The sequence below is a fragment of the Methylobacter svalbardensis genome, from assembly GCF_037671525.1.
Classification (GTDB): Bacteria; Pseudomonadota; Gammaproteobacteria; order Methylococcales; family Methylomonadaceae; genus Methylobacter_A; species Methylobacter_A svalbardensis.
In genome coordinates, this window is record NZ_JAWPOH010000001.1 from 114,844 (window position 1) to 164,623 (window position 49,780).

A 49,780-nucleotide genomic window follows, 5' to 3' on the forward strand; every position below is an offset into this window, starting at 1 on the left:
ATAAAAGTACAGCCTGTACAGTTGCATACGCATCGATTTACTGCTATTACACTTGATGCCGTACTTATCCTTTAAAAGGCTTCAAGTGCTTTTTCGGTGTTCATGGTATTCATTTCACGTGGGCACGAAAAGCATGTGACCACCCTACCAGACTATTGTTTTAAATTTTTCAATAGTTCCAGTGGAAACACGATAGTGGAAGATTTGTCGCCGGCAATCTCGGTTAATGTCTGCATGTATCTCAACTGAATCGCTTCGGGTTGTCCTGACAGTATCTTTGCCGCCTGCAACAACTTCTCGGCAGCCTGCATTTCCCCTTCCGCATGAATGACTTTAGCGCGCCGGGTACGCTCGGCTTCCGCCTGTTTGGCAATGGCTCTGATCATGCTTTCATCCAGATCCACGTGTTTGATTTCGACATTCGACACTTTAATTCCCCAGGCATCGGTTTGCTGATCCAGGCTGGTTTGAATGTCGATATTCAGGCGATCACGTTCTGCCAGCATTTCATCCAGTTCATGCTGTCCCAGCACCGAACGTAAGGTCGTTTGCGCCAGCTGGCTGGTCGCCTCATAGAAGTTTTCCACTTGTATGATCGCCTTATCCGGTTCCATGACGCGAAAATAGACGACCGCATTGACTTTAACGGAAACGTTGTCGCGGGAAATCACATCCTGAGTCGGCACGTCCATCACGACGGTTCTTAAATCAACCCGTTCCATCTGTTGAATCAGAGGGATAACGATGATTAACCCCGGCCCTTTTACCTTGTAAAAACGGCCAAGCATAAAAATAACGCCGCGCTGATATTCCCTTAGGATTCTGAACGCGCTGATTAGCAGTAAGAGCAAAATACTGATGAAGATTAAACTGAAATTTGCAAACATCACTCGTTCTCCTGTGTATTAATAGGCATAACCTGTAAAAGCAGACCATCGATTGCAGTCACCCTCACTTTTTCATTTTTACGTAAGGGCTGGTCACATGATGCCCGCCAGTTTTCGCTATGAATATGAATCATCCCTGTTCCGGTAAAATCATCTATCACTTCGCCCACCAGGCCAATCATTTCCTCCTTACCGCTGACAATCGGTCTGTACCTTGATTTTAGAAGCAGGCCGATAACGATGATAAAGAAGACCGCGCTGCTCAAGGCGAAACCGGCGATCAGTCCCGGATCTATCCCGAATCCCGGCATATCGGTATCCATCAATATAACCGAGCCAATGACAAAAGCGACAATACCGCCCAGTCCGAGAATACCGAAACTGGTCACAAAGGCTTCAGCAATCATCAGGGCGATCCCCAACAGGATCAGGCCCATACCGGCGTAATTGACCGGCAATAGCTGAAATGCGTATAAAGCCAGCAACAAACAAATGCTCCCTATAGTGCCGGGAACAATGCTTCCCGGATTGGAGAATTCAAACACCAGCCCATAAATGCCGACCATCAACAAAATATAAGCAATACTGGGATTGGTAATCACTGCCAGAAACTCACTTCGCCAGTCCGGCAGGATGTTGTTGATTTCAACCTGCCCGGTATCAAATATGAATTCTTTACCGGAAACATTGACTTTCCGGCCATGCAACTGGCGAAGCAAATCCGTTACATCCACTGCCACAATATCAATTACGTTCAGTTTTAACGCTTCAGCCGCAGAAAGGCTGGCTGCTTCGCGTACCGCCTTTTCTGCCCATTCTTCGTTTCTGCCGTGCATTTTTGCCAAACCGCGAATATAAGCGGCCGCATCATTGACCATTTTCTGAGTCATTGAAGCAGGGAACGGTTCGGCTTTATCGCCATTCTTATCCGTCTTGTCTTTGTCGTCATCAAAATCGCCAAAACCGCCGAATTGCACCGGCGTTGCCGCCCCCAGATTGGTTGCCGGCGCCATTGCGGCTATATGACTGGCATAGAGGATATAAGTCCCGGCACTGGCGGCGCGCGCACCACTGGGAGCTACATAGCTGATCACCGGTATGGGAGAGGCAATGATTTGTTTGATTATCCGACGCATCGAAATATCCAGACCACCTGGCGTATCCATGCGAATCAGTACGGCCATGGCCCCACTGTCAACCGCTTTTTGCAGATTGCGTTCTATATAATCGGCTGTTGCCGGACCGATAACATCGTTAATTTCAAGTTGTATGATGACCGATGTTTTGAATGGTTGACTATCCTTTTCCCCGGCATAAGCAGTCGCTGCAACAGCCAGAAAAATCAGCAAAACAAATTGAATATTCCGTATAATCATAACCTTATCTACTCTTTTAATATGCAGATAATTTCAGTTTACTCCTAACCGATACATGCAGCAATGATTTAAAATCCGCTGCATTAGCAATATTTATGGTTTACTTTACAGCCATCGCAGAAGGTTGGTTAAAAACCCTGAGACTGCATATTAATTAAGCTTCTACGTTCCAAAATCACCTCTTGAACCGATAAAAAACGCCTTGTTTGTCGAAGAACGTCTTTCCGAAAGAACGGCCAAGGCGTTGTTGAAAGTTTAAGTCTATGTAGGTTGGCGGCGAGATACGAGCCCAACATTTGCTGCGCCGAATTGTTGGGCTTCCTTACGTCAGCACCAACCTGCAAAATACCCAACATACGGGATGAAGCATGGAACAATGTAATTTCATTAGCTTCAATTTTGGCGAATTGCCTCACGCAAACCAGCCTTTCGAGTTTACGTAGTGACCTACCCCAACCCACCATTCCCGCCATTTTGATAAATTTGCTCAACATCGACCAACTTTTGACCGAGATCGGGCGGCGCAACAAAAATGAACAGATTTCCGTATTTACGTTTGCTGAGAATTTTGAATTAATCGGCCAGCTTTAACAAATCCGTCCGGGCCGTTTGATAACTGATTTTATGCGCCGCCTGATGTTCTTGAATGCTGTAAATGGCATTAGGATGATCCAGCGCATGGAGCAGGATAGCCAACTGACGGTGATTTAATTGCCCTTGCAGAGCTGAGCCGTCCAGGCGTTTTTCGATGGTATGCAGTTCCGCCGCTTTTCTTTCAAGATGTTCGTGTAACCCATTGATCGCCTTCTTGATCACCTCTAATTGATGAATAATGAAATAGGTCAGGTCGTTATCATCTGTCTCTGTGTACAGATAGGCTTTTCCGTATTGTGCCGGGGCTTGTTTGATGATTCGGGAAATGGAAATAAACTCCATCAGCCAGTATTGCTGATTCGCCATCGACCAATAGATATAGTGCCCGCGCCGTCCGGCCGTTGCCGTCGACGAACGGATGATCGTAGCCGATCATAAAATGCAGAATAATCGCTCTGATCACCGGATGAATAAATTCCTTGCCGTCCAAGTCATTAGCAAATTGGCACAGACGTTCGATTCTGTCCGGCAATTCCGATGCTTCCGGCGGGATGTGCAGTAAAACCGATTCAGAGGCATCGACCAAATGAATATCGTCGCCCGCATCCCGGTATTGCCCTGCCTTGTTTGCATCGTCCAGCGTTGCCTCTGTCAGCAAACGATGCAGCTGTAAAATCATGGCAGGCGTCAGTTTTTCTTCTTTATAATCCCGAATGAGTTGCATTGCCTGATAGTTATTAAAGATCATCTGTTCGCTGTGATCTTTAGGCTTTCTGCCCTGCTGATATCTTGCCTATTGGCCTCTCTGTTCCGTCAATATTGCTCCAATGAGCCCGATTATCATATCCAGCCACCCGTTTTGTCAGCTTTACTACAAACCAAACTCCAACAAAACCCAATACTTTCAACGTCATACAAAATGGCACAATGGTTGCTTTAGCTAAGATAAACAAAGCTATTGGTTAAGCCGATGAAATCAACTAAAGACATTGCCGCACTGCTCGATGAACCGGCCTGTGAGCATAACAAGAAGGAAAAGTCCGGTTGCGCCAAACCCAAACCGGGCGCTTCGGCGGGCGGCTGCGCTTTTGACGGCGCGCAGATCGCCCTGCTGCCGATTGCCGATGTCGCGCACATCGTTCACGGGCCTATCGCCTGTGCGGGCAGTTCCTGGGATAACCGGGGCACACGCTCTTCCGGGGCGGATTTATACCGCATCGGCATGACCACCGATTTGACCGAGCAGGACATTGTGATGGGACGCTCTGAAAAGCGTTTGTTCCATGCGATCAAACAGGCGATTGATACCTATCATCCGCCCGCCGTGTTTATTTATAACACCTGCGTTCCGGCCTTGGTCGGCGATGACATCAATGCGGTTTGCAAGTCCGCCCAGGAACGCTGGGGCGTTCCGGTCGTGCCGATCGATAGCGCCGGATTTTACGGCACCAAAAATCTGGGCAATCGCATTGCCGGTGACGCGATGGTCAATCATGTGATCGGCACCCGCGATCCCGATCCCTTGCCGTTAACCGTTCAACGCGCGGAAATCAAGATCCATGACGTTAACCTGATCGGCGAATACAACATTGCCGGTGAATTCTGGCATGTGTTGCCGCTGTTCGATGAACTGGGTTTGCGCGTGTTATGCACCTTGTCCGGCGATGCGCGGTTCCGCGAAGTGCAAACCATGCACAAAGCCGAAGTCAATATGATGGTTTGCTCCAAAGCGATGGTCAATGTCGCCCGCAAGTTACAGCAACAATACGGTACGCCTTGGTTTGAAGGCAGTTATTACGGCATAACCGACACCAGCCAGGCGTTAAGGGATTTTGCCAGAGTGCTTAACGATCCGGACTTAACCGAACGCACCGAAGCACTGATATTGCGCGAAGAAACCCGGATTCAGAAAGCATTGGAACCGTGGAAAGTGCGCCTGAAAGGCAAGCGGGTATTGCTGTTTACCGGCGGCGTAAAAAGCTGGTCGGTGATTTCCGCGTTGCAGGATCTGGGCATGGTGGTCGTTGCGACCGGCACCAAAAAATCCACCGAAGAAGACAAGGCCAGGATCCGCGAGCTGATGGGCGAAGATACGGTGATGATCGACGACGGCAATCCCAAGGCGTTACTGAAAATCGTCCATGATTACAAGGCCGACATCCTGATCGCCGGCGGCCGCAACATGTACACGGCGTTAAAGGCCAAGGTGCCGTTTCTGGACATTAACCAGGAACGCGAATTCGGTTATGAAGGCTACCAAGGCATGCTGGAGCTGGTGCGCCAACTGGCATTAACGATTGAAAGCCCGGTATGGGAGGCGGTCAGAGCGCCCGCACCGTGGAAAATCAAATCCCCCCTCCCCCCCTTTGTTAAAGGGGGAAATACGATAGAAAAGGTGAGCCATGGCTGACATCCTGAAAAGAAACAAAGCGCTATCGGTCAATCCGCTGAAAGCCAGCCAGCCGATAGGCGGCTCGCTGGCGACATTGGGTTTTAACCGCGCGATGCCGATGCTGCACGGCTCGCAAGGCTGCACCGCATTCGCCAAGGTGTTTTTCGTGCGCCACTTCAGGGAACCCATTCCGTTGCAAAGTACGGCGATGGATCAAGGCAGTTCGGTGATGGGCGCGGACGAAAATGTGCGCGAAGGCATTCTTACCATTGCCGAAAAGTCCCGCCCTGCCCTGATTACGATATTGACGACCGGCCTTGCGGAGACGCAAGGCGCCGATGTGCATAGAAATGTCCGGGAATTCCGGGAAGCCAACCCTGAATTTGCCGATGTTGCGGTCGTCGCAGTCAATACCCCCGATTTTACCGGCAGTGTCGAAACGGGCTTTGCGCTGACTCTCACCGAAATTATTCGTGCGTTGGTGCCGGATGCTAAAGCGGCTGGAACTTATCCCGGCAAACGGAAACGCCAGGTTAATGTCCTGGTCAATTACATGCTGACTCCCGGCGACCTGGAAGCGCTACGGGATATTTTCGAGCAATTCCAGCTCAGACCGGTTTTCGTACCCGACATCTCCGATTCGCTGGACGGCTGTTTGACCGATGAAGATTTCAGTCCGGTAACAATCGGCGGCACGCTGATATCGGAAATGGCGACGCTCGGCGATGCGCTGGCGACGGTAGTTATCGGCCCGTCGCTGACCAAAGCGGCGGAATTGCTGAAACAAAAAACCGGCGTGCCGACCTATGCCCTCGATCATCTTTACGGCCTAAAAGCCAATGATGCGCTGATTTTCGCATTGGCTGAAATCAGCGGCCATGACGTACCTGAGCGCATTGAACGGCAGCGCGCACAGTTACAGGATGCGATGCTGGATACGCATTTCATGCTCGGCCAGTTGCGCATTGCGATTGCCGCCGATGCGGATTTACTGAATGCGTTTGTCGATCAAGTTCAGGAAATGGGCGCGGAAGTCGTTGCCGCGGTCACCTCCTGCAACGTGCCGTTGCTGGCACGAATCCCGGTCGCCAGCATCAAAATAGGCGACCTTGAAGACATGGAACTGATCGGCAAGGCCAACAAGGTGCAACTGGTTATCGGCAATTCCCATGCGGTCGATACCGCAGAACGGCTGGGTACGCCCATTTTGAGAGCCGGATTTCCGTTATACGACATTATCGGCGGCTACCAGAAAACCTGGATCGGCTATCGCGGCTCCCGGCAAACGCTGTTCGATCTGGCTAACCTGGTCATCAATTATTCGCATGAAGAAATCCCGGTCTACCGCTCGATATACGGCCAAAAACCCGCCGGCGAATTAACGGAAAATTATTCCAACAATGGGCTGTCATGTCATTAACAAGACGCATGCACATAGTGCAAGGCACTGATGAGGAAAAACTTATGGAAACCGCATTAAAGATAGCGTTTGCGACCACCGACATGGAGACGGTAAACCAGCATTTCGGCTCGGCCAAATCCTTCGCCGTTTATGCGGTGGATAGGGAAGACGCGCAATTGCTGGAAGCCGCCCAGTTTGGCGAACTCAGCCAGGACGGCAATGAAGACAAACTGTCGGTCAAGATCGAGTTGCTGGACGGCTGTGCGGCGGTGTATTGCCAGGCCATTGGCGGCTCGGCCATTAATCAGCTGATCGCCAAAAACATCCAGCCGGTCAAGGTGCATGAAGGCGGCAAGATTAAAGACCTGATCGTTGATCTGCAAAATGAGATGAAAGCCGGACCGTCCAGTTGGCTGGCGAAGGCGATTAATCAGCATAAGTCGCCTGACCCTCAGCGCTTTAATCAAATGGAAGATGAGGGTTGGGACGAATGACATTGCCTCTTGTTTGTAGGAGCGGGCCATGCCCGCGATATTAACTTAATAAATGTCGTCAGCATCTCGCGGGCATGGCCCGCTCCTACGACACCATAGCCACTTAGACTTCGCTCGTTCTCAAACGAGAGCTTCAAACCAGAACTAACAAATTACCACTTAACGGAGAAAACAACATGGCCATTGCTGCATTAGTCGTACAAGAAGACGATACCAATCTAGGTTCCGACATTGTCAAAGACATGATCAAACAATTACGCGCGATTGATACTTACGATACCTATGAAGGTTGGTCGGAAGCAAAAATCATCGACCCTATCGTGCTGACCAAAGAACGCAAAAAAAACATCCCGGTGATTGGCGATCCCGATGAAATCACCATTGCCCGCCTAAAAGCCTATTACAACTCACTGGCGACGCTGATTGAGAAAAAAACCGGCCTGATGGCGGCGCCCATGGTTCATATCAGCCACGAAGGCTTCGGCCGAGCGCTAATCATGGTCGGAAAACTGATTGTGGTCGATAAAATATTGCGCGATACCCATCGTTTCGGCTTCTCAAGCCTGGAAGACCTGCGCGAAAAAAGCGACAAAACCATCGAGAAAGCGCTGGGCTTAATCGAAAAATACAATGCGGCGGCAACTGACTGAGGAAGTGCAATCATGTCTGAAGAGTTAAAAAAACTGGAAAAAGAAGTCAAAAAAACCAAACGCTTGGCCAATGAGCAGGCGATGGTATTGCATGACCTGATTGAAGACAGCTTACCTGAAGGATACGGCGAACTCATGGGCATTGCTCAAGCGACTTACGATGCCTGTAAAGCCTGGGATGAGGCCAACCAAAAACTGATTGCCGCGCAAACTGAAGCGGCCTGAGCAGGAGAATAGCCATGTCTGAATTTGTAACCGGCGTTACCTTTGGCGGCGCGCAATGGACGCCTGCTTATGTCACCGACATCAATCAACAGACCTGCATAGGTTGCGGCCGATGCTTTAAAGTCTGCCCGCGCGATGTTTTCGATTTGGTGGAAAAATCCGAAGCGCTTGATCCGGATGACTTTGATGATGATTATGGCGATTTTGAAGACGAAGATGAAATCACCATGGTCATGAGTCTCAAAAACAGCCTCGACTGTATCGGCTGCGAGGCTTGCTCCAAAGTCTGCCCCAAAAGCTGCTTTACCCACGAACATAAACAAGCTGCTTAACCAGCGATTTGTCCACGAAAAGCACGAAAGACACGAAAAATATCTGATAATTCGGTATGTTGCATTGATTAACTCATTTATTCTTTGGGTAATATCTACAGTTTGATATCCCTTTAAATATTTTCGTGCTTTTTGTGTTTTTCGTGGATCAATTGATTTTTTCTAAGATTAAGGAATAAAATCATGCCCAGACCTGAAAAACACGTATTCGTATGCACTCAAAACCGTCCGCAGGGTCATCCTCGCGGCTCCTGCGCCAGTAGCGGTTGCGCCGAAATCATGAATGAATTCATGAATGAAATACAAGCCCGCAATCTGTTTGAAAAAATCGCGCTGACCAACACCGGCTGCATGGGGCCTTGCATGATGGGTCCCAGCGTACTGGTTTATCCTGAAGGGATTATGTACGGCAAGCTGAAAAAAGACGATGTCCTTACCATCATCGAGCAACATCTGCTCGGCGGTGAGCCGGTTGCCAGTTTGATGGTTCCTGCCGAGATCTGGTAATGAGTTCAGTTGCGTTTGTAGAGGAGCGGGTGATGTTCAGCCCGAATATATCCGCCGAAATCAACAATCTTTTGCAAGCGGCTGTGGCCGCAAGCTCGGTTGACCAAAGCCGCGCGGAAACGCTGTTTTTACAAGCGCAAGCGCTGGATAGCCGTTGTTTGCAAACCTATTTTGCGCTGTACAAGTTTTATTTCTTCCAAAAACGTCTCGCTGACGCGGAACGGATTGTTATAGCGGGCTTGAAAGAGTCGGCAAGACAAGGCGGCTTTCCCAGCGACTATCGCCAACTAGCTCAAAACCGGCAAAAATGGAACTTGTATGCCAATGACAGCACCTTGTTTTATTTGTATACACTAAAAGCCTTAGCGTTTATCAGGCTAAGGCAAGGTTTTACCACCGACGCGCAGCTTGTGTTGTCGCACCTGCAACAACTGGATCCCGAAGACCTTTCGGGCGCGTCGGTCATTATCGATTTAGCTGCGGGGATTACCGAATCATGAATTTATCCGAACACATCGCTATAAACCGTCAGCTGGCTGAATGCGTATGCCAGCGGCTGACTGAAGAAATCGACGAACTGGGTTTTACTGAAGCGGACATTGGACACTATCCGAATTACGATGATGCCGTTTTTGAACTGATCAAAGACCCTTATACCGGAGAACATAACTTAACCTGCCATTGGTACGACGAGCCTAAAAAACAGCGTATCGGCCAGCTCCAGTTCAATAGCGACGGCACCTTTTATGCCGAATACGATGTGGTCAAACCGCATCCGACCAAGACCCGGCGCTTTGTTGAAGGCGTCACGGCCTGGGGTAAAGCGGAACAGATTAAATCCGAACCCAAATTGCTGGCAATGCCCGAATAGCCGACATGGAAAATCCGGCGCGAATTTATCAGTTGCTGCTGGATTATGCCGGCAGCGATACGCAAGTCACCGAATTAAGTATCGGTCCGGTTTGGACGATTTGTAAGGCGCAGCACATGGGCCTGGCGATGAGCCCCGGCATTCCGACCCGCACCCTGTCGTGGCCGGGCACCTTAGCCGGTAAAACATTGGCCGAACTGGCGGGATGGATTACCGATTGGGAGCCTTACAAGGCGACGGTTGCGATGGCGGCGATTAATTGCAGCTTGAACCGCTATGAACTGCCGTCAGGAATAACCCTGCTGCCTGCGCCCGGCAGCGCCAATCTGGCGGTTTTCGATCATTTCCTGCCCCGGCTGCAAGGCAAAAAAGTCGTGGTTGTCGGCCGTTATCCGGGCATTGAACGCTATGCCGAGCAAATCAACCTCAGCATCATCGAGCGGCAGCCCATGCAGGGCGATTACCCCGATCCCGCCTGCGAATTTTTATTGCCCGATGCCGACTGGGTATTTTTAACGGCCAGTTCCATTACCAATAAAACCTTCCCGCGCCTGGCCGAGCTTGCTCAACACGCCACCACCGTATTGATGGGGCCGACCGTGCCGTGGCTGCCCGAACTGCACGAATTCGCTATCGATTATCTGGCAGGAATTGAAGTGATCGATCCGGTAAAACTGTATCGAACTGCGGCGGAAGGCGGCGGTGTGCGTATTTTTGACGACGCGGTGCGTTACCGGATTGTCGATCTAACGCCCGGTAACAGCATGATGTGGCTGAAGAGCCAGATAGCTCAGGACTATACCGACAGGCAGCGTCTAAACCTGGCGATGGAACAATGGTACAGCACCGGCAACAAAGGACGGTTTCCTGAATTTAACCGGCTCAATCAGATAACGACCAAGCTTTCGCGTATGGATAGCAGTTATAAGCGGCTGTGGGATGTCCATAGCAACACGACTCCAAATCAAATACCGACTTGATTGACCGGTTCCCATGCCCACGCAGACCGGAATACCGGTTGCCCGGACAACAGCCTTTCTGATTCGATGACCGTAAGCAATCGGGTCTCTATGACACACGCCGGTTAAATCCAGAAACGCCTCGTCGATAGAATACACTTCAAGACTTGGAGCGAACTCTTCCAGCGTAGACATGACGCGCGCCGACATATCGGCATAAAGCGAGTAATTCGATGAAAAAAGCTGTATCTGGTGTTGGTTAACCAGTTGCTGAATCTGGAAAAGAGGAACACCCATTTTGATGCCTAAATCTTTAACTTCACTGTTATGTGGAATTAATTCAGCTATAGATTTTCAGAAATTAAATTTCCAACGTTTCCCGTAAAAAAATTATTTAAACTATTGCTGTTTCCGTACAGTCTCTGGAAATTATTTATCTGAAAGTGTATATATTGCATTTTTGCCCTGTCAATGAGGGGAAAAATGCAAGTAAACTCCGAACATATAGACAAATGGCTTGCGTTACAGTCTGACTTGGGACGTGCTGCCAATACAGTTGCCGCCTATTCCTATGCACTTCGCGACTATCAGAAATTTTGCAGTGCCCTGAATACTTGCGTTAACACGGCTTCGCGAGAACACGTTGCCCAATACGTCCGCAATTTGCTGGATCGTTGTGTCGTAAAAATGGACAGTGATGGTTCACGTCAGGGGGTATTTGCAAACGCCACAGTCCGACAACGCATAACGGTCGTCCGTCTTTTCTACGATTACCTTGTTGAAGAAGGGCTGCGCACGACAAACCCTGTTGGACGAGGCAGTCGACTCGGTGGTCGTTACCGTCGCGATGTAAGGGCGGTTGTTCCCATCCAGCATAAAATGCCTTGGATTCCCAATGAAGAAGAATGGCAAAAGTTACTTAGCGAAGCTTGCGCAATGTCCTTGCGCAACCGGCTTATGCTCGCTCTTGCCTATGATGCCGGGCTCAGGCGGGAGGAATTATGCCTGTTGCATACTGAGGACATTGATCCTTCATTCCGTCTTTTGCATATCCGTGCAGAGACGACGAAAGGAAATCGTGATCGTATCGTCCCCTATTCGGCGTGTACGGGGCAGCTGCTTCGTGATTATCTGGTATTCAGGCGGCAATTAACCAACGCACGTGGTGCCTTGTTTATCTCCGAGTCATCACGTAATTTCGGCATTCCCATTACCATTTGGACATGGTCCAAGGTTATTAGGGCGCTTGGTAACGCTGCATGTCTGCCCAAATTTTCAACGCACACGTTACGCCATCTATGCCTCACCGACCTGGCTCGATCGGGTTGGGAATTGCACGAGATCGCCACATTTGCCGGACACCGTAATACGTCGACAACCTTAATTTACATTCATCTATCTGGGCGAGAATTGGCCGCTAAACTGGCATCTGCTTCATCAATTCATGGTTCACGGATGGAAGCTATAAAGGGGGCATTTCAATGAAGGCTAAGGCAAACGCTTCCCTTGCCAGAGTGGATTGGGCTTGGAAAGACGAAAGACCAGGCAATGATTGTACAGAATCACTGAGTGCTGACGAACGATTTCATCTGGCAGCGTTGGTCCTCCGTTTTCAATCAGGTCAAAAGGGATGGCATAGTGGAGCTGCATCCGCGCTCTCTCGTCTAACCCTTCCTTTATATAAAACTCTCGATTATCTTGGTGCAACAACGACAGAGAAACGAAATAGTACCGTGCGGAATACAGCAGTATGCCTGATTATTCGCGCTATGAACCATTGGCAAATTGCTTATTGGGGCTTTACTTCGCAACAGTGGCACGAACTGATTGGCAATGATTACTACGCCTATATTGCTCGACACGGATGCACTGCAAATGCTCGCCATCAAATTATCGCGTTGGCTTATTTGCTTTGTGATTTTGATGACCTTTGGTCTATCGGTCGCCTTTCATGGCATAGCATTGCAGCAAAGATTTTCGGACAGAATGCATTTCTGGCTAGCTATCAATCTATCATGGCAGAACTACTTGCTTGCGGCTATACGGAAACCGGAAACGCTGCTGCGGTCAGATGCGCCGTTGCAGGTGTATTTTTGAAGGAGCGCAGTTGCAATCTTTATCAGATTCGACGGGAAACCTTGTTAGCATTACACAAAAACGCAACTGCTAAAATTACACGAAAAGGTCTGGTTTTGTTGTCTGAGGTTCTTTGCAGAGCGGGCATTATATCTCGACCGATCAGCCGAGTTCACACTATAGCCACTCAGGAAATCAAATATAAGACCGTGATTGTAGGTGTGTCACCTGCTTGGGCAGAAATGGCGGAACGTTGGTTCAATACGTCACCGCTTCAGCGTACCACGAGAGTGGCTATTCTGTATGGCGTTCTGCGTGCGGGAAGATGGTTTGCCAGTATTAGCCCTGAAGCGGCACGCCCTGAAGACTGGAAGCGACAAACCTGCATTGATTATACAAGTCACATACTCCGCTGGTGTGTCGGAGATTATTCGACACCCCGTGCTTCTGTAGCATCGCTCATCGGGAAACCCCTGAGTGCCAAGACCCGCGAGGGACTGCTAAAAAGTCTAAGAACGTTTTTCAACGACGTACAAGAATGGGAATGGTTGCCACGTTGTTTTGATGCATCACGTGTTTTAGCCACCCCAATCTCGGTAAGGAAGTTGATTGGTCCTGACCCTCGAATTATAAGTGACGACATTTGGGCCAAGTTACTATGGGCAGGACTCAATATTAGCGAAGAGGATCTGCGGAAAAAAAATAAAATTGAAGCGCTCGCGAACGTTTCGGCCTACCCATTGGAGATGGTGAAAGCTCTGGCTGTGGTATGGCTGTTCAGCGGACTGCGTAATGACGAAATTCGGCGGTTGCGAATCGGCTGCATTCGTTGGGAAGCATCTATCCAGACAGCGCCTGAAAAGTCCAGCCAGAAAGTTTGTCTGCTGGATGTGCCTGTCAACAAGACCAATGTCGCATTCACTAAACCGGTAGATGCCGTTCTTGGGATGGCTGTGGAAGCATGGGAGCAAGTGCAGTCTCCCCAACCAAGTTTTGTCGATATGAAGACCGGCGAATTAGTACAACTGCTTTTTGCTTATCGAGGTCGGAGCCTCGGGATCAGTTTCATTAATGGCTCGCTGATCCCGATGCTGTGTGAAAAGGCAGGTATACCCCAGTCAGATGCTCGCGGAAAAATTACGAGTCACCGTGCACGAGCAACCATTGCTTCACAATTGTATAACGCGAAAGAGCCATTCACTTTATTTGAGCTACAGGAGTGGTTGGGGCATAGTTCGCCAGAATCAACCAGGCACTACGCCAAAATAACACCGACCCGGCTTGCAAAGTCATTCGCTGATGCTGGCTACTTTGTCCGCAATTTGCGGACAATAGAGGTGTTGATAGATCGCGATGTCATTCAGGGCAGCCTTGTCGGCTCTATACCGTGGAAATATTATGACTTAGGTCATGGCCTGTGTTCGTATGATTTTTTCGACCAGTGCCCACACCGGATGGCTTGTGCGCGTTGTGACTTCTACATTCCCAAAGCTTCGACAAAAGCCCAATTGGTCGAGGGCAAAAAACATCTTTTGCGGATGACGCAGACTATTGCCCTGACAGATGAAGAGCGTGCGGCTATTGATGGCGATATTGCATCGTATGACCTTTTGCTAAAGCAACTCGCACAAGTTCCCACGCCGGATTCTGGATGTGGCACCAAAGAAATCCCGAATAAAAAAGTCTGGCTTTAAGGCAAACCTGCATAAGACTACTTAAGCTCAACCACTACTTAGGTGATACATGGAGAATGAAACTGATGACAATTACACCTAATATATTTAGAGCCTATCTCAATTGTCCGATGAAATGCTGGCTCCTGGCTGCTGGTGAAAATCCCACCGGCAATATTTACGCAGAATGGATACAGGCCCAAACAAACTCCTATCGTGTGGCGGCAGCTAATCGACTACTCACTCAAATGCCTTCCAGCGAACGTATTCAGTCACCTTACAGCAGTCAAAGTAGTGAAAACCATCCTTCTACACAAGATCTGAAATCCGCAAATTGGCGATTAGCATTTGACCTTCTTTGTATAGCTGGTGAAAATCAGCTGGGTCATATTAGTCGCTACATAGCGACTTATCCTTCGTCTGAACCAACCAAACAAGAGGCGCGGGTAATCGAATCTCGTCTTGACGCGGTTGAGCACATTCCATCAGAAGGACGAGGCAGGCCATCGAAGTTCATCCCCATTCGATTTGTCTTCCAAAACAAGTTCGATAATGACGAACGGATGCTGCTAGCGTTTGATGCCCTAACGCTGTCTGGAGTGCTTGGTCGCCCCATTGGCTTCGGCAAAATAATTCACGGTGACAAACACGCCACGATAAAGGTGAAAACCTCAGGTATGGACAGCCAGCTTCGGAACCACATTATGAATCTCACAGCGTTGCTTTCCAGTCCTTCGCCACCAGATTTATCGCTAAACCGCCACTGTACAGAGTGTGAGTTCCAAACTTACTGTCGTAGAATAGCAACCGAAAAGGATGATCTCAGCCTGTTGTCGAATATGAGCGAGAAGGAACGCCAAAAGCACCGAGCCAAAGGCATCTTCACTGTTACTCAAATTTCATACACATTCAGACCTCGCCGCCGTGCCAGGAAAGAAAACGATAAGCGTGAAAAGTATCATTATTCCTTGAAAGCACTTGCGATTCGTCAAAACAAAATTCATATTACTGGCAACCCTGAATTGAAGATCGAAGGAATTCCAGTCTATTTGGATGTGGAGGGTCTGCCAGACAGTGATTTTTACTATCTCATTGGCATGCGTATTGGCTGCGGTCAATCAGCCATCCAGCACAGCTTATGGGCCAACGAAATTAATGACGAGCAACGGATTTGGAATGATTTTCTGGTTATCCTAGCGAGTGTCAAAAATCCAGTTCTCATTCATTACGGTAGCTATGAAACAACATTCATAACTCGGATGCATGCAAGATATAGTGGTTTTACAGAAAATTCTGTAATTGCATCGGTACTTCAGCAGGCAATAAATCTAGTCTCGATCATTTTTGCACAATTTTACTTCCCGTGCTATTCCAATGGTCTCAAGGATATTACGAGAAGCCTTGGTGGCACATGGTCAGAAAAGGCTGCGTCGGGTTTGGCTTCAATTGTTTGGCGACACCAATGGGAACGGGCTCGCTCAGGTAACATCATGCAGAAGCTGATTACCTACAATGCCGAGGACTGTGCAGCTTTAGAGCTGGTTACTGATACCATTCGTGTATTGTGTAGGATGAAGGCTAACCCATCGACGACAGGCGGACCTAATTTTGTTGATGTTGATTCTCTTAGGCGGGAAAAAATATATCCGTTGGGAAGGAATGAGTTCGTAAATCCTGCTCTTGAGCAGATAAATAAGGCCGCTTATTGGGATTATCAGCGCAACCGCATTTTTCTCAGAACAGACCAGCGAGTGAAAGCGGCAGTTCAGAAATTAACCAAAAAACAACGAAAATCTGTTGGAATTAATCAAACTATTGAATTAGTTGATCGTCCGTTATGCTGTCCTAAATGTGGAAACGAGAAATTTGAACGCCATCGATGGAGTACAAAGATCGTTGAAGACTTAAAGTTTAGCAAATCAGGTGTAAAAAGATGGATTATACAATATAGATTTCTAGGCTATATGTGCTGTTCTTGCCGCTCATCTCTTTCTGTGCCAGACAGGCCGTGGATGAAAAGTAAGTATGGCGAAAATCTGAGATCATATATCATTTTTCATCTAATCGAATTGAGAGTTTCACAAAGGGCAGTTAATCGTAGTTTAAATCAATTGTTCGGCATGGACCTACCGCATGGGGTTGTAGAGGGGCAAAAGTTACTTGCTAGTAAAGTTTATGTGGAAACTTATGAAAGAATCATAAGCCATATAGTCTCTGGAGAGTTGATACATGCAGATGAAACCAAGATCAGTATTGATCGATGCGATGCCTTTGTTTGGGTATTCGCAAACCACGATGCTGTTGCTTATGTATACACTGACTCACGCGATGGAGCGATGATCCAAGAGCTTCTGCGGGAATTTAAGGGCGTTCTGGTATCGGATTTCTACGCGGTGTATGACTCGATTGATTGTCCTCAGCAGAAATGTCTGATTCATCTCATTCGTGATATGAATGAAGATGCACTCAAACAACCATTTAATGACGAACTGATAAGTATAATTAGAGAATTCTCCGAGCTACTCAAGTTGATAGTAGAAACGATTGATCGCTTCGGACTAAAGAAGCGATTTCTCAGAAAACACAAAAAACATGTAGCCCGCTTTAAACGTTCGATCTCAGCACAAAGATACAAGACCGAAGTAGCAATAAAATATCAAAAGCGATTCGATAAAAATACCAATAAGTTATTTACATTTCTAGACTACGACAACGTGCCCTGGAATAATAACAATGCTGAGCATGCGATAAAGCCGTTTGCCATGCTCCGCAATGTTATCGGTGGTGCGAGTAGTCCAAAAGGAATTCGTGAGTATTTGGTTCTACTGAGCGTCGAAGAGACATGTAAATATAGAGGAATCGACTTTCTGGACTTCTTGCGATCTGGAGAGCTGGACATTGATCGATTTAAAGCGGGGGCATTCGTAACGCATTAAGGTAAGTTCCAGTCGTGGCCTACGCTAAGTATATGGATCAAGTCCCCATGTGTTATCGAATGCTGAAGCCGCTACTCACATTTGACGCTTGCCAATTCATTCCAATCTGTCGTGTAACGCTTGGATATTCGTTCTGGCTTAAACTGCCAGGTTTTTTTGTTAAGGCCTGTGGCAGCTAGGGATACGGCATTGGGAAACCGATGGTTGATCTTGTCCAGGGTTGCCATCAATTGCAGCTGGTCGATGCGCTGATTGTCAGCAAACAAGTCTGCCTGTACTTGCATGGATTGAGGCCGAATATCGCTTAATTGGATTCCGCACTTCTGGTAGCGGTAATTCGGTTTATAAATGCTTCGCACTACTTGTTTGGCAGCACTTATTAGTATGCGCGTGTCTTGGGTGCCTGTTGCCAGCTTCAATGTTGCTGAACGCTGGTATTGTGGTTCTTGTGGGTTAAACGGATTGGTTTGGATGAAAACAGTGATGCAGCTTGTCACCGACTTTTGCATTCTGAGCTTTTCGGCTGCTCGGCTGCAAAACCCGGCCAAAGCTTGAGATAATTCCTCAATGCTGGTTAATGGCCGCTTAAAACTGCTGGAACAGATAATCTGTTGTTTGTCAGGCGCTATTTCTTCCAGTTCTAAGCAAGGAATGCCGTTCAGCTCCATGATAGTTCTGGCCATGACGACACTGAATTTATCACGCATCTGCTGGACGGGTTGTTGCGCCAAATCCCAAGCGGTATGGATGCCCAGTTGTGCTAGTTGCTGGGACAGCCTGGAACCTATCCCCCAAACTTCACGCACAGAAACACTGCGCATTAACCGCTCTCGGCGTTGAGGACAGGATAAATCCAAGACGCCCCCGGTTTTGTCCCATTTTTTGGCAGCGTAGTTGGCCAGTTTCGCCAAAGTCTTGGTCGGTGCTATCCCTACGCAAACCGGAATGCCGGTGTCACGCAGAATAGTGTGTTTGATGCGGATGCCGTAGCTTAACGGGTCTTGTTGACAAATCCCGGTCAAATCCAAAAATGCCTCATCGATCGAGTAAATTTCGGTATGGGGTGAGAATGTTTCCAACAACGACATGATCCTGGATGATATATCGCCATATAACGGGAAATTTGCGGAAAACAAATGGATGCGGTGCTTTTTTACCAGGTGCGCCACTTTAAATACTGGGATTGCCATGGGTATCAGCAGGGATTTAACTTCTTTGCTCCGCGAAATCAAGCATCCATCCAGATTACTGAGTACAGCAACGGGTTTGTCCCATAAATCCGGGCGAAACAGGCGTTCACAGCTCACATAAAAGTTATTGCAGTCTACGAGGGCGATAAGGGGTTGTAGCGACATTGGATTAAAGTATGTGAATAACGTTCTTGACGATGCCCCAGGCCACCATCTCAAGGCCGCTCAAGAGAAACCGGACTAAAACCCCAAAAATGTCTTGGGGTTTAAAAATCATTTTGATAGTTTGTGTGCATTTGATAGGCAATTTAAATTCCACATAATCCTTGCTTCTGGCAACGACGCAACCGTCATTATTACTGAGCACCAGCACCGGTTTGCCAATCAGATCAGGCCGGAACACACGCTCACAGGACACGTAAAAATTGTTACAATCGACTAAGGCTAAAAGCGGTTGCATTACACGGAATGAATCACGTTGGTGACCACACCCCAGATCACCATCTCAAGCTCTTCGTGGATGACAATATCGGGATAGGCTGGATTCTCTGCCTTGAGTTGCCATTGTTCGTTATCGCGCTCCAGGCGCTTGACCGTCAGTTCACCATTTAATGCACAAATGACGATCTTTCCAGACACGGGTTCAATTGAACGATCCACGACCAGAATATCGTTGGGATGAATGCCAGCGCCGAGCATGGATTCACCTTGAGCACGAACAAAGAATGTAGCCGCAGGCTTTTGTACCAACAGCTCGTTCAAATCCAGATTCTTCTCGACATAATCATCGGCAGGCGATGGGAATCCGGCTGCAACTTTACCGTTGAATAAGGGCAAGGCAAGACTAGGCGGCATAAACGCAGGCAGTTGGTAATCAAAATTGGCCCGATTCAACGAGGCCACCTGTAACCAATGGTGAAAGGATTTATCAGATAACATGCGCGATGGTTTTGTAAGTCAAAGTTGAATGATGCAGAACAAATCTTAAACTGAATTGTTCTTTATTTGTTCTTATCATACTGCAAAGACATTGCTTGTCCCCCATGGTTTTTTGGGAAGCCCATCCTATGAACCGGCTTTTCTAAAGCGGCACAAGGCTATTCAATTCGTTCATTACGATAGCGCCTGCTCGACCATTACATCCGCCAGTTTTTGCTGTAACTGCTTGGCTTTAGTGATGCGGGCTTTCAGTTGGTCGCAGATCGCCATCAGTTCATCGATTTTGGCGACGATGCGATGTTGTTCGGCCTCTGGTGGACACTCCACTATAAACGTCCAAAGTTTTTTAGAAATAAGTTTACATGTTCCATGGCTTGACCTATCCACGAGAGCAACGAACGAGTTTTTCATCGCTCGCATATAAAGAAGCATGTATTCTTTAATTTCTCCTGGCACAACTAGCGCCTTCATATCTTGGTTTATTGTGACTTCGCTAGTCGTCAAGGCGACAGGAAATGAATGCGCGAGGATCATACCGCGAACAACCATAAGAAGACTTCCCGCCGGAATTAGTTTGAGGGTTGTTTCACATATTGCACCTTCACTAACATTGTCTTCAGCATCATTAATGTACAAACGTTTCATGTCTTTCGGTGAAATCCAAGGGATGTTTCCTACCCAATATTCGGGCTTAGCTTTGCTTGGAGTTGCGCCACCGTAAATATCACCTAATGCGCCAAGTGAAACCTTTGACCATCCAGCGACAAATGATGCTGTGCTAGAAATGTCGTAGCGCTTGAGCAATTCGCTGGCCGGTTCGTCGTTCGGGTCTTGCGGTACCAGCTTGCCCATCACCGCCAGTTGCAGCAGGGTTTGCTTGAGGGCGTCGATGCTGGCTTCGGTGGTGAACAGGATGTCGAAATGCGCGGCGATGCGCTGCCAATCTAAATCCCCCCCAGCCCCCCTTTTGCAAAGGGGGGAGACTGTATTTGGTGATTGCGTGAGTGTGCCGAGCAGGTGGCTCACGAGTTTTTCGTGGGCTTCGGCGGCGGCGTTGTGCTGGGTTTCCAGTTGGTCGCACAGCGCCATCAGCTCATCGACTTTGGCGACGATGCGGTGTTGTTCTTCTATGGGGGGAATAGGAATACATATTTCTTCCCAATTACCCTTATTCAAAATCGCAATGGTTGTGCTGGAAGATCTTGACCATGCTTCCGTATAAAAATAAACCGACCGGCAGATCGAAAGAAGATAGTGCGAATCAAATAGGTATGGGGTTACGGAATTTATTTGTTGATTAAACGAGCAATTCCTCTCAATCAGATTACATTTCCCAATTGTTCCTATACAAACCATCAATATAGAACCTGACGGTGCAATTCTTCCTGACTGCTTAGCACCGTAAAATGTGAGTCCCTCGTTGCTATACTCAACGTGATTAGGATAAATATCACCGGGCTTAACAAAAGGAATGTCGGAACCAAAACTCTCCGAACTGGACTTACTCGGTGTTGCGCCTGTCTGTGTATAGCCAATAAACCCAAGTCTTGCCCACTCTCAGCCTTGCGGCAATTCAAACGGTTGTTCTTCCTCAGTGATCGGTGACAGCGGCTTAGCTTTCTTGATCTTCCCCTCGGCAATCAGCTTGACTTTTTCAGCCTGTATGCGTTTTAGCAGTTCACCGGCCGGTTCGTCGTTAGCGTCTTGCGGCACCAGTTTTCCGCGCACAGCCAGTTCCAGAATCAGCTCGCGCAGTTTCTTGATGCCATAGACACTGGCGGCATTGCCAGAGCTACGCCCACGGCCTGATTTTTTTGCGGTATCGGCGGCTGTCCAGATGTCGAGGTGATCGGTGATCAAGGTTTGAATAGTATTCATACTGAATTTCCCTTTTTTGAAAATCCCCCCTGCCCCCCTTTTTCAAAGGGGGGGAGTTTATCTCTCCTGCTTTTTCAAAGGGGAGAGAGTTTATCTCTCCTGCTTTTCCAATGGCGGGTGAGTTTGTTTTCGCGGCTTTATCCAAGGGAGATGAGATTATCTCTTCTGCTTTTTCAATGGGGAGTAAGTTTATCTCCTTTCTTTCTTCGGAGTTTCTGATCTCTACTGCTTCAACGGGGGACGTGCAATTCTCAGCATCAGCTGCTGCCAATGATGATGTTGATGTTGATGTTGATGTTTTTATCCCCCCCTTTGTAAAAGGGGGGTTAGGGGGGATTTGCTTTTCAACTGTATTAAAAACAACACTCATCACTGCGTCCAATTCTGTCAATACCTGACGGTTATCAAACCGCAACACTTTTATACCCATAGACTCCAACTCTTGATCTCTTTTCACATCTCTAACCTGATGATCAGGCTCAAAATGCTGCGAACCATCAAGCTCAATAACGAGATTGGCGGCTGCGCAATAAAAATCAACGATGTAGTTAGCCAAGGGTTTTTGACGATAAAACTGCAAGCCCAATATTTGCTTGCGGCGCAATTTTGACCACAACAATTGTTCGGCGTCGGTCATATTGCTGCGCAGGTTGCGGGAAAATGGTTTTAAAATTGGATTGTAAGGTTTCATAAATTCCCCCTAGCCCCTTTTTTCAAAGAGGGGAATCTCACAAGTTGTAATGGTGAGCAGCGCAAATCTCTCCATGGCGTGGAGAGAATTAAATATTTGCTCATTGCCCCGCCTCCAGTGCCTCTGCCAATATGGTTTTAAGTTGGTTGCGTAAAGCAGCGATGTCATTTTGCATGGTGGCGTATTGGGCCAGCAGCACTTCAGGATCATGGATTTCCTGCTCGCCGACATGCGGATTTTTGCAATCGAGGTTGTAGTTGCGTGCCTTGATGTCTTCAATACTCATTTTCCAGGCGTATTGGTTTTCGACGCGCTGTTTGAAGCCGTCGGTTTCCTTACCCCACCAGGCCGCTTCGGCATCAAACTCTGCAATCTTCATCGGCTTGGTTTTGTTGTAGTTTTTTACGCCGGGCGGGTACGGGTGCTCGTAAAACCAGATGTTTTGGGTCGGCGTGCCTTTGCTGAAAAACAGCAGGTTGGTTTTGATGCCGGTGTAAGGAGCAAATACGCCATTGGGCAGGCGCACGATGGTGTGCAGGTTACAGTCTTCCAGCAGCTTTTCCTTGATGCGGGTTTTGATGCCTTCGCCGAACAGGAAACCGTCCGGCAAAACCAGTGCGCCGCGGCCTCCGGCTTTGAGCAGTTGCATGATCAGCACCAGAAACAGGTCGGCGGTTTCTCGGGTGCGGAAAGCAGCCGGAAAGTTGGTTTCTATGCCGTCTTCTTCCATGCCGCCGAACGGCGGGTTAGTGACGACCACATCGACGCGTTCTTTCGGCCCCCAGCTGATCAGCGGGCGCGCCAGCGTGTTGTCGTGGCGGATATTGCTGGGCACATCGATGCCGTGCAGGATCATGTTGGTGGTGCAGAGCAAATGCGGCATCGGCTTTTTCTCTATGCCGAAAATGCTCGCCTGCAACCGCGCTTCATCGTCTACGGTTTTTACATCCTGTTTGCGGATATGTTCTATCGAGCAGGACAGGAAGCCGCCGGTGCCGCAGGCCGGGTCCAGCACTTTTTCGGCGAGGCGCGGGTTGACCATGCGCACCATGAATTCGGTCACGGCCCGCGGCGTGTAAAATTCGCCCGCATTGCCTGCTGACTGCAAATCGCGCAGCAGTTGCTCGTACATATCGCCGAACAAATGACGCTCTTGCGCCTTGTTGAAATCGACGCCTTCCTGAATCTTGTTGATGACCTGTCTGATCAACTGGCCGGATTTCATGTAGTTGTAGGCATCCTCGAACACCGAGCGAATTACATAGGCGCGCTGGTCGCGGCCTTTGGCTTCCAGTTGCTGCAAAGCGGGGAACATATCGTTGTCGAGAAACTGTTTTAAAGCATCCCCGGTCATGCCTTCGGCATTGGCCGCCCAGTTGCGCCAGCGGTATTGCTCCGGCAACGGCGATTGGTAATTGTCCTGCAGGATCTCCCATTCGCTCTCGCGGTCATCAAAGATTTTTAAAAATAGCATCCAGACCAGCTGGCTCAAGCGTTGGGCGTCGCCATCGACACCCACGTCTTTGCGCATGATGTCCTGGATGGATTTGATCGTGGAGGAAATGCTCATTGGTTTGATTATATTGGTTTGATTATTTATCGGTAAGCGTTTATTCCCCCTTAGGAAAAGGGGGGCAGGGGGGATTTATGCGTAAAGGTTTTCTTCCAACTCATACAGCGCGGCCAGGTAGGCGGGTTTGCCGCCAAAGGCCGACACCAGTTCGCTGGCCGTGCCCATGTTTTTGAACGGGTCCAGCGTGAGGATTTTGATGTCTTCGATGTTTTCTATGCCGGTGTCGGCGTATTTTTCCAACAGGGTTTCCAGCACTTGGCGCGCCTGTTCGCCGTATTTGGCAAAGTAGTTGCGCTTTTTGACCTGGTCGGCACGCTCGCGGCGGGTTAGCGGCGGTTGGTCAAAGGCGACGTGGCAGATCAGATCAAACGCATCAAAATCTTTACCCACTTCGTCGGCCAGGGGCTCCAGTAACAAGCCATGCTCTTGTAATTCTTGCAGAATGGCGGCCTTGCGCTCGGCTTTGCTCCAACGGCGCAGGAAGTCATCCAGTGATGCATAATCCTTGCGCACCGTTTGACGGGTGTAATCCTTCAGTGATTCGGTAATCAGCTTGCCTTCCGGCCCGTAATACTGGACGCGCTCGGCAATGACATACACGGTCACATCGCCGAGTATGTATTTCATGCGTTTGGAAAATTCCCCCTCGATCCCCCCTTTTTCAAAGGGGGGAAGGTTCTCGCCGTTTTCATCATCTGGAATGATTCCGGACTCATTGTCGGGCGGCACGGGCGACTCTTCAGCTTCCGGCACATAAATCATCACGGGTTCGCCATCAAAGTCCTTATCGGCAAACAGCTCGGTTGCCTTCTTGAAATCCATGATGGTGAACCAGAATTTGTCGTAATCCTCGTTGATGCGCGTGCCGCGCCCGATGATTTGCTTAAATTCGGTCATCGACTTGATGTGCTGATCCAGGACCACCAGCTTGCAGGTTTGCGCATCGACACCGGTGGTCATCAGTTTGGAGGTGGTGGCGATGACCGGATAACGCTCTTCAGGGTTGATGAAGTTATCCAGCTCGGCTTTGCCTTCGAGTTCATCACCGGTAATGCGCATCACGTATTTACGGTTTTCCTTGACCCGCTCGGGGTTTAGGTTGACCAAGGATTGACGCATGCGCTCGGCATGATCGATGTCATCGCAGAATACGATGGTCTTGGCATAAGGATCTGTCGCTACCAGAAACTCGGTGATCTTTTTGGCAACCAGTTCGGTGCGTTTTTCCAGCGCCAGCGTGCGATCCATATCAATCTGGTTGTAAACACGGTCTTCAACCAACTGGCCTTTTTTGTCGGTCTGACCTTTACTGGGCCGCCAGCCTTGCACATCTCTGTCGATGTCGATGCGTACCACTTTATACGGTGCAAGAAAACCGTCCTCAATGCCTTGTTTAAGCGTGTAGGTATAGACCGGTCCGCCAAAGTAATAAATACTGGAAACGTCCTTGGTTTCCTTGGGCGTAGCAGTTAAGCCTACATGGGTTGCAGAAGAAAAATAGGCCAGAATCTCGCGCCATGCGGAATCTTCCGCTGCGCTGCCGCGATGGCATTCGTCGATCACAATCAGGTCGAAAAAATCCGGCGAGAACTGCTTGTAGACGTTTTGCTCTTCTTCGCTGCCGGTGACCGCCTGATACAAGGACAGGTATATTTCATAACTCTTGTCGATCTGACGCTTGCTGATCTTGGTCATCGCCGCGCCCAAGGGTTTAAAGTCGTTATTCTTGGTTTGATCGACCAGAATATTGCGATCAGCCAGAAACAGAATGCGTTTCTTGGTGCCTGATTTCCAAAGCCGCCAGATAATCTGGAATGCGGTGTAGGTTTTGCCGGTGCCGGTCGCCATAACCAGCAAGATGCGCTGCTGAGCTTTTGCGATGGCCTCCACCGTGTTGTTGATGGCAATGGCTTGGTAGTAACGCGGGGAACGGCCGGTGCCGTCATCGTAATACGGCATTTCTACCGCATGTCGAGCTTCTGGCGTTTCCAGTCTCTTCCACTGACAATATCGCTGCCAAAGTTCTGCGGGGGATGGAAAGGAGTCCAGAGACAGTTCCTGTTCAGTTTTGTCGGCCAAGCCGGTGCGATCATGCAGCAAAAAAGCATCACCATTGGAACTGAATACAAACGGCACACACAGGGTTTCGGCATAGTTTAGTGCTTGCTGCATACCTGAGCCAACGCTATGGCTGTTGGTCTTGGCCTCGATCACTGCCAGCGGGATATTGGATTTGTAATAAAGGATGTAGTCAGCGCGCTTTTGTTCACCACGGGTATGCAGCTTACCGCGCACGATGATTCGCCCTTTGGTGAAGCTCACTTCCTCACGAATCTGGATATGCAGATCCCACCCTGCGGCAGTGATGGCCGGAGTAATATACTTGGTGCAGATGTCGCGTTCGGAGAGACTTTTCTTGTCGACCATGGGCGGGAATATCCTTATTATTTTGGGAAATAGATGACGCTGATTAATAACCTAGTTTCAAGGGCTAGCATTTTAATCCCATCTTACTTTGAAATACGGGTAACTTTTGTTGTTCGAAAATGGATGGCAATTACCTCTTATGTGAGGGCTGGGGTGAGGGCGATCAAAAAGCGCAAGTCGTGGTTTCTCAAAGTTTAAATCTAGTCATGTTTCGCGTCGTATAAATGATAGCGGCTTTTCCCGGTCTGCTTGACGACATACATGGCCTGATCGGCTTGGCGCAATAGCGTATCGCCATCCTCGTTGGCAGAAGTATGAAAAGATACGCCAATGCTGGCCGACACCGCAACCTGATGACTGCCGATGACTATCGGCAGAGCGATAATTTCCAGAATGCGGTCGAGAATTTGCCGGCACTCCCGCTCACCGGCAAGATCATTAAACAATACAACGAATTCATCTCCGCCCAGACGTGCCACGGTGTCGCCCGCGCGCAACACTTCTTGCAGGCGGCGGGTGACTTCCACCAGCAGTTGGTCTCCGGCCTCGTGCCCATACCGGTCGTTGACCTGCTTGAAGCCGTCGAGGTCCAAGTAGCAGACGAACAACATCCTGCAGCTACGTTGCGCCCGCGCGATGGCCTGAACCATACAGTCGGCCAGCAAGCGCCGGTTAGGAATGCCGGTGAGCGCATCGTAATAGGCAACTTGGCTCAGCTCGGCCTCATGTGTTTTGAGGTAGCTGATGTCGGAAAACACCCCGACATAGCGTCGCACCCTACCCTCATCGTCGCAGATGGCTGCAATCGAGAGTAGCTCCGCAAAAATCTCGCCGGACTTTCGCCGGTTCCAAATCTCGCCGCGCCAAGCCCTTTTCTGCTTCAGCGTTTCCCACATCGCGGCATAAAACGTCTTGTCCTGTCGCCCCGAACTCAGCATCTTGGGATTTTTTCCGATCACCTCCTCGCGAGCGTAGCCTGTAATCTGGGTGAATGCAGGGTTAACATTCAAGAAAACATTGTTCGCATCGGTAATCACGATGCCTTCCTGGCTGTTGTCGAACACACCGGCAATGATGCGAAGGTCTTCCTCGGCGCGTTTGCGTTCGGTAATGTTGCGAAAATACCAGACACGTCCGTAGTACTGGCCGTCCGCTCCGGTGGCAGCAGCAGAATACCGATCGATTATTCTGCCATCTTTTAGCTGTATTTCTTCGCGGCTCTTGTCGTCCCGGTGCTCGTATAGATATTGGACGCGGGCGAGAAATACGTCCGGTTCGGCGACTTGATCAACCACTGTTTGAAGTACGGGGGCATCCAGCTGCTCGCTGACCAGCTGCGGGGAGAGCCGCCATAGGTCGATGAATTGTTGATTGTAGGAGACGATTTGCGCGTTTTCATCAACCACCAATATGGCATCGGGCGAAACCTCCTGCTGGGTCTGCAGGATCGTATTCTTGAGTTTTATTTCCTCCTGCGCCCGCTTATGCTCGGTGATGTCGCGCCAGAGGCCAACCAGCAGATGTTTGCCGGAGATATCCAGCATACGGGTGCTGATCTCGACATCCAGAATGTCGCCGTTCTTGCAACAGTGCCGGTTCTCAAAAGACATCCCGCCCGATTTCCCCACCTGCCGCACCGCTGCAACCAGCTCCTCTTCATTCAAGTCAGCCTGAGTGTCGACCAGCCGCAGCCGGAGATATTCTTCATGCGTATAACCCAAAGTGCGACATGCGGCAGGATTGACCTCAACAAAGCGCAATGTCTCCGGGTCTATCAATTCGATAGCGCTGGGCGCCTGTTCGAAAATGGCGCGGAACAACTCTTCGCGCTCCACCAGTTGTTGTTCCAGACGCTTGCGTTCGGTGATGTCCTCGGTAATGCCCATCAATTTTTCAACGCCGCCATTCTTGTTTTTGATCGGAACAAAACACGACTTATAAATCTGCCCGAGCGGACCGCTGGCCTTAAACTCGAAGTGACTGCTTTCCCCGGCATAAGCCTGGACAAGTAATGTATCTATGCGTTCCCGGTCGGCAGCGTTGACTGAATCCAGATATAAATAATCTTGCACCTCGCATTGTTCTTTTAGGCCCAACATGCTCAGCCCAGCTCTGTTCATGGAAACTATCCGGCCGCTTATGTCTATCTCGTGGATGCACATCGGAGAATTCTCGACCAGCAAGCGGTTGTGGTTTTCGCTTTCACTCAAGGCACGGGTAATTTTCTCGTTTTCCCGCAATGCCGCTTCCAGTTCATCGGTGCGGCGGCGTACCATATCTTCAAGCGTAATTGCTGACTGAAACAGATTGAAGTCAGACGTACCGATGTTCGCGCTGCTTTCGGCACGAACTATCAATGCCTGAACGACCTTGTTTAATCGCGCGATCTCGGCATGCAATTCCTGCTCGTTCATAGCCGCTTGATCAGCCATCGTGCGTCTCGGCCTCTATCCCGGAAGCGCTGCCAAAGGCACAGCCGGTGAAGGTCTGATTGTTGTGTATGCCGCGGAATTGTTCGCCGTAGCTGCTGAAACCGATGGTGTTGTTGCGCCGAAAAATCTCCATGACACGGTCTTTCAACCCGTTTTTGGAAACTTCCAGATTGCGTAAAATGCAGTCGCAACCCAAGACCAGTTGCGTTGGGCCGATTTTTGTCCGAATTGCATCGAAAGTCTGCTCCAAGTTATCCACTAAATTCACGCCATGCGCCACCCTGAGCACCAAGCCTGTTTCAATGGCGCAATAGAAACTCAGGCTGCCGTCTGTATTGGCTTTCTGGATAGAGCGCACATAATCGGTTCCGCCAATTTTTACTATGACGGAGGGAAAGGCAAAATCTTTTGCATTGAATTCGCCAATATCAACACCCACCAGTCGGGCGTACTCTGTGGCAGCGGGTAGTCCATTGATCTCCTTGACGATACGCTTGGCGGGATCGGCTTCCGCAACGACGAATCGTTCGTCAGTCGAAGCAAAATGATGGGTTTTGAACATTTTGAAGGGCAGGGAAGTGTTGACCAGAACCATTAGCGCGCTATCGGTATGGAAACAGCCATTGCTGTAAACATAAGTTTTGGCGAATTTTTGGTCGTCACCCGCCGATCCGCCGAACAGCGTGATCTTGCCCAATGCAGACTGCAACGCATGCGCCACGCGTTCTTCGCGCCCGGACATGCCGTCAATCAGCAGCAGTGCGAAGCTATGATCCGGGCTTGGGTTCGGGGCTTTACTCTCAAGCTGCTGTAACAGGTTTTGGGCAAAGTCATGGCCTCTGGTGATATCGAACTCGCTTAATTGATCCAGCAGTCCGCTGACAGCGACGCAACTTGCTTCAGAAAAACTAACGCCGGACAGGCTATGCTGGCAATAACCGGCCGGCCCGATTTCCCCTGCCGTGGTGCAGCCGACGACTTGAACCCCGGCAAATAAATGGCGCATTTCGGCAGCCAGCACGTCAAGGTCGTATTCGCTGGAGCAGAAGAAAATCACCAACGCCATGTCCTGCTGCGCCACCTCCGCATGAAACTCCTGTACCGCCAGTTTCGCATCGGTAGCGCTCGACTGAAACGTGCGTATTTTGTTGTGATTGCTCATATTTGCATCGCAAATTTCCAAATTGTTTGAACTGTAGTCGATTTACTACACGACACTGAGAGAATGATTACATTATAGGTGCTAACTACTCAGCCTAAAATAATAGTTTGCTGGTTTTGGAAGTAAATAAAGGAGCAAAGGGGCTTTGTGTGTGCGATCAAGTTTTTATTTTGGAGGAATACACAATCCAAGACCTGGCAGTTTTGTTTGGGGAGTTTATCTCGTTCCCACGCAGCGCGCTCATCGTTATACACAAGTCCCTACGAGACATCGTCATCCCGGCAAGGATTGCCGGGATCCAGACGCCATGGACGTCAATGCCAAAGCTGGCAACAAGCCTTATAACAAAGACTGCAACGTTCATCTACCTTAAACTGGTGGGATATAACCATTCAGCCTAAAGCGGTATGTTTATAATTACCGCTTCCCTTACTGAAATGTAAGGTTTGCGACAATTACCCACAAAATCACTAGCGTTGTTGAATTAAATATCAATAACCACCCCTATCAAACGGCTAAAACACGCCCATCCAACTGTTTTAAAAGAAAAACAAAGCAATATATCAACATGGCATAAACTCTGCTATATCTAAAATTATTACCCTAATAACCTGCACTCGCACTATTTATTTTATTATCCGGAGAAAAAACAATGCTAATAGAAACCTATCAAGATAAAGGCTTATTAACTGTCACTTTGGTCAACGGTCAAACCGGCACTGCGGGTGTTTACGCTTATCGCGGCGACCTGGTTTTAAAAGAGGGATCTCTGCGCGAAGGTTCAACAACCGACCGCAGACCGCCTGAAGCGCTGTTGATTCATTCCGCCTTGATCGTTGAAAACGACAAGATCAAATTCATCAACGGCCTGTTGCCTACGCTCGATTTGCTGCCCGTTCTTGTCGAAAAATATAAGGCCGATCTTGCCGAAGACTGCATCGCTTTAATCTATGTGGAAAATATCGGTAAAGGCTTGCAGGTTGAACTGGAAGGCGTTACCTATAAATTAATGCCTTTCAAGCAAGGCCTGGTATGGAATGAATTGCTCGAAGAATTGTATATTGAAAAAAGCGAGCTGAAAGGTCAATCCGCTGAAGATAAGGTCGCCATCGCTTATGCGGCAGCCAAATCGTATAACCCGAAAACGCCGCTCGTTTCATTTGCCGAAGCCGAAGACAACACTATCGAAGTGATTAAAGACGCGGCAGTAGGCGCAATTTAAGATTTCCTCTCCTGTTTATATCATTGTTGATTTTTTAAATCTCCTCTCCAACTAGATACCTACATGGATGTAGACAGTAGAGCAATGCAAGGGCTATTGCCGAGAGTGAATGGACGTATTCAAGCGTTGCTCAATATTCCGGGGCATGGATCTGGAAAAATCCGCAGAAAACGCCCTAAGTTAGGACATTCAAAACGCATCAATGCCTGTCTTTGGTGCAAATGTTGAACATCAAAACAATAAAAAAAATAAGTAATTGAATCATAAGATATTAATTGTTGGCATTATTAATGCTTAATATCTTATATACATACCTTTTTATAGTGCTCTCTCCTGGCCTTCGGCGTCCTATTTTCTCGACTAGGACGCTTTTTTTTGCCTGAAATATCTTGCCAACAACCTCAGAAAACACGCGCTATTCAAGATTATGGCAAATAATTTGCTAAGTAGTTTATATAGCATTTATATGGCATCCATATAGCCCTTAAAGCCAAGAAATAGAGCCGCTAACGACATTTAATAGCAACAAAATCTGTTTTATTGTTAGTTTTACTACAACCTTTGCATCCTCTGGAGGAATGACCTTCAAAGGTCATTAACACTGCCATGAAATATAAAACAATCTCCATTGCCGATTCCGCAAAATTTATTAAAGAGTCCAAACCTATGATCCTGGACTGTAGGGACATGAAAGATTACAGGGTCGGACATCTGGAAGACGCGCTGCACGTTCATGAAGGCTTAAAGGATTCATTGGTTAAGCGCGGCGATAAGCAGCGCAGCCTGTTGATTTATTGTTATTACGGTCATGCCAGCGAGCATTTGGCCGAATTTTTCAGCGATTTCGGCTTTAAGGATGTTTATAGCCTGGAAGGCGGTTATTCCTGCTGGAAAGATCAACATCAGGAAACCGTTAATGAAGCCTGAAATACGGGATTGGTTACAAAATAACTATTTCTCTGTCGCCCGACCGGTTTTAAAGAACAGTGCCGACATTGACCCTTTGATCTTGGCAAGTCAGCAAGGTCGTAGCGATGTAGTCCGCTTTTTGCTCGAACAGCATGCAGCGCCGGACGTTATCGATCAATACGGCAATAACGCCTTGTGGGCGGCTTGTTATGCCGACAGCGGAGACTGTATCGATGCATTGCTTCATGCTGGAGTCGATATTGATCATCAAAATTCCGCCTCCGGCGCCACTGCCTTGATTTTTGCGGCATCCAGCGGAAGGGAAAAGGTTACTGAACAGCTGTTGGCGGCCGGCGCCGATCCAGACCTTAAAACGCACGACGATTTCACTGCGCTGGATTTAGCCTCCACCCGAAAAACACTCAAATTATTATCCAAACTTGTTAAATCAGGAGATTAAAATGGAAGCATTGCCCCGTGAACTGGCCTTACGCATTGCCTTGGCATCGCGCATCCTGCCCGGTATAGACATATCCAGATTGCTGGAAATATTACATGAGCGAGTCGGCTCACCCCTGGATGATGAAAAATTAAAATCCGTCACCGTCACCAATCTTAAAACCGGCTTAGGCAGCCTGGACGGCGAAGAAGACGGCGAGGACATCGGCATCGGTCTTGCCAATATCAAACTGGCGGTGCGTTACCTGTGGGGAGACGAGGCGGAAGATGAGGACCTGCCGGAAATATTACCTTATAGAGACGACGATATGCCGGACTCTATCCGTGTCGCCATCGGTTCGAACAGCGGCGCGTTGATTAACGGGCATTTCGGTTCCTGCATTCGTTTTCTGGTTTATCAGCTGTCGCAGCACGATTACCGGCTGGTTGACATACGCTCAACCATTGAAGCCGACAGCAGCGATGACAGAAACCTGTTTCGCGCCAATTTGATTAAAGACTGTCATGTCATGTTCGTGCAATCCATCGGCGGCCCGGCGGCAGCCAAAGTGATACGCGCCGATATTTATCCGATCAAGATTCCGGATGTCACCGAAGCGCTAGACCAGTTAACCGAATTCCAGAAAGTGTTTGATGCGCCGCCGCCGTGGTTTGCTAAAGCCTTGGGGCGTTCAGCTGAAGAACGGGTCAGATTTACTCATGATGAGGTTTGTTAAGCCACACTGATACTGGAAAGCAGGTAGTAGGGAGGCAAAAAGCCTGCTCACCCGCTTTACTCCTTCCCTCCAATCCATCCGAGGGCCGATATGTAATTCGCTTAGGCCCTTAAAATGACCGATTGGACTGTAGACCGGAAGGCACAACTTGCCTATTCCTACGAACGTTTCGCACAAGCCAAGGTTTTTGTGTTTCGCAAATGGTGCGAACAGGCCGCCGAGCGGCATGCGCTCCCGCCAACCGATCTTTCCGGATCATGCAAGTATGGAAGCCTGTTCATGAATCAGGTCTTCGGCGGCTCGATCTGCGGCCACTATGAACATCAATACAATATCATCGGCGGGCGAATCGTCGATCTCAGCCATGATGCCGTCGATGTCGGCAGAATCACAAATCCCTACCTCCATGAACCCGACTTCTTCGCTATCCCGGAAAAGCAAATCTCGCTGAATAGCTGCCTACCGCGCGTCGAACGCTGGGTAGCCCAATTCCTGGAGGAGATCAAATGCTCCTCGTGACGGCTTGGTGTGGTTATGCGGTGCGACGTGGCAACAGGGAGAATCATCGATGCATTCTGATGGGTTTCCAGAGATCGGCCCGGGCAGTCTAGGGAATCCCGTCCGTACCTGGTGCTGAACGGATGATTTGATATTACAATTGACCAATTGCACACTAAGTTTAAGAGGACACAACATATGCATTGGTTAGCGGAATGTCATAATGCGATTCAATGGGGGAACGGTCTCAGGGGCGATCTGTTCAGATCCAAGCATCTGGAATATCTGGTATTGCTCGCGGTCATGGTGACCTTGGCTGTCGGACTGATACTTTTCCTGATCGATCCCAATATCAAATCGCCCTTCGACGGCATTTGGTCTGCCTGGGTGACGGTGACTCATGTGGGCTTTGACGACGTAGTCCCGATCTCCTTTTTTGGCCGTTTGCTGGCAGCGGGGCTGATTTTATTTGGACTGGTATTGTTTTCATTGTTCACCGCCGTGGTTTCGGTGGCTTTGATCGGCAGGAATATGCAGGCTTTGGGGATGGACGTGCGGCAAATCGAACAGGAGGCCGGTCGCATTCAAACCGGGGAAGACCGGATTCTCGCTGAGTTGGCCCGGTTGCACGAGCGCATGGCGGCGCTGGAGAAGCAGTTGTCATCAAGATCGAAGAGTTCGCCCCCAATGAAGGACAAGCATGAAAAACCCGGTTCAGGTCACTCTTAATGACTGTAAACAGTAGACTTTTCGGCACGTTCTCTTTAATGTTCAGATCGACTAACCCTTTAAATGTTATCCTTTTTTAAACAAATTTGACTGTTTATAATGAGTCGAATTCTGTCGGTCAGTGTCTGACATGGTAGTGACCACTTTTTCAATCTGTCGGAGTCGGTGGTTTGGAGCGATTGCATCGACTACCCAACGGTTGTATTTTTGAACCCGACGCTTATTATTGCGCGGCGAATTGGCGAGCCTTCGCCATCAACTGATCCGCCGTGACCGGGCGGAAAACGCCCATCGGATAGCCAGCCGCCTCCAGAGCGCGCGCCACCCAGCCATTGCAGGTGTTGTAAAGGTGAAATTTTCCTCGAGCGGGATAAAAACGGCTGCCCAGGCCGTACCCCGGTCCGATCGGCCTCGCTTTCGTCTCTCCGTTTCTGGCAAAGCTTTGGTGGATGTAATCCACAAGCTTGGCGAAGCCGCCTGGGGCGAGCTCAAGCCGGATGACTTCATAGCCGGCAAACCGGTCTGCGACGGAACCTTTGACGCCGACCACGTGAAGCACGCTGGCAGTAGACCAGAAGGCGGCTTTCAGAGTCAGCCAAAGACCGGGATCATCCGTCTGATAATAATCCCAGTCACCCCAGCCCAGTTCCAGGTAGTCGGCATCGGGGAAATCCCTGCTTTCCGGCCAGATTCCCGGGGGGATGTCCGCCCTCCTGACGACCAAGCCGGCGTGCTTGCCGTGGTTGATCAAATAGATCGAGGCAAGAGACTCATCCCCAGCGGAAAAAGAAAGAGCTTTCGATGGCCCCGTACAGGCGGAGCATAGCAACAAGCAAATCAGAAGCACCGCGAACGGGTTCATCGCGCCAGAAAATCCGCGACAGATTGTAAGCGCCGGCGGCGGATTGCCGGGTCGAGGTCCATCAACGGATGGGCGAACTCGGGAGATTTCAGCACCCGACCGCCCCGCTGTTCCAGGATCTGGGACAGCTCCTCGATGTCTCCCGGCGGCACTACCCGATCTTTCAAGCCGATGATGAGCATGAGCCTGGCGCCGTCTTGCGGCAGGTTGCGCACCGGGTCGTAGTCTTCGGGACAGCCCAGACCGGAAACCCGGCTAGGGGGCGAGTCTAATACCAGCGCATCATAGTCCTCGCTTGGGCCGATGGCATTGGCCAGGATAACGCCGCCCATGGACATGCCGTAGAGATAGCGTCGGCCATAGCCTTGGGCATTAAGGGCGGCGACGATCTCCCGATAATCGGACACGATGGCCTTGAGCCGGCTCTTGCCCCCGGAAAGTCCGTAGCCGCGGTAGTCGTACACGTAGACATCGAGCCCATAATCCCGGAAGAAAGTCAGCACACCCATGATCTGGTCGGCCAGCATGGCATTTCCCTGAGCCACCAGCAGATAACCTTGGGGATGGTCGGCGCGAAGCTTATAGCCGCCCAGTTCGCGGCCATCGCGGGTGGTAAACGACAGCCGTTCTATGTTTCGTATCGACCGGATGCGGCTTGCATCGGGCGCTCCGGCGGCCAGCCGGAATTGCCAGAAAGCCAACGGTTCACGCACGATACCGCAGACACTGTCTTCCAGATCGGATGCCGGGTTATTCGTATGGGCCATAGCGCAAGCCTCGATAGAAAAAATGATCATCACCTGTGCAAACCGGCGAAGGGCTGAAAGGCCGGCAATAACGGGACGATTCATGTAGGGATATGATTTTCGCTTCTGTGACCTCGCCGTTGAAATCTCAATGTACATGACCATTCTCCAACAAGAAAGCGGTGCCGCATGAGTGTTGCCCAAGCCGTGCCAATCGGGTCAGATGGGCGCATAGCCAACAAGCCGTTTTTGCCAGGCTTTCCGCGTGCCGTCATCCGCCTTCGGAGAATTGAAGGATAAACCAAACTTTTTAACACGCCAAACACTATTCGGACCCAGAATCCAAGTGCTTCGAGGAATATGGGCTCCGGTCTTGCCATTACGCATACGGCACTGTAATGAGGTCAATGCGGAGCGCGGTTATATTACAGTTTCATTTTCCAGCTTTCCGCGCCGCGCTAGGTTATCTTTTTGCTTTATTTTGGTTGAGTATACAGCTGAGAATTAGGTGAATTTGGAACGGGGAGTGAAAGGCCAAAACCGGCCAATTTCTGCCGGTCGCGACAGGCTGCTTTATGGCGGTGAATATAGTAGAACATAGTTAAAGCCGTTTAAAAAAAGAAGGTTTTTTAGACAATTAAGAAATCTAATAAAATCAATGAATTGAAAATCTAACAGTTTTGTCTAACAAATCATTCAATATAGACTGGCGCAATAATTCCGTGCTAACCGGTTAATTCAAGCGTTTAAGCTTCTGGTGCCCATAAATATAAGGCATTTCGATAAGTTAGGTCTAGTCACCCGTCTCAATATATTTCTGACGTTCTGTTTTAATACGCTCCGCATGATCAAAGAAAATCTCAAGAATTTTTAAGGCATGATCTGGTTTAGCTTGGTCTTCAAATACGGATTGAGCAGTCGCCCATGCAACGTCAAGCGCATCGTTTATAACACAGCATGACTCCAGCATTTCGTCTGAAATTAGATGTGGCATATTCTTATACTTATTTGCCAGAATTTTAAATTGCTTATTGAAAGGATCATCTGTTTTCATAATTACCAATTTTTTGTCAATCGAATATTCAATTGAACATTATATGCAAGAATACTTACACCTACCATAAGTGAATTCGAAGAGGCATATTTGTCGGACGTTCGAGCGTCATTAGACATAGACAGCCTGTCTAATAAATAGGGCGGTCAGTTCCGCCTTACTACTCATTGCAACTTGTGCCATAAATCAAGATTTTTGGCACGTCAGACCACACTGGTGATTTCAACCGGTTGGCCGTGTCATAAATCAGGGTCAAAAGATGGCTATGTTACCCAGTCTGGCCGTATTAAGACCCATACCGAAAAACACGTTAAATACGTTCTGTCTAATCGGGCTTAAAACCTGCGCGGCGTAAGCTCTGGGCTTGGCTTCGTTCCTCTCTATGCATCACGAGGCTCTGACGATGATCGCAGCCACTAAGAACACTTCAATCACGAGATCACGCACCATGGCACTTCTTATACTTCCTTCCTGAACCACATGGGCACGGCTCATTGCGTCCCACTTTGTAGCTCGGCTGGACGGCGCTCGTAGCGGCGGCAGATGATGATGGCGGAACGAACTGTGTTACGTGCTCGTTGTATTGCTCAAGCTGAGGGGTTCCGAAGAATTTCCACTCTCGATTCTGCTCTTCGTAGTACGTACACATGTCATCCGGCCAGGTCTCGCAAGGCAGGAGGATAAAGTCCTCTGAATTTGTGTCACCTGCGAACTTGGGTGCATCCATCCCGATGCCAATGACCTTAGTCAGCTGCGGAAACTTGTTCTTTGCCGCACCACATGCGATCTCTAGCAGCGTTCGCCGCTTGTCGAGGTAGTCAGGTTGCTTGCGGTAAGCTTCTGGCACCCTGAGTTGGAAGAACACATAGCCAACATCTGGAAGATAAGACGGCAAGAAGGTCACTTGGCGGGTAATCTGACCGGGGTGGTCAGGAAAGTTCATGATCGTACGCCTAATCCTGTCAGCAAGCGCACGACGAACGAAGCGCGGCTCCTTCACCATTTCAAAGATGGCGCTCTGTCCGCACAGGATATCCGAGTTTCCTCCAAGAGTCCCGTTCAAAGCATTTTGGCAAGTCCGCTGAATCAACTCGTCCCAAAAGTAAGAAATCCGGTCTTCATTTTTGGTGTTCTTGTAGAGGTCTGTCTTGATGAAATCGTTCCACTCGCCTTCGCCGAGCATCACGCTATTCACGTCATCACGATTCGTGCCAATGATGTGTCGTTTAGTCTCCTCGTCATAGTTGAGAAGATAGTGTCCGAGCAAGTCCTCCTCACCACAATAGAGCAATGAATCAAACTTGGCGACAGCGCGCAGCTTTTCATCGAGATAGTTCGAGAAGTCGCTGACCGTGTCGAGTTCGCCCAAAATAATCGAAAAGTTATGACTGTCAAAAATATGAACGGGGCTTCGCCTGTCGATCTCGATGATAAAGGGTTGCGCCTGATTGACGTCGGTCTCGCAGTAGGTAATAGCAAGGCTGCCGTAGACATTTTGATCTGAGGCTCTTTCACAGGCTTCCTTCGCCCCGTGCGCGACAACGATCTTGTGAATGATTGCTTTCTGTGGATCGATTGTGAGTGGAAATGGCCTTGTCCGCTTCGCATCAAGGAAGATGGGCCGCCCACTCTTGATGTATTGCTCAGCCCCGTGCGCAGTCTTTACCTGGCGGCCAATTACATTTTTCTTCCATCGATCTCAAGGTTTTGAGGGTCTTTGTCAGATACATCAGGAATCTGGTTTTCGCGGTCAAAGAAAATAAATACATAATCACCAAATACCGCGAGCAGGTCGCATAGCTCGTGGCCGTTTTTGCTATCTTTGAACGGATTTGGATAGCTCCAGAGCTTAAGGAAGGAGCGCTCGCAGAATTCTGCAAGCATCCGCTCAGTTTCTGTCACACCAGATGATTTAGTAATCACGATTCTTGTTCACTTCAATAGTTGTGCCGACAAGACGCATTATACCTGTCGTCGCGCTTTTCCAGAGCGCTCATTCGCCTTATCGATATAACGCCCCGTCTCTCATCAAGGGAATTTCTTTCTGGGTCCGCTCTCTTGATGTGCTGTAGACAGTTTTGGGTCGTTCGCTACATTCTGTCTAATTACCCCTCCGGCTCATCAAATCCAAATCTTCTCCATTTCGAGTGCCGACTGTCGCGAACAGCAGAAAACGGCCCAGGCAGTCTAGGGAATTCCGTCCGTACCTGGTGCTGAACGGATGATTTGATATTACAATTGACCAATTGCACACTAAGTTTAAGAGGACACAATATATGCATTGGTTAGCGGAATGTCATAATGCGATTCAATGGGGGAACGGCCTCAGGGGCGATCTGTTCAGATCCAAGCATCTGGAATATCTGGCATTGCTCGCGGCCTGGATGACCTTGGCTGTCGGACTGATACTTTTCCTGATCGATCCCAATATCAAATCGCCTTTCGACGGCATTTGGTCAGCCTGGGTGACGATGACTCATGTGGGCTTTGGCGACGTAGTCCCGATCTCCTTTTTTGGCCGTTTGCTGGCAGCGGGGCTGATTTTATTTGGACTGGTATTGTTTTCATTGTTCACCGCCGTGGCTTTGATCGGCAGGAATATGCAGGCTTTGGGGATGGACGTGCGGCAAATCGAACAGGAGGCCGGTCGCATTCAAACCGGGAAAGACCGGATTCTCGCTGAGTTGGCCCGGTTGCACGAGCGCATGGCAGCGCTGGAGAAGCAGTTGTCATCAAGATCGGCAAGAGTTCACCCCCAATGAAGGACAAGCATGAAAAACCCGGTTCAGGTCAATCGTCTGGAGCAAGACCCGCTTCTGCACCCTCTTTTAAAATGCCTGAAACTATTGGCGAGACTACGGCCATGCAGATGACTGGACAAATTGACAACAATATGGTCATGAAATGCGTGGCCTATCAAAACGGCGTCAGTATCGGTGATGTGACCATCGAAGACATCAGCGAAGTGCTGAAACGGGAACACACCTTTGTCTGGCTGGGTTTACGCGAGGCAAATGCCGAGTTGTTAGCCAAAATACAGCAGGAATTCGGGCTGCATGACTTGGCTATCGAAGATGCCTGTGCGGCGCATCAGCGTCCGAAAATCGAGGAATACGGTGAATCGCTGTTCATGGTGTTGCATACCGCCCATCTTGCGGAAGATCAGGTCGAGTTTGGTGAAACCCATATTTTCCTCGGACCGCGTTTTCTGGTGACAATCAGGCACGGCGCTTCGCATAGTCTCAGTAAAGTCAGGGAGCGTTGCGAGGCCATGCCGCAACAATTGACCAAAGGGCCGGGATTCGCGTTGTATTCGATCATGGATTTTATCGTCGATAACTATGTGCCGATTATCGACGGCTTGCAGAAACGGTTCGAGGTGCTGGAGTCGGCGATATTTGAATACCGTCCCAGTCGACACACCATAGAAGGCCTTTACGAACTAAAACGCGAGCTGTTGCAGCTCGAAAGCGCCATTAATCCGGTCATCGATATATGCAACGAGCTGATGCGCTTTCATAACGAAGTCATTCCCAAGGATGTGCATGTTTATTTCCGCGATGTCGCCGATCACATCAAACGCATCGATCAGGCGATTCACGGCATGCGCGAGATGTTGTTAGCGGCGATGCAGGTGCATCTGACCTTTGAAACGGTGCGGCAGAACGAAGTCGTCAAACGGCTGGCCGGTTGGGGTGCGATCCTGGCGATACCCACCATGGTATTCAGCTGGTACGGCATGAATTTCAGACACATGCCGGAGCTGGATTGGGAATACAGCTATCCGGCGGTGGTCGGCGGTGTGGCATTGTGCAGTCTGCTGCTGTATTTGCGCCTGAAAAGGGCCGGATGGCTATAAAGTTCAAAATGCGCACATGATGCGCTCATCGCTATACATAACTCTAAAGCCTGCGAACTCCAACATTTGGCGCACCGCTGCGTATGCGCACGGCGCACCCTGCATGAGGAACCCCTAAAAGTAAACGCTGGACAACAATAGCTTCGATGATCTCAGCGACAGCTATTTTTACAGTTTTTTTATAGCAAGCGCGATACATTAGCCACTCGGAACATCCACAAAAAAGAGGTAACCATGACCTTTATCTACGGCTTGAGCGGCTTGCTCGCATGCGCATTATTCGTTTATCTGCTGGTAGCGTTATTTTACCCGGAGAAATTCTGATGACGGCAAACGGCTTGTCGCAAATCACTTTATATTTTGTCGCCCTGCTGCTGTTGGCCAAGCCTTTGGGCGTTTATATGGCGGCGGTGTATGAAAATCGCCCGTTACTTCTTAAGCGCATCTTGGGGCCATTGGAAGCAGGGTTTTATCGTTTGAGCGGCGTTAAGCCGGAACAGGAAATGCGCTGGACAGAATACGCAGCCACCCTGCTCTGGTTTAATCTGTTCGGCGGACTGGCGGTATTTGCGTTGCAAATGCTGCAAGCCCATTTGCCGCTGAACCCTCAACAGCTGGGCAATGTCAGTGCCGATTCGGCATTCAACACGGCGGTCAGTTTTGCCACCAACACCAATTGGCAAAATTACGGCGGCGAAACGACGATGAGTTATTTGACCCAGATGCTGGGGCTGAGCGTGCAAAACTTCGTCTCGGCCGCCACCGGCATGGCAGTTTTGGTTGCAATGGTACGCGGCTTTCAGCGTACCCATGCGGACGGCATCGGCAATTTCTGGGCGGATCTGACCCGCGGCACTTTGTATATCCTGCTGCCGCTGTCGTTGGTGCTGGCGTTGGCGTTAGTCGGGCAAGGCGTGGTGCAATCCTTCAAGCCTTACCAAACCGTTCCGTTGGTTGAGCAGGCTGGCGCAGCAACGGAAAATACCACGCAAACCCTGGCACTGGGGCCTGCCGCTTCGCAAATCGCGATCAAGCAACTGGGCACCAACGGCGGCGGTTTCTTTAACGCCAATTCGTCCCATCCTTTCGAAAACCCGACGCCGCTGTCCAATTTTCTGGAAATGCTGGCTATCTTGCTGATCCCGGCGGCGCTGTGCCATACCTTCGGCACGATGGTCGGCTATCCGCGCCAGGGCTGGGCAATTTTGTCGGCAATGACGCTGGTGTTCGCCAGCCTGTTATTCGTCACGGTTGGCCTTGAGCAAGGCGGCAACCCGGAGCTGGCAGCGCTTGGGGTTGAGCAAGGCGTTAGCGTCGGCCAGTCCGGCGGCAACATGGAAGGCAAGGAAACGCGCTTCGGCATCGTCAATTCGGCACTATGGGCGACGGCGACGACTGCTGCATCCAACGGTTCGGTCAATTCGATGCACGATTCTTATACCCCGTTGGGCGGCATGATTCCGATGTGGCTGATCCAGCTGGGTGAAGTCATTTTCGGCGGCGTCGGTTCCGGCCTTTACGGCATGCTGGTTTTTGTGCTGATCGCGGTATTTGTTGCCGGCCTGATGATAGGCCGCACCCCGGAGTATCTCGGCAAAAAAATCGAGGCTTTTGAGGTAAAAATGGCGGCTGTCGTTATTTTGATTCCGGCTTTTTTTATTCTGGGCGGAACCGCATTGGCGGTCATGCTGGAAGCGGGGAAAACAGCGGTTGCCAATCCCGGCGCGCACGGCTTCAGTGAAATTCTTTATGCCTTTTCCTCCGCCGCAGGCAACAACGGCAGCGCTTTTGCCGGTCTTGGCGCCAATTCTCCGTTTTATAACACGGCGTTGGGCATCACGATGCTGGTCGGGCGCTATGGGATCATTATTCCGGTGCTCGCTATTGCCGGTTCATTGGCCGCAAAAAAGACCGTGCCGACCACCGTCGGCACCTTGCCTACGCATACGCCGCTGTTCGTGATGCTGCTTATCGGCACAGTGATTCTAGTCGGTGCGTTGACTTTCGTACCCGCTCTGGCGTTAGGGCCGGTGGTCGAGCATTTAATCATGAGCGCCGCCAAAAGTTAGATGCTAAGGCAATGAATCTAGTTCAAAGAATTGTCCACGAAAGACACGAAAGACACGAAAAGCACGAAAAACAAACCCCGTCCCGCCTGGAACAGGCTTGGATGACCTTTTCCGGTCTATAACAAATCAGCCGTAGGCAGGATAGATGCGGTTCTGCCTGGTTTTTCGTGTCTTTCGTGCTTTTCGTGGAAAAATATTTAAAACTTCATGTTCTTCGTGGCGAATATAAATTTCAGCAATAAGGTAAATAGTCGATGAGCAAAAAAAACCATAAACACCAACTGCTCAGCAGTGAAATTCTGATAAATGCGTTGGGCGATGCGTTACGCAAACTGGCTCCCCAGCAACAATGGAAAAACCCGGTGATGTTCGTGGTCTATATCGGCAGTTTGCTGACCACCGGGCTATGGCTGTGGGCGCTGCTTTCCGGGGACAATGCACCTACCGGCTTCATGTTTGGCGTGACCTTCTGGCTTTGGTTTACGGTATTGTTCGCCAACTTCGCGGAAAGTGTCGCCGAAGGCCGCAGCAAGGCGCAAGCGGCGTCATTGCGCAACGCCAAGCGCGACATCATGGCGAAGAAGCTGGATCAACCGAGTTACAGTACAGACTATGCCAAAGTCGCCAGCACAACATTACGGCGCGGCGACATCGTGCTGATTGAAGCGGGCGATTTTGTTCCCGCCGACGGCGAAGTCATCGAAGGCGCGGCCAGTGTCGACGAAAGCGCGATCACCGGCGAAAGCGCGCCGGTGATTCGCGAGTCGGGCGGCGATTTCAGTTCGGTAACGGGCGGTACGCGGGTATTGTCCGACTGGCTGGTGGCGCGGGTCGTGGTCAACCCCGGCGAAGCGTTTCTGGATCGCATGATTGCGATGGTGGAAAGCGCATCAAGGCAAAAAACGCCTAATGAAATCGCGCTGACCATTTTGCTGGTGGCTTTGACGCTGATTTTCCTGCTGACCACCGTAACCCTGCTGCCGTTTTCTATCTACAGTGTGGAAACTGCCAAAGCCGGTACGCCGGTGTCGATCACCGTGCTGGTGGCGTTGCTGGTCTGCCTGATTCCTACCACCATCGGCGGTTTGCTGTCCGCTATCGGGGTTGCAGGCATAGGCAGGATGATGCAGAAAAACGTTATCGCCACCTCGGGGCGGGCCATTGAAGCGGCAGGCGATGTGGATGTGTTGCTGCTGGACAAAACCGGCACGATTACTCTGGGCAACCGCCAAGCCTCGGCTTTTATACCGATCGGCGAGACCACCGAAAAAGAATTGGCCGATGCCGCGCAACTGGCGACGCTGGCAGACGAAACGCCGGAAGGCCGCAGCATCATTATTCTTGCCAAGCAGAAATTTGCAATCAGGGAGCGCAAAATTCACGAGCTGGGGGCGACGTTTGTGGCTTTTAGCGCGCAAACCCGGATGAGCGGCGTCAATATCGGCGAGCGCCAGATTCGTAAAGGCGCTGCGGATGCGATACGCGGCTTTGTGGAAGCTCAACAAGTAAAATTTCCCGAGGAAGCTGTGCGAATCGCCGATATTGTCGCGCGGCGCGGCAGCACGCCGCTGCTGGTTGCCGACGGCGGGCAGGTGTTGGGGGTTATCGAGCTGAAAGATACGGTCAAGGGCGGTATTAAGGAACGTTTTGTCGAGCTGCGGAATATGGGTATCAAAACGATCATGATTACCGGCGATAACCGCCTGACGGCGGCGACGATTGCGGCTGAAGCGGGTGTCGACGACTTTTTGGCCGAGGCGACGCCCGAAGCCAAACTCAAGCTGATCCGCGAACAGCAGGCCGAAGGCCGTCTGGTGGCGATGACCGGCGACGGCACCAACGATGCCCCTGCCTTGGCTCAGGCCGATGTGGCGGTGGCGATGAATTCGGGTACCCAGGCGGCCAAGGAAGCCGGTAACATGGTCGATCTCGACTCCAATCCCACCAAGCTGATCGAAATCGTTGAAACCGGCAAACAGATGCTGATGACGCGCGGCGCGTTGACCACGTTCAGTCTGGCTAATGACCTGGCCAAGTATTTCGCCATTGTCCCGGCCGCGTTCGCCAGCACTTATCCGCAACTTGGCGCGCTGAATATCATGGGGCTTAGCAGCCCGGACAACGCGATACTTTCGGCGGTTATTTTTAATGCTTTGATTATCGTCGCCTTGATTCCGTTGGCCTTGAAAGGCGTGACTTATAGGCCGCAAAACGCGGAGACATTGCTGCGCAATAACTTGCTGGTTTACGGCGGCGGCGGTGTTATCGTGCCGTTTGTCGGTATTAAATTGATCGATCTTGGCTTAACTGCGTTATCGTTTTAAATAAAGGAGTCATCAATGACCAAGCAAATCAAACCCGCAATACTGATGCTATTGTTTTTTACCGTGCTGACCGGCATCGCCTATCCATTGGCAGTCACGTTCAGCGCACAAATCGTGTTCCCCAGCCAGGCAAACGGCAGCTTGCTCGGCGGCAAAGAACAGCCGCTCGGTTCCGAATTAATCGGTCAGGCGTTTACTCGCCCCGAGTATTTTTGGGGACGGCCTTCGGCGACTTCGCCTGCTGCCTATAACGGCGGCGCCTCCGGCGGCTCCAATCAAGGGCCTACCAACCCCGCACTGATAGACGCTGTTCAGATGCGCATCAAAGCGTTGCGCGATGCAGACCCCAGCCATTCGGAAGCGTTACCCGTGGACTTGGTGACCGCCTCGGCCAGCGGGCTTGATCCGCATATCAGCCCTGCGGCGGCGGCCTATCAAATCAGCCGCGTCGCACTAGCCAGACAGATGTCGCCGGATAGCGTGCGTGAATTGGTTGATCGTTACACGGAAACCCGGCAATGGGGAGTATTGGGTGAACCTCGTGTTAATGTGCTGAAATTAAATCTGGCTTTGGATCAGCGCTATGAATAATGGATTAGTATCGTTCCCAGGCTCTAGCGTGGGAACGAGTGGTAATCCAGCCCGGACTCGCTAATGGACGACACGCGCCCAGACCCCGATGCCCTGCTTGCCCGTGTAGAACGCGAGGAAAACCAGCGACGACGCGGCCGTCTCAAGGTTTTTTTCGGCGCGGCAGCAGGCGTTGGCAAAACCTACGCGATGCTGTTGGCGGCTCAAGCCAAACGGGCTGAAGGCGTCGATGTGGTGGTGGGGCTGGTGGAAACTCACGAGCGGCAAGAAACCGTCGCGGTACTACAAGGCCTGGATGTGCTGCCGCCCAAGCTGGTGAAACATCGGGGTACGGTGCTGCGCGAGTTCGATCTGGACGGCACGCTGAAACGCCGCCCGGTCCTGGTCTTGGTGGACGAGCTGGCGCACAGCAATGCCCCCGGCTGCCGTCATCCCAAGCGCTGGCAGGATGTTGAGGAATTGCTGAATGCCGGGATTGATGTTTACAGCACGCTGAACGTCCAGCATCTGGAAAGCCTCAACGACGATGTCGGTCAGGTCACCGGCGTGCAGGTTAGGGAAACCGTGCCGGACACGGTATTCGAGCTGGCGGACGAGGTCGAATTGATTGATTTACCGCCCGATGAATTATTGCTGCGGCTCAAGGAAGGCAAGGTTTATGTACCGCAACAGGCGGAGCGGGCGATGCGCAATTTCTTCCGCAAAGGCAATCTGATTGCGTTGCGGGAATTATCCTTGCGCCTGACCGCAGACCGGGTCGATGCGCAAATGCAGGACTACCGGGACGACCACTCGATACGCGATGTTTGGCAGGTTGGGGACAGGATATTGGTTTGCATAGGCCCCAATGCTATCGCCGAGCGGCTGGTGCGCGCCGCCAAGCGACTCGCTACCAGCCTTCATGCGCACTGGATCGTAGCCTACGTGGAAACGCCGGAGCTGCAACGCCTGCCTGCCGAGCGTCGCGACGAGGTATTGCGGGTACTGCGTTTTGCCGAACAGCTGGGTGCCGAAACGGTGACCTTGTCAGGCCCGGACATGAGCCGAGAAATCCTGGGATTTGCCAAAAACCGCAACGTCACCAAAATCGTGTTGGGCAAACCCCGTCGCCGGGGTTGGAAGCGCTGGCTGCTGGGCTCGGTCGTGGACACCCTGATCACCAAAGCCCATAACATCAATGTCTATTTACTGGGCAGCCCGCGCGGCGAAGACACCTCGGAGCAAAAAACGCCGAAAGAGAGGCCGGGGGCCAAAGGGCTGCGGTCGAGTTATCCCTGGGGGCGCGCCAAGCGGCGCTGGTTAAATTGGGGCTGGGCGGTGGGTATGACCGCTTGCACCAGCTCGCTTGCCTGGATAATGTCAGGGAAATTCGAATTGGCGAATCTGGTCATGGTTTATTTGCTGGGCGTGGTTTTTATGGCGGCCCGCTTCGGCCGTGAGGCATCCATCCTGACCTCGGTACTGAGCGTTGCCGCGTTCGATTTTCTGTTTGTCAATCCGGTTCATACCTTTGCGGTTGCCGATGCGCAGTATTTGGTGACGTTCGTCATTATGCTGGTGGTAGGGTTGATTATCAGCCATCTGACCAGCAATATGCGTTCCCAGGCGAAGGTTGCTTCGCATCGGGAACGGCGCGCCAATGTTCTTTACGCGCTGAGTGAAGAACTGGCGGCCAGTCGCACTGTGGCGGATACGGCCAGAATCGCCGCGCGTCATATTCAGGAGGAATTCGGCGGCGCCAGCGTCTTGCTGTTTCCCACCGATGACGGCCGGATCGTCTACCCGCTGGACCCGCCCGTGCCGGAATCCTTGCGCGATTGCGATCTCAGCGTGGCGCAGTGGGTTTATGACCACGGACAGATGGCAGGACAAGGCACCGATACCTTGCCCGGAGCCAACGCGGTGTTTTTTCCTATGTCCGGTTTTCGCGGCGTGATCGGTGTGCTGGTGTTGCGCGCCGCCAATCTGCGCCGGGTATTTCTGCCGGAACAGCGTCGGCTATTGGATACCTTTATCAGCCAGATTGCCCAAACCGTTGAACGGGTGCGTCTCTCCGAAGAGGCGCAGCAGGCGCAATTGCGCATGGAATCCGAAACCCTGCGCAATTCTTTGCTCAGCGCCATTTCCCATGATTTACGCACGCCGTTGGCATCGATCGTCGGCGCAGCCAGCACCTTGGTGGAAGAGGATGCCCAGCTTGCCTCTTCGGATCGACAAGAACTGAGCCTGACCATCTATGACGAAGCGCTACGCATGTCGAATCTGGCCAATAATATTCTGGATATGGCTCGCCTGGATGCAGGGCAAGCGTCGCTGAACCGGCAATGGTATCCGCTGGATGAAATAATCGGTGGAACGTTGACACGGATGCGCAAGCAACTTGAAGGGCGCGCCGTCAATGCCAAACTGCCGGATGGGCTCTGTTTGGTGCGCGTCGATGCGGTGCTGATCGAACAGGTGCTGGTCAACCTGCTGGAAAATGCCTGCAAATATACGTCGGCGGGCAGCCCCATCGACATTATCGCCGAACTATCCGCCCATACCCTAAAAGTGACGGTGGCCGATCGAGGCCCAGGCATACCGCCGGGAGAAGAGGAAAAACTGTTCGATAAATTCTATCGGGTACACCGTGAGGGCACGCAAAGCGGCGTCGGTCTGGGCTTGGCTATATGCAAGGCTATCATTATTGCGCATGGCGGCGTTATCGGTGCAGCTAACCGGCAGGGCGGCGGGGCGCAATTCTTTTTTCTGCTGCCGTTAGATGAAGCGCCGCCGCAACTGGCAGCGGAGCAGTTGCAAGATGAATAACATTAAACCCGTCATTGTGGTTATCGAGGATGACCCGCAAATCCGCCGGTTTTTGCGTACCAGCCTGAGCGTGCAGGGATTTCAGGTGATTGAGGCCGGAACCGGCGAACGGGGCGTGGTAGAAGTCGGTACCCGCAAACCGGAGCTGGTCATTCTCGACCTGGGCTTGCCGGGCATGGACGGCATAGCGGTGATCCGCAAGGTTCGCGAGTGGTCCGCCGTGCCGATCATCGTGCTGTCGGCCAGGAGTCAGGAAAGCAACAAGATTGCCGCGCTGGATGCCGGAGCGGACGATTACTTGACCAAGCCGTTCAGCATAGGCGAACTGCTGGCGCGCATTCGCGTATCGTTGCGGCATGCTACACGGCTTGCAGGAGACAGCGTCGAAACGCTGTTTAGCGTCGGCGATTTACAGGTTGATTTATCCCGACGCAGTGTGCATATCGGCGAACAGGAAATTCATCTGACCCCCATCGAATACCGGCTGCTGACCGTGTTGATCCGTCATGCGGGTAAGGTGTTGACTCATCGACAATTATTGCGGGATGTTTGGGGACCCGCCTACGTGGAGCATGCCCACTATGTACGGATTTACATGGGGCAATTGCGGCGGAAACTCGAAGCAGATCCCACTCACCCGCGCTACTTGCTCACCGAGGCGGGCATAGGGTATCGTTTGGCGTACAGGGAATAAGGTAACCCTCAAAAACAAAACCGCCAACCATGTCCCTCGAGCTTGGGACTGTGTGGTCGTGCAAGCTGTTTCCTTGTCGAGTCACACCATCTCGCCCAATGCATTAAAGTGAATCTCCCTAACTTCATCATCTTCAGTGATTTGCGCACGCGTTAAAACACCATCATCATAATATTGATACTCGATGTTCAAGTTTTTAAATTTTTTGCAGCCTGATTCTTGGAAAATTATCCAGCAGCACGGTACTGTAGCGAAACCGTCGACCCTAAACGCCCCAAATCCCTCCCAACCATATGTTTTCCAGAAGGCATTAACTGAAAAACCTCATCAATAAGTCCAGCCAATTCTTTGAGCTTAGCCGCAGGATTCTTATCTACTAACAAGGCTTTGATAAATTCAATCAGCACCTCCATTTGAGATTTTCTTTGCAGACTGCCTACGGTATACGCGGGCAGTCTGCTCTGGGTGAAGGAGGAGGCAATGGTCAAACAACAGACTCAGGATCAGGCCTCGGCTTGATCCTTCTTCATCCAATTGTTTGGCCTCACGCCCCCATCCTTCATAAAGCTTCCAG

The 49,780-nt window shown here is 50.4% G+C and carries 47 protein-coding genes and 1 pseudogene; 27 read left to right on the forward strand and 21 right to left on the reverse strand.

All coding sequences use genetic code 11. The features are described 5' to 3' along the window. Positions 1-152: 152 nt before the first annotated feature. The 4 genes from RW114_RS00620 to RW114_RS00635 all read right to left on the reverse strand — a co-directional run bounded on the left by RW114_RS00620 (position 153) and on the right by RW114_RS00635 (position 3,605). Positions 153-887 (reverse strand): slipin family protein, encoded by a 735-nt coding sequence (locus RW114_RS00620; RefSeq protein ID WP_340120783.1) that lies wholly within the window; start codon positions 885-887, stop codon positions 153-155. Further along, complete coding sequence (locus RW114_RS00625; protein WP_340120784.1) at positions 887-2,263, reverse strand: NfeD family protein; 1,377 nt, start codon at positions 2,261-2,263, stop codon at positions 887-889. Before RW114_RS00625 ends, RW114_RS00620 begins: the two co-directional genes overlap by 1 nt. Before the next feature lie 573 nt (positions 2,264-2,836). Next, a complete protein-coding gene (locus tag RW114_RS00630; RefSeq protein ID WP_340120831.1) occupies positions 2,837-3,223 on the reverse strand; it encodes a hypothetical protein in 387 nt (128 codons plus the stop codon). Continuing rightward, positions 3,117-3,605, reverse strand: a complete 489-nt coding sequence (locus RW114_RS00635; RefSeq protein ID WP_340120785.1) for a Fic family protein — start codon at positions 3,603-3,605, stop codon at positions 3,117-3,119. Before RW114_RS00635 ends, RW114_RS00630 begins: the two co-directional genes overlap by 107 nt. Before the next feature lie 222 nt (positions 3,606-3,827). Here RW114_RS00635 and nifE point away from each other — a divergent pair, with 222 nt between their 5' ends. From nifE to RW114_RS00685, 10 genes are all read left to right on the forward strand, one after another. Continuing rightward, complete coding sequence (gene nifE / locus RW114_RS00640; protein ID WP_340120786.1) at positions 3,828-5,267, forward strand: nitrogenase iron-molybdenum cofactor biosynthesis protein NifE; 1,440 nt, start codon at positions 3,828-3,830, stop codon at positions 5,265-5,267. After that, positions 5,260-6,669: a nitrogenase iron-molybdenum cofactor biosynthesis protein NifN gene (gene nifN / locus RW114_RS00645; RefSeq protein WP_340120787.1), complete on the forward strand. Its 1,410-nt coding sequence runs from the start codon at positions 5,260-5,262 to the stop codon at positions 6,667-6,669. Before nifE ends, nifN begins: the two co-directional genes overlap by 8 nt. 44 nt (positions 6,670-6,713) lie before the next feature. After that, entirely contained in the window at positions 6,714-7,145 is a 432-nt protein-coding gene (nifX, locus tag RW114_RS00650; RefSeq protein ID WP_340120788.1) for a nitrogen fixation protein NifX, read from the forward strand. A gap of 176 nt (positions 7,146-7,321) precedes the next feature. Continuing rightward, the gene (locus RW114_RS00655; protein ID WP_340120789.1) at positions 7,322-7,795 is read left to right on the forward strand and encodes a NifX-associated nitrogen fixation protein; all 474 of its coding nucleotides are present in this window, start codon (positions 7,322-7,324) and stop codon (positions 7,793-7,795) included. 12 nt (positions 7,796-7,807) lie between these two features. Beyond that, positions 7,808-8,020, forward strand: a complete 213-nt coding sequence (locus RW114_RS00660; RefSeq protein ID WP_340120790.1) for a CCE_0567 family metalloprotein — start codon at positions 7,808-7,810, stop codon at positions 8,018-8,020. Between the two features lie 14 nt (positions 8,021-8,034). Further along, positions 8,035-8,352: a ferredoxin III, nif-specific gene (fdxB, locus tag RW114_RS00665; RefSeq protein WP_340120791.1), complete on the forward strand. Its 318-nt coding sequence runs from the start codon at positions 8,035-8,037 to the stop codon at positions 8,350-8,352. A gap of 183 nt (positions 8,353-8,535) precedes the next feature. Then, positions 8,536-8,859, forward strand: coding sequence for a (2Fe-2S) ferredoxin domain-containing protein (locus RW114_RS00670; protein ID WP_340120792.1), 324 nt, complete (start codon positions 8,536-8,538; stop codon positions 8,857-8,859). Then, entirely contained in the window at positions 8,859-9,359 is a 501-nt protein-coding gene (locus RW114_RS00675) for a hypothetical protein (RefSeq protein ID WP_340120793.1), read from the forward strand. The genes RW114_RS00670 and RW114_RS00675 overlap by 1 nt, the downstream gene beginning before the upstream one ends. After that, positions 9,356-9,730: a hypothetical protein gene (locus RW114_RS00680; protein ID WP_340120794.1), complete on the forward strand. Its 375-nt coding sequence runs from the start codon at positions 9,356-9,358 to the stop codon at positions 9,728-9,730. Before RW114_RS00675 ends, RW114_RS00680 begins: the two co-directional genes overlap by 4 nt. 5 nt (positions 9,731-9,735) lie before the next feature. Next, positions 9,736-10,710 carry a Rossmann-like domain-containing protein gene (locus RW114_RS00685; protein WP_340120795.1) on the forward strand — a complete coding sequence of 325 codons (975 nt, stop codon included), beginning with the start codon at positions 9,736-9,738 and terminating at the stop codon, positions 10,708-10,710. A gap of 9 nt (positions 10,711-10,719) precedes the next feature. Here the strand turns inward: RW114_RS00685 and RW114_RS00690 are convergent. Beyond that, positions 10,720-11,013: pseudogene (locus tag RW114_RS00690) on the reverse strand (Y-family DNA polymerase); the annotation flags it as partial. Between the two features lie 159 nt (positions 11,014-11,172). On the opposite strand from RW114_RS00690, the gene RW114_RS00695 reads away from it, so the two are divergent. Genes RW114_RS00695 through tnpC form a run of 3 tightly spaced genes read left to right on the forward strand, consistent with a single transcriptional unit; the run spans position 11,173 to position 17,374 of the window. Next, positions 11,173-12,174 carry a tyrosine-type recombinase/integrase gene (locus RW114_RS00695; RefSeq protein WP_340120796.1) on the forward strand — a complete coding sequence of 334 codons (1,002 nt, stop codon included), beginning with the start codon at positions 11,173-11,175 and terminating at the stop codon, positions 12,172-12,174. Next, positions 12,171-14,459, forward strand: a complete 2,289-nt coding sequence (locus tag RW114_RS00700; RefSeq protein WP_340120797.1) for a tyrosine-type recombinase/integrase — start codon at positions 12,171-12,173, stop codon at positions 14,457-14,459. The genes RW114_RS00695 and RW114_RS00700 overlap by 4 nt, the downstream gene beginning before the upstream one ends. A gap of 56 nt (positions 14,460-14,515) precedes the next feature. After that, entirely contained in the window at positions 14,516-17,374 is a 2,859-nt protein-coding gene (gene tnpC, locus RW114_RS00705; protein WP_340120798.1) for an IS66 family transposase, read from the forward strand. A gap of 71 nt (positions 17,375-17,445) precedes the next feature. On the opposite strand, the gene RW114_RS00710 is transcribed toward tnpC, so the two are convergent. The 10 genes from RW114_RS00710 to nosP form a co-directional block, all read right to left on the reverse strand. Further along, complete coding sequence (locus RW114_RS00710) at positions 17,446-18,729, reverse strand: Y-family DNA polymerase (protein WP_340120799.1); 1,284 nt, start codon at positions 18,727-18,729, stop codon at positions 17,446-17,448. A gap of 4 nt (positions 18,730-18,733) precedes the next feature. Continuing rightward, on the reverse strand, positions 18,734-19,024 hold the full coding sequence (locus RW114_RS21160; protein WP_479687014.1) for a Y-family DNA polymerase: 291 nt from the start codon (positions 19,022-19,024) through the stop codon (positions 18,734-18,736). Continuing rightward, positions 19,024-19,419, reverse strand: coding sequence for a LexA family protein (locus RW114_RS00720; protein WP_422614771.1), 396 nt, complete (start codon positions 19,417-19,419; stop codon positions 19,024-19,026). Before RW114_RS00720 ends, RW114_RS21160 begins: the two co-directional genes overlap by 1 nt. Before the next feature lie 258 nt (positions 19,420-19,677). Beyond that, a complete protein-coding gene (locus RW114_RS00725) occupies positions 19,678-21,039 on the reverse strand; it encodes a restriction endonuclease subunit S (RefSeq protein WP_340120829.1) in 1,362 nt (453 codons plus the stop codon). Between the two features lie 21 nt (positions 21,040-21,060). Beyond that, on the reverse strand, positions 21,061-21,381 hold the full coding sequence (locus RW114_RS00730) for a hypothetical protein (RefSeq protein WP_340120801.1): 321 nt from the start codon (positions 21,379-21,381) through the stop codon (positions 21,061-21,063). Further along, entirely contained in the window at positions 21,296-22,072 is a 777-nt protein-coding gene (locus RW114_RS00735) for an endonuclease domain-containing protein (RefSeq protein WP_340120802.1), read from the reverse strand. The genes RW114_RS00730 and RW114_RS00735 overlap by 86 nt, the downstream gene beginning before the upstream one ends. A 100-nt stretch (positions 22,073-22,172) precedes the next feature. Next, positions 22,173-23,642, reverse strand: coding sequence for a type I restriction-modification system subunit M (locus RW114_RS00740; RefSeq protein ID WP_340120803.1), 1,470 nt, complete (start codon positions 23,640-23,642; stop codon positions 22,173-22,175). A 75-nt stretch (positions 23,643-23,717) separates the two neighbouring features. Next, positions 23,718-26,072, reverse strand: coding sequence for an EcoAI/FtnUII family type I restriction enzme subunit R (gene hsdR, locus RW114_RS00745; RefSeq protein ID WP_340120804.1), 2,355 nt, complete (start codon positions 26,070-26,072; stop codon positions 23,718-23,720). A 200-nt stretch (positions 26,073-26,272) separates the two neighbouring features. Beyond that, entirely contained in the window at positions 26,273-28,504 is a 2,232-nt protein-coding gene (locus tag RW114_RS00750) for a sensor domain-containing protein (RefSeq protein WP_340120805.1), read from the reverse strand. Further along, the gene (gene nosP / locus RW114_RS00755) at positions 28,497-29,666 is read right to left on the reverse strand and encodes a nitric oxide-sensing protein NosP (RefSeq protein WP_340120806.1); all 1,170 of its coding nucleotides are present in this window, start codon (positions 29,664-29,666) and stop codon (positions 28,497-28,499) included. Before nosP ends, RW114_RS00750 begins: the two co-directional genes overlap by 8 nt. A gap of 652 nt (positions 29,667-30,318) precedes the next feature. Between nosP and RW114_RS00760 the strand changes: the two genes are divergently transcribed. The 6 genes from RW114_RS00760 to RW114_RS00785 all read left to right on the forward strand — a co-directional run bounded on the left by RW114_RS00760 (position 30,319) and on the right by RW114_RS00785 (position 34,199). Next, a complete protein-coding gene (locus tag RW114_RS00760) occupies positions 30,319-30,888 on the forward strand; it encodes a hypothetical protein (RefSeq protein WP_340120807.1) in 570 nt (189 codons plus the stop codon). Positions 30,889-31,494: 606 nt separating this feature from the next. Then, entirely contained in the window at positions 31,495-31,815 is a 321-nt protein-coding gene (locus RW114_RS00765; RefSeq protein WP_340120808.1) for a rhodanese-like domain-containing protein, read from the forward strand. Further along, positions 31,805-32,257 (forward strand): ankyrin repeat domain-containing protein, encoded by a 453-nt coding sequence (locus tag RW114_RS00770; RefSeq protein WP_340120809.1) that lies wholly within the window; start codon positions 31,805-31,807, stop codon positions 32,255-32,257. Before RW114_RS00765 ends, RW114_RS00770 begins: the two co-directional genes overlap by 11 nt. A gap of 1 nt (position 32,258) precedes the next feature. Further along, positions 32,259-32,972 carry a dinitrogenase iron-molybdenum cofactor biosynthesis protein gene (locus RW114_RS00775; RefSeq protein ID WP_340120810.1) on the forward strand — a complete coding sequence of 238 codons (714 nt, stop codon included), beginning with the start codon at positions 32,259-32,261 and terminating at the stop codon, positions 32,970-32,972. Positions 32,973-33,086: 114 nt separating this feature from the next. Beyond that, the gene (locus RW114_RS00780; protein ID WP_340120811.1) at positions 33,087-33,491 is read left to right on the forward strand and encodes a transcriptional regulator; all 405 of its coding nucleotides are present in this window, start codon (positions 33,087-33,089) and stop codon (positions 33,489-33,491) included. 177 nt (positions 33,492-33,668) lie between these two features. After that, positions 33,669-34,199 carry a potassium channel family protein gene (locus tag RW114_RS00785; protein WP_340120812.1) on the forward strand — a complete coding sequence of 177 codons (531 nt, stop codon included), beginning with the start codon at positions 33,669-33,671 and terminating at the stop codon, positions 34,197-34,199. Positions 34,200-34,422: 223 nt separating this feature from the next. Here the strand turns inward: RW114_RS00785 and RW114_RS00790 are convergent, their stop codons facing one another. From RW114_RS00790 to RW114_RS00810, 5 genes are all read right to left on the reverse strand, one after another. Beyond that, complete coding sequence (locus RW114_RS00790; RefSeq protein ID WP_340120813.1) at positions 34,423-35,061, reverse strand: DUF2459 domain-containing protein; 639 nt, start codon at positions 35,059-35,061, stop codon at positions 34,423-34,425. After that, positions 35,058-35,966 carry an alpha/beta hydrolase gene (locus RW114_RS00795; RefSeq protein ID WP_340120814.1) on the reverse strand — a complete coding sequence of 303 codons (909 nt, stop codon included), beginning with the start codon at positions 35,964-35,966 and terminating at the stop codon, positions 35,058-35,060. Before RW114_RS00795 ends, RW114_RS00790 begins: the two co-directional genes overlap by 4 nt. 634 nt (positions 35,967-36,600) lie before the next feature. Then, complete coding sequence (locus tag RW114_RS00800; RefSeq protein ID WP_340120815.1) at positions 36,601-36,861, reverse strand: hypothetical protein; 261 nt, start codon at positions 36,859-36,861, stop codon at positions 36,601-36,603. Positions 36,862-37,300: 439 nt separating this feature from the next. Beyond that, positions 37,301-38,230, reverse strand: coding sequence for a YecA family protein (locus RW114_RS00805; protein WP_340120816.1), 930 nt, complete (start codon positions 38,228-38,230; stop codon positions 37,301-37,303). A gap of 308 nt (positions 38,231-38,538) precedes the next feature. Beyond that, positions 38,539-38,784: a hypothetical protein gene (locus RW114_RS00810; RefSeq protein ID WP_340120817.1), complete on the reverse strand. Its 246-nt coding sequence runs from the start codon at positions 38,782-38,784 to the stop codon at positions 38,539-38,541. A 353-nt stretch (positions 38,785-39,137) separates the two neighbouring features. Here RW114_RS00810 and RW114_RS00815 point away from each other — a divergent pair, with 353 nt between their 5' ends. The 8 genes from RW114_RS00815 to RW114_RS00850 all read left to right on the forward strand — a co-directional run bounded on the left by RW114_RS00815 (position 39,138) and on the right by RW114_RS00850 (position 49,206). Further along, a complete protein-coding gene (locus RW114_RS00815; protein WP_340120818.1) occupies positions 39,138-39,623 on the forward strand; it encodes an ion channel in 486 nt (161 codons plus the stop codon). Between the two features lie 107 nt (positions 39,624-39,730). Continuing rightward, positions 39,731-40,720 (forward strand): magnesium/cobalt transporter CorA, encoded by a 990-nt coding sequence (gene corA, locus RW114_RS00820; RefSeq protein WP_340120830.1) that lies wholly within the window; start codon positions 39,731-39,733, stop codon positions 40,718-40,720. Positions 40,721-40,954: 234 nt separating this feature from the next. After that, positions 40,955-41,044, forward strand: a complete 90-nt coding sequence (gene kdpF, locus RW114_RS00825; RefSeq protein ID WP_340120819.1) for a K(+)-transporting ATPase subunit F — start codon at positions 40,955-40,957, stop codon at positions 41,042-41,044. Continuing rightward, the gene (gene kdpA, locus RW114_RS00830) at positions 41,044-42,789 is read left to right on the forward strand and encodes a potassium-transporting ATPase subunit KdpA (protein ID WP_340120820.1); all 1,746 of its coding nucleotides are present in this window, start codon (positions 41,044-41,046) and stop codon (positions 42,787-42,789) included. The genes kdpF and kdpA overlap by 1 nt, the downstream gene beginning before the upstream one ends. Positions 42,790-43,043: 254 nt before the next feature. Further along, positions 43,044-45,113 (forward strand): potassium-transporting ATPase subunit KdpB, encoded by a 2,070-nt coding sequence (gene kdpB, locus RW114_RS00835; protein WP_340120821.1) that lies wholly within the window; start codon positions 43,044-43,046, stop codon positions 45,111-45,113. A 15-nt stretch (positions 45,114-45,128) separates the two neighbouring features. Continuing rightward, positions 45,129-45,704 (forward strand): potassium-transporting ATPase subunit KdpC, encoded by a 576-nt coding sequence (gene kdpC, locus RW114_RS00840; protein WP_340120822.1) that lies wholly within the window; start codon positions 45,129-45,131, stop codon positions 45,702-45,704. A 63-nt stretch (positions 45,705-45,767) separates the two neighbouring features. Beyond that, positions 45,768-48,512 (forward strand): DUF4118 domain-containing protein, encoded by a 2,745-nt coding sequence (locus RW114_RS00845; protein ID WP_340120823.1) that lies wholly within the window; start codon positions 45,768-45,770, stop codon positions 48,510-48,512. Beyond that, positions 48,505-49,206 carry a response regulator gene (locus RW114_RS00850; RefSeq protein ID WP_340120824.1) on the forward strand — a complete coding sequence of 234 codons (702 nt, stop codon included), beginning with the start codon at positions 48,505-48,507 and terminating at the stop codon, positions 49,204-49,206. Before RW114_RS00845 ends, RW114_RS00850 begins: the two co-directional genes overlap by 8 nt. A gap of 227 nt (positions 49,207-49,433) precedes the next feature. Here RW114_RS00850 and RW114_RS00855 read toward each other — a convergent pair whose 3' ends face one another. Continuing rightward, positions 49,434-49,619 carry a hypothetical protein gene (locus RW114_RS00855; RefSeq protein ID WP_340120825.1) on the reverse strand — a complete coding sequence of 62 codons (186 nt, stop codon included), beginning with the start codon at positions 49,617-49,619 and terminating at the stop codon, positions 49,434-49,436. Positions 49,620-49,780: the final 161 nt, after the last annotated feature.

Coding starts and splice junctions, on each gene's coding strand:
- RW114_RS00720 (WP_422614771.1), bottom strand. CDS start 19,419: ATGCCGCCTAGTCTTGCCTTGCCCTTATTCAACGGTAAAGTTGCAGCC.
- RW114_RS00815 (WP_340120818.1), top strand. CDS start 39,138: ATGCATTGGTTAGCGGAATGTCATAATGCGATTCAATGGGGGAACGGC.
- RW114_RS00770 (WP_340120809.1), top strand. CDS start 31,805: ATGAAGCCTGAAATACGGGATTGGTTACAAAATAACTATTTCTCTGTC.
- RW114_RS00620 (WP_340120783.1), bottom strand. CDS start 887: ATGTTTGCAAATTTCAGTTTAATCTTCATCAGTATTTTGCTCTTACTG.
- kdpA (WP_340120820.1), top strand. CDS start 41,044: ATGACGGCAAACGGCTTGTCGCAAATCACTTTATATTTTGTCGCCCTG.
- RW114_RS00855 (WP_340120825.1), bottom strand. CDS start 49,619: ATGGAGGTGCTGATTGAATTTATCAAAGCCTTGTTAGTAGATAAGAAT.
- RW114_RS00655 (WP_340120789.1), top strand. CDS start 7,322: ATGGCCATTGCTGCATTAGTCGTACAAGAAGACGATACCAATCTAGGT.
- RW114_RS00775 (WP_340120810.1), top strand. CDS start 32,259: ATGGAAGCATTGCCCCGTGAACTGGCCTTACGCATTGCCTTGGCATCG.
- RW114_RS00785 (WP_340120812.1), top strand. CDS start 33,669: ATGCATTGGTTAGCGGAATGTCATAATGCGATTCAATGGGGGAACGGT.
- RW114_RS00670 (WP_340120792.1), top strand. CDS start 8,536: ATGCCCAGACCTGAAAAACACGTATTCGTATGCACTCAAAACCGTCCG.
- nosP (WP_340120806.1), bottom strand. CDS start 29,666: ATGAGCAATCACAACAAAATACGCACGTTTCAGTCGAGCGCTACCGAT.
- nifN (WP_340120787.1), top strand. CDS start 5,260: ATGGCTGACATCCTGAAAAGAAACAAAGCGCTATCGGTCAATCCGCTG.
- RW114_RS00800 (WP_340120815.1), bottom strand. CDS start 36,861: ATGAAAACAGATGATCCTTTCAATAAGCAATTTAAAATTCTGGCAAAT.
- RW114_RS00750 (WP_340120805.1), bottom strand. CDS start 28,504: ATGGCTGATCAAGCGGCTATGAACGAGCAGGAATTGCATGCCGAGATC.
- kdpF (WP_340120819.1), top strand. CDS start 40,955: ATGACCTTTATCTACGGCTTGAGCGGCTTGCTCGCATGCGCATTATTC.
- RW114_RS00740 (WP_340120803.1), bottom strand. CDS start 23,642: ATGAGCATTTCCTCCACGATCAAATCCATCCAGGACATCATGCGCAAA.
- RW114_RS00795 (WP_340120814.1), bottom strand. CDS start 35,966: ATGTACATTGAGATTTCAACGGCGAGGTCACAGAAGCGAAAATCATAT.
- RW114_RS00660 (WP_340120790.1), top strand. CDS start 7,808: ATGTCTGAAGAGTTAAAAAAACTGGAAAAAGAAGTCAAAAAAACCAAA.
- RW114_RS00680 (WP_340120794.1), top strand. CDS start 9,356: ATGAATTTATCCGAACACATCGCTATAAACCGTCAGCTGGCTGAATGC.
- RW114_RS00735 (WP_340120802.1), bottom strand. CDS start 22,072: ATGAAACCTTACAATCCAATTTTAAAACCATTTTCCCGCAACCTGCGC.
- RW114_RS00845 (WP_340120823.1), top strand. CDS start 45,768: ATGGACGACACGCGCCCAGACCCCGATGCCCTGCTTGCCCGTGTAGAA.
- RW114_RS00675 (WP_340120793.1), top strand. CDS start 8,859: ATGAGTTCAGTTGCGTTTGTAGAGGAGCGGGTGATGTTCAGCCCGAAT.
- tnpC (WP_340120798.1), top strand. CDS start 14,516: ATGAAACTGATGACAATTACACCTAATATATTTAGAGCCTATCTCAAT.
- RW114_RS00730 (WP_340120801.1), bottom strand. CDS start 21,381: ATGAATACTATTCAAACCTTGATCACCGATCACCTCGACATCTGGACA.
- RW114_RS00760 (WP_340120807.1), top strand. CDS start 30,319: ATGCTAATAGAAACCTATCAAGATAAAGGCTTATTAACTGTCACTTTG.
- kdpB (WP_340120821.1), top strand. CDS start 43,044: ATGAGCAAAAAAAACCATAAACACCAACTGCTCAGCAGTGAAATTCTG.
- nifX (WP_340120788.1), top strand. CDS start 6,714: ATGGAAACCGCATTAAAGATAGCGTTTGCGACCACCGACATGGAGACG.
- RW114_RS00695 (WP_340120796.1), top strand. CDS start 11,173: ATGCAAGTAAACTCCGAACATATAGACAAATGGCTTGCGTTACAGTCT.
- RW114_RS00685 (WP_340120795.1), top strand. CDS start 9,736: ATGGAAAATCCGGCGCGAATTTATCAGTTGCTGCTGGATTATGCCGGC.
- fdxB (WP_340120791.1), top strand. CDS start 8,035: ATGTCTGAATTTGTAACCGGCGTTACCTTTGGCGGCGCGCAATGGACG.
- RW114_RS00790 (WP_340120813.1), bottom strand. CDS start 35,061: ATGAACCCGTTCGCGGTGCTTCTGATTTGCTTGTTGCTATGCTCCGCC.
- RW114_RS00630 (WP_340120831.1), bottom strand. CDS start 3,223: ATGGCGAATCAGCAATACTGGCTGATGGAGTTTATTTCCATTTCCCGA.
- kdpC (WP_340120822.1), top strand. CDS start 45,129: ATGACCAAGCAAATCAAACCCGCAATACTGATGCTATTGTTTTTTACC.
- RW114_RS00635 (WP_340120785.1), bottom strand. CDS start 3,605: ATGATCTTTAATAACTATCAGGCAATGCAACTCATTCGGGATTATAAA.
- nifE (WP_340120786.1), top strand. CDS start 3,828: ATGAAATCAACTAAAGACATTGCCGCACTGCTCGATGAACCGGCCTGT.
- RW114_RS00765 (WP_340120808.1), top strand. CDS start 31,495: ATGAAATATAAAACAATCTCCATTGCCGATTCCGCAAAATTTATTAAA.
- corA (WP_340120830.1), top strand. CDS start 39,731: ATGACTGGACAAATTGACAACAATATGGTCATGAAATGCGTGGCCTAT.
- RW114_RS00625 (WP_340120784.1), bottom strand. CDS start 2,263: ATGATTATACGGAATATTCAATTTGTTTTGCTGATTTTTCTGGCTGTT.
- RW114_RS00710 (WP_340120799.1), bottom strand. CDS start 18,729: ATGTCGCTACAACCCCTTATCGCCCTCGTAGACTGCAATAACTTTTAT.
- RW114_RS00700 (WP_340120797.1), top strand. CDS start 12,171: ATGAAGGCTAAGGCAAACGCTTCCCTTGCCAGAGTGGATTGGGCTTGG.
- RW114_RS21160 (WP_479687014.1), bottom strand. CDS start 19,024: ATGCAACCGCTTTTAGCCTTAGTCGATTGTAACAATTTTTACGTGTCC.
- hsdR (WP_340120804.1), bottom strand. CDS start 26,072: ATGGTCGACAAGAAAAGTCTCTCCGAACGCGACATCTGCACCAAGTAT.
- RW114_RS00780 (WP_340120811.1), top strand. CDS start 33,087: ATGACCGATTGGACTGTAGACCGGAAGGCACAACTTGCCTATTCCTAC.
- RW114_RS00850 (WP_340120824.1), top strand. CDS start 48,505: ATGAATAACATTAAACCCGTCATTGTGGTTATCGAGGATGACCCGCAA.